The organism is Luteimonas campi, assembly GCF_051162505.1.
Lineage (GTDB): Bacteria > Pseudomonadota > Gammaproteobacteria > Xanthomonadales > Xanthomonadaceae > Luteimonas.
Genome location: NZ_JBNWEM010000003.1, coordinates 1 through 54,683, shown reverse-complemented (window position 1 = coordinate 54,683; position 54,683 = coordinate 1). Strand labels below are relative to the sequence as shown.

Genomic DNA, 54,683 nt, shown 5'->3' with positions numbered 1-54,683 from the left:
ACATCAAGATCCTGTTCGCCCGTCCCGGCATCGTGCTGGCCACGCTGTTCATCACCTTCCCGTTCGTGGTGCGCGAACTGGTGCCGCTGATGCAGCAGCAGGGCAGCGAGGAGGAGGTGGTGGCGCGTTCGCTCGGCGCCGGCGCCTGGACGATGTTCTTCCGCGTGACCCTGCCCAACATCAAGTGGGGCCTGCTGTACGGCGTGTTGCTGTGCGGCGCGCGGGCGATGGGCGAGTTCGGCGCGGTCTCGGTGGTGTCGGGCCACATCCGCGGCCTGACCAACACCCTGCCGCTGCATATCGAGATCCTCTACAACGAGTTCGACAGCACCGGCGCGTTCGCGGTGTCGTCGCTGCTGGCGGGGCTGGCGCTGGTGACGCTGGTGCTGAAGTTCTGGCTGGAGGCGCGCCACGGCGACTCGCTGGCCAAGGCGCACCGGAGGCAGGGATGAGGGCGGTCATCGCTTGTGTGCGTGGCGCTGGCGATGCGGCATCGCAGACCGCGTGTGGCTGGCGCGATGCCTCGGAGGCTGCCGTGAAGTCGTTCGCCGCTCCCGGCCGTGGCGACGGCGTTGCATCAGCGCGGAGCGCTTGCGGCTCGCGCCGCCAGGCTGCTTCGAAGTCGCAAGCGAGTCGGTTCGTCTTCGCGCCACTTGGTGACGGCGCTGCAGCACGCCCGGCCTGTCGAGCCCGGGCGACCCCGGCGGGCACAGCGATGCGCCGACCCGCAGCCGCCCGCCACGAGTTCCCCCTTTCCATGGAAGTGACCGCATGCTGCTGATCGACCAGAACCTGCCGCCCAATCGCCCGCTGCCGCCGGGTCGCGCGACGGATGCCGGCGGAATCGGCGATCATCGCGCCATGGACAGCAGCGGCCAGGGCGTGGACCTGCACATCGAGGGCGTCGCCAAGCGCTATGGCGGCACGACCGCGCTCGACAGCGTCGACCTGCACATCGTCTCGGGCGAACTGGTGGCCCTGCTCGGGCCGTCGGGGTCGGGCAAGACCACGCTGCTGCGGGTGATCGCGGGCTTGCTGCCGGCCGACGGCGGCCGCGTGCGCTTCGGCGATACCGACGCCACCGAGCTGAGCCTGCGCGAGCGCAATGTGGGCTTCGTGTTCCAGCAGTACGCGCTGTTCCGCCACATGACCGTCGCCGAGAACATCGCCTTCGGCCTGCGCAGCCGGCCGCGCCGGCGCCGGCCCGATCGCGCCACGATCGCGCGGCGCGTGGACGAACTGCTCGCGCTGATCCAGCTGCCGGAACACGGTGCCCGCTATCCCGAGCAGCTGTCCGGCGGCCAGAAGCAGCGCGTCGCACTGGCGCGCGCCCTGGCGATCGACCCGACCGTGCTGCTGCTGGACGAACCATTCGGCGCGCTCGACGCGAAGGTGCGCATCGAACTGCGCCGCTGGCTGCGCCGGCTGCACGACCAGACCGGGCAGACCACCGTGTTCGTCACCCACGACCAGGACGAGGCGCTGGAACTGGCCGATCGCGTGGTGGTGCTGCGCGACGGGCGCATCGAGCAGGTCGGCACGCCGCGCGAGATCTACGACGCGCCGGCATCGTCCTATGTCTTCGACTTCATCGGTCGCGCCAGCGTGCTCGACGGCCGGGTCGAGGCCGGACGCTTCCACCCCGCCGGGCAGGCCGCGTCGATGGACGCGCCCGGCCGGGCGGACGGCCCGGCGCGCCTGTATCTGCGCCCGCACGACGCCACGCCGGTGGCGCAGGGCGGGGGACTGGAGGCGCGCGTCACGGCCGTCCACCACCACGCCGGTCGCATCACCCTCGAACTCGCCCTGGCAGGGCAGTCCGGCAGCCTCGAACTCGACCTGCCCGCCTCGCCTGGCGTGCAGGTGCCTGCCACCGGCGACACGCTCGGCGTGCGCCTGCAGCGCTACCGCGTCTACCCGGCCTGAATCGTGGGTGGCGACCCGGCCTAGGAGCGGCCGTAGACGTCGTCGTAGCGGACGATGTCGTCCTCGCCCAGGTAGCTGCCCGATTGCACCTCGATCAGCTCCAGCATCTCCGTGCCGGGATTTTCCAGCCGGTGCTTCGCGCCCAGCGGGATGTAGGTCGACTGGTTGGCGTACAGCTCGAACACATCGTTGTCCCGGGTGATGCGCGCGGTGCCGCGCACCACGATCCAGTGTTCGGCACGGTGCCGGTGGGACTGCAGCGACAGGCGGGCGCCCGGCTTGACCCGGATCCGCTTGACCTGGAAGCAGCCTTCCTCCTGGTCGATCGAATCGTAGCTGCCCCAGGGCCGATGCACTTCGCGATGCAGCACCGCATGGCTGCGCTGGCCGGCCTTGAGCTGCGCCACCACCTGCTTCACCTCCTGGACCCGATCCTTGCGCGCCACCAGCACCGCGTCGTCGGTCTCGACCACGACCAGGTCGTCGACGCCGACCAGGGCCACCAACCGACGCGCATAGGCATAGCTGTTGCGCGAATCGACCGCGATCACGTCGCCGTGGTGGGCGTTTCCCTGCTGGTCCTGTTCGCTCACTTCCCACAGCGCCGACCAGGAGCCGACGTCGTTCCAGCCGATGTCCACCGGCAGCACGCGTGCATCGGCGGTCTTCTCCATCACCGCGTAGTCGATGGAGTCGGACGGGCAGGCGGAGAACGCCTCGCGGTCGAGCCGGATGAAGTCGCCATCGCGCGCGGCACCGTCGAACGCCTGGCGCACCGCCGCCAGGATGTCCGGCCGGAACCGCTCGAGTTCGGCCAGGTAGCGCGAGGCCCGGAACAGGAACATCCCGCTGTTCCAGAAATAGCCGCCAGCGGCCAGGTAGGAGGCCGCGGTGCCGGCATCGGGCTTCTCGACGAAGCGCAGTACGCGCTGGATCTGTCCTTCCTCATACGACGCGCCCGCCCTCCCCGGCGCAGCGCCTGGAGCTTCGGACTGTCCTGCCCGGCCATCCACGGCCGGGCGCCCGGATGCACTGCCAGCAGGGCGTGCGCCTTCGCCCTGGATGTAGCCGAATCCGGTCTCGGGCGCCGAAGGCACGATGCCGAAGGTCACCAGCGCGCCGGCCTCGGCGGCGGGCACGGCCGCGCGCACCGCCTCCTGGAACCCGGCGTCGTCGCGCACCACATGGTCGGAAGGCAGCACCAGCAACAGCGGATCGTCCCCGTCCTGCATGGCCTGCAGCGCGGCTGCGGCGATGGCGGGCGCGGTGTTGCGGCCGACCGGCTCGAGCACGATGTCGGCGCGGGCGACGCCCAGCAACCGCAACTGCTCGGCCGCCAGGAAACGATGTTCCTCGTTGGCCACCACGATCGGAACCGAGGACGCCAGCGGTGCGACCCGGCGCCAGGTGTCCTGCAGCATGGTGTGCTCGCCGGCCAGGGCCAGGAACTGTTTGGGATAGGCCTCGCGCGACAGCGGCCACAGCCGGGTCCCCGAACCGCCCGACAACAACACCGGCTGCAGTTTCATGCCCACTCTCGCCCGGAAAAGCACGGCAGTTTACCCTTTGCCCCGCCGGCCCTCCCCGGCGGGAGAGATCATGGTTCAGCCGTACGCCCCCCAAGACCGCGACCAGCAGCGCCTCGACTGGCTCCGCACCACGCTCTCGGAGCCGGGCACCGGCCTGGAGCGTGCGTCGTTCGATGCGGATTTCCGCAGTTACTGGCGTACCACCGGGCGCGCGCCCAGCCTGATCCTGATGGATGCGCCGCCGGAGCTGATGGACGTGCGCCCGTGGCTGGCGATCGGACAGCTGTTGCAGGCCGGTGGCCTGCGCGTGCCCGCGGTGCTGGCGCAGGATCTGGAACAGGGCTTCCTGCTGCTCGAGGATCTGGGCGTGCAGACCTACCTGCATGCGATCGACGAAGCCAACGCCGACGCGATGTTCGAGCTGGCGATGTCGCGCCTGGTGGAGCTGCAGTCGATCGCGCCGCCCGCCGGACTGCCCGCCTACGACGAAGCGCTGCTCCTGCGCGAGCTGCGGCTGTTCGACGAGTGGTTTCTCGGCGTGCATCTCGGGGTCGCGCTGGACGACGACGAGCGCGACGCCCTGCACGAGGCCTACCGGGTCCTGATCGAATCGGCGCTGGCGCAGCCCCAGGTGCTGGTGCACCGCGACTACATGCCGCGCAATCTGATGCCCTGCGGCGGGGACGTCGCCATCCTCGATTTCCAGGATGCCGTGCTCGGCCCGATCGCCTACGATCCGGCCTGCCTGTTCAAGGATGCCTTCGTCAGCTGGCCGGAACCGCGCGTGTCCGGCTGGCACGCCCGGTACCATGCGCTCGCCGGCGCCGCCGGCCTGCCGGTGCCGCCGCTGGCGCAGTGGCGCATCGACCTGGACATGATCGGCGTGCATCGCCATCTCAAGGTGCTCGGCATCTTCGCGCGGCTCGAGCACCGCGACGGCAAGCCCAAGTACATCGCCGACGCGCCCCGCTTCATCGCCTATCTCGACGCCGTGCTGCCGCGGCATCCGCAGCTGGCCCCGCTCGCCCGCCTCATCGATGCGCGCGTGCGCCCGGCGATGGCGGCCGGCAGCGCAATCGCCATCGCCTGACCCGGCACGCGCATGAAGGCTCTGATCTTCGCCGCCGGGCTGGGCGAGCGCATGCGCCCGCTCACCGATTCCACGCCCAAGCCGCTGCTGCGCGCAGGCGGCAAGCCGCTGATCGCCTGGCATCTCGAACGCCTGGCCGCCATTGGCGTACGCGAGGTGGTGGTCAATACCTCGTGGCTGGCGTCGCAGTTCCCGGCCACGCTCGGCGATGGTGCGGCCTTCGGCCTGCGCATCGCCTATTCCGACGAAGGCCCGGTGCCGCTGGAGACCGGTGGCGGCATGCTGCAGGCGTTGACGCGCCTGGGCGAGGCGCCGTTCCTCGCGATCAACGGCGACATCTGGACCGACTTCGATTTCTCGCGGCTGCCCGCCGAACCGGCGGGCGATGTCCATCTGGTGATGGTGGACAACCCGCAGCACCACCCGCAGGGCGATTTCGCGCTGCAGCCAGACGGACGCCTGCACGACGCCGGTGACGCGCGCCTGACCTTCTCGGGCATCGGCGTCTACCGGCCGCGGCTGCTGCAGGGCTGGCGCGAGGTGATCGGGGACGCGCCCGGCGTCGACGCGGTCCCGCCGCGTTTCCGCATCGCGCCGCTGCTGCGCGCGGCCATGCGCCGTGGCGCCGCGACCGGCGAGCACCACGCCGGCGCGTGGACGGATGTCGGCACGCCCGAGCGCCTGCGCCAGCTGGATGACACGCTGGGCTGAGCGGGCGCGCACGCCTGCGGCGTGGAGCCGGCCGCTCCGGCGCGACGCGGTGGTGCGCGTCGTCGTGACCGCCGCCGCTCAGCCCTGGCCCGCGCCCAGCACCTCGCGCAGGAAGGGCACGGTGATGCGCCGCTTCGCGGCGAGCGATGCACGATCCAGACGATCGAGCGACGCGGTCAGCCCGGACAGGTCGCGGCCGGCATGGCGCAGCAGCCAGTCGATGGCCGCCCCATCCAGCTGCAGGCCGCGACGCTGCGCACGCAGCCGCAACACCTCGCCGCGGCCCCCATCGTCCAGCCGCTCGAGCATCAGCCGGGTGCACTGCGCCAGGCGCGACGCCAGGTCGGGCAGCGCCAGCGGCAGTGCGTCGGGCGTGGCGCGGGCGGTGTACAGCACGCGCCGGCCGGCGTCGTGCATGCGGTTGTGGAAGTGGAACAGGGCGACCTCGTCGTCGCGGTCGCCGGCAACCGCCTCCACGCCGTCCAGCGCCACCAGGTCGAGCGCATGCATCGACTCCAGGGCGTCGGCCACGCGCCCCGCGGCGCCCGCGAGCGGCAGGTAACCGGCGCGCGCACCCGCGGCATCGGCTTCGGCGCAGACGGCCAGCGCCAGATGGGTCTTGCCGGTGCCCGCCGGCCCCGCCAGCAGCAGCGCGCGATCCACGGCGGCGGCGCCCGCGAACGCACGCAGCTGGGCGGCCACGGCGGGATCGCGCGCGTGGAAGGTGTCCAGGCGCTGGTCGGGCGGATAGCGCAGCGCCAGCGGCAGCTGCGGCGGAGCGGCTGGCATGGTCACGGCTCAGGCGTCGCGGGGACCGCGATCGTCGGTGGCGCTGCCGATATCGTCCTCGAGCACGATGCCGCCCGGCGCGCGCTGTCCCTCCAGCACGATCCTGGGTCCGTCCCCCGCATACAGGCGGCTCTGCGTATAGCGTTCGTGCGCGAACCGCAGCAGCACGTTGCCGATCGCGGCCACCGGCAGCGCGATCAGCATGCCGACGAACCCGAACAGCTGGCCGCCGGCCATGATCGCGAAGATCACCGCCACCGGATGCAGGCCGATGCGGTCGCCGACGATGCGCGGGGTGAGGATGTAGCTCTCGATCAGCTGCCCGACCGTGAACACCACCCCCACCAGCACCAGCAGCTGCAGGTCGAAGCCCTGCGACTGCACCAGTGCGGCGAGAATCGCCAGCACGATGCCGGTGGCCGCGCCGAGGTAGGGCACGAAGCTGATCAGGCCCGCGACGATGCCGATCAGCAGGCCGAGATTGAGACCGATGAGCGACAGGCCGGCGGCGTAGATCGCCCCGAGCGCGATCATCACGATGAACTGCCCACGCAGGAATGCGCCCAGCACCTCGTCCGACTCGCGCGCCAGCCGCGACACGGTGCCGATGTGGTCGCGCGGGATCATCGCGGCCACCCGCTCGACCAGCAGGTCCCAGTCGCGCAGGAAGTAGAAGGTCAGGATCGGCAGCAGCACGATGTTGGCGATCCAGGCCAGGAACGCGAAACCCGAAGTGGAGATGTAGCCGAAGACGGTGGCGGCCACGCCGCCGGCCTGCGCCCAGTGCGAGCGCACCAGTTCGAACAGCCGCTGCGGGTCGAGCCAGGAGGTGATCTCGATGCCGGTGCGCGCCTCCACCCAGGGCAGCGCGGTCTCCATGAACCAGTCGCGGTACTGCGGCAACGCCTCGATCAGGGTCACCACCTGGCGCTCGACCATCGGCACCAGGATCAACACCACCAGCACCAGCAGCATCAGCATCAGCACGAAGACCAGGGTCACCGCCACCGGCCGCGAGCGGCCGGCGCGCTCGAGCCGGTCGACCAGCGGGTCGCCCAGCCAGCCCAGCAGCGCGGCCAGCACGAACGGGGTGAGGATCGGCCCCAGCAGTGCGATCAGCCAGAGCACTGCGAACCCGACCAGGCCCCATTGCAGGCGTCGCAGGAAACGCGCGATGTCGAGGGTCGCGGGAGTGTCGGCCATCGGTTCGGCTCCGTCGGTCAACGCAGCAGGTAGACCGGCGTGGCCAGCTCGTCGTCGCCCTCGACCTCGAGCAGCACCGACTCGTCGACCATGCGGCGGAAGCCCGCCATGCCGGTCAGCAGGTCGAGCTCGACCTCGAGGCGGTCGGCGCTGGCCTGCAGCGGCCGGATCGCGCGCACCACCGACATGCGCTGCAGCGCCGCCGACAGCCGCAGGTAGTCGCCACCGCCGCGCAGGCCGGTGAATACGATGCGCTGTGCGACCGGTTCGGCCGGGGCCGTGGTCTTGGCGTAGCGCGCGATCAGCGCGTCCGCGGCACCGTCCGCGCCAGTGGCCATGGCCCGGCGCGCGTCGCCGTCCGACTCCGACCAGCGCGACAGCACGCGACCGCTGTCGACGAAGATCCAGTCGGCCTTCCAGCCGCCGCCGTCGCGGTAGAGCTTGCCGATGAGCTGCATCGGCGGGTTGTAGCGTGCCGACAGGCGCGCGATGGCCGCGGTATCGCCGCGCCAGATCGCGGCGGCGGCGGCCTGTTCGGCGGCGCTGCCCGAGGGCAGGCCCAGCCGGTAGCCGCGCTCGATCGCGCGCTGCAGCAGCGGACGCGCGGCATTGCTCTGCTGCACGCCCACCAGGCGCGGGCCCTTGCCATCGTCGATCGCCAGCCAGATCACCGGCTTGGGCCGCGGCTGCGGCCAGACCGGCAGGCCGAGGGCCGCGGTCAGGCCATCGATCGCCTCCGGCACGAAGCGCACCACCAGCATGGTGCGGAAGTTGGGCGCGCCGGTCGGGCCGACGCTCTCGTCCTGGCGGTAGTCGAAGCCATCGACGTAATCGGCGGCGCGCCGCAGTTCCTGGGCGACGCCGGGTCGGCTGGCGATGCCGCGATCGCCGGACAGTTTGGCGAACACCTGCGCGAGCGCGCGCGCATAGCCCGCCGTGCGCTCGGCCTCGGCCTGGGTGCGCACCTGCACCTCGGCCTCGTACAGGCCCTCGGCCTCGGCGCGATCGCCTTCCACGCGCTGCGCGGCCGCCGGCACCGCCAGCAGCAGCGCCGCCAGGGCCCACCCGATCATCCAGGCACCACGTACAGCCAATCGCATCCGACGTCCTTCACCGCTCCGGTCGTGGCGAAATGGTGCCACAAAGCCCCCTGCCCGGCTCCCGCCGCAGGCCGGCGGCCGCCGGGCGAGGCGCGTGCGACTGCTAGAATCGCGGGCCGCCCGGCCCGAGCTCGCGCACCGTGACCACCCCTCCTTCCGCCCCCACCGGCCTGACCTACCGCGACGCCGGGGTCGACATCGATGCGGGCAACGAAGTCGTCGAACGCATCAAGCCGCTGGTCAAGCGCAGCTTCCGACCGGAGGTCATGGGCGGGCTGGGGGGCTTCGGCGCGCTGTTCGACCTGTCGGGCAAGTACCGCGAGCCGGTGCTGGTCTCGGGCACCGACGGGGTGGGCACCAAGCTCAAGCTGGCCCAGCAGCTCGGCCGCCACGACACGATCGGCATCGACCTGGTCGGGATGTGCGTGAACGACGTGCTGGTGCAGGGCGCCGAGCCGCTGTTCTTCCTCGACTACTTCGCCACCGGCAAGCTCGACGTGGAAACCACGGTGTCCGTGGTCGGGGGCATCGCCAAGGGTTGCGAACTGTCGGGCTGCGCCCTGATCGGCGGCGAAACGGCCGAAATGCCGGACATGTACCCTCCCGGCGAGTACGACCTGGCCGGCTTCTGCGTGGCCGCGGTGGAGAAGTCCGAGCTGCGCGACGGCGCCTCGGTGCGCGCGGGCGACGTGCTGATCGGCATCGCCTCGAGCGGGCCGCACTCCAATGGTTATTCGCTGATCCGCCGCATCTACGACCGCGCAGGGCGCCCGGACGCGCTGGACGTGGGTGGCGTCAGCCTGGCCGATGCGCTGATGGCGCCTACCCGGCTGTACGTCAAGCCGGTCCTGGAACTGCTGCGCGGCGCCTTCGGGCCGTCGATCCACGCCATGGCCCACATCACCGGCGGCGGCCTCACCGAGAACATCATCCGCGTGGTGCCCGACGGTCTGGGCCTGGAGATCGAAGCGTCCGCGTGGAACCTGCCGCCCGTCTTCGACTGGCTGCAGCGGGAGGGCAACGTCGCCCGCGAGGAGATGTGGCGCACGTTCAACTGCGGCATCGGCTTCGTGCTGCTGGCCGACCGCGATGCGGTGGCCGGCCTCGGCGGCGAACTGGCACGGCTGGGCCTGGCGCACTGGCGCATCGGCGAGGTCGTTGCCGCGCGCGACGACGGACGCGTCCGGATCGGCTGAGGCCGGCCGATGGTGCACGGGGCAGCGGACGGCGGCAGGCCGGCCGCCGACGATGGGGCTGCGCGGCCCGCACGGGCCGCTCCGCTGCGGCTGGCGGTGCTGGTGTCGGGCCGCGGCAGCAACCTGCAGGCGATCCTCGACGCCATCGCCCGCGGCGATCTGCGGGCCGAGGTGGTCGGCGTGCTGTCGGACCGGGCGTCCGCGCCCGCGCTGGCGCTGGCGCGTGCCGCCGGCGTGCCCGCCGCTTCGCTGTCTCCGCGCCGGTTCGCGTCGCGCGCGCAGTTCGACCAGGCGCTGTTCGAGGCCGTGGATGCGCATTCGCCCGACCTGATCGTCTGCGCCGGCTACATGCGCCTGATCGACGGCGCCGCGATCGCAGCGCGCGCCGGCCGCATCATCAACATCCACCCCTCGCTGCTGCCGGCGTTCAAGGGCCTGCATACGCACCGCCAGGCGCTGGCGGCCGGCGTCGACGTGCACGGCGCCAGCGTCCACTTCGTCACCGCCGACCTCGACGGTGGCCCGGTGATCGCGCAGGCCCCCGTGCCCGTCCTGGCCGGAGACGACGAGGCCGCGCTCGCGGCGCGGGTGCTGGCGCGCGAACATCCGCTGCTGGTGCAGACGCTGCGGCTGTTCGCCGATCGCGCCGTGATGCTGCGTGAAGACAGCATCCAGATCGCGGGTGAACGGCGCCCGCCGCTTCAGCTGTCAGCCAATAACCGCTTTGCATGATGTCGGGCCGATGCGCCTGACCTTTCCCATTGCCGCCCGCGTATTAGCCGCGACGCTCTGCGTGGCGGCGTGCTGTCCGCTGTACGCGGCCGCCGCCCCCATGCAGGACGCGGCCGCAGCCGCGGCCCCGGCAACCCCTGCGCTGCAGCCGTTCCTGGCCAGCTACGAGGCCTGGTACGGCGGCAAGCGTGCCGGCACCGCGACCATGCGCCTGACCCGGGACGACGCGGCGTCGCGCTGGCGGATCGACCTGGGCATCCGCGGCGATCGTGGCTTTGCCGGCATCCTGGGCCTGAACATCGAGCAGAGCACGGTATTCGACGAGGCCAACGCCATCTACCGGCCGCTGTCGCAGAGCACGGTGCGCAAGGCGCTGATGTTCAACCGTCGGATCACCGGCACCTACGACTGGCACAGCCAGAGCGCGCGCTGGACCGGCGACATCAAGAAGGAACGCCGCGAACCGCTGCCGATCCGCTACGGCGACATGAGCGGCCTGCTGATCAATCTGGCGGTGATCCGCGACGCCGAGCCGGGCCGGGAGCTGAACTACCGTTTCGTCGACGGCGGCCGTGCGCGCGACTACGCGTATCGCGTCGCGGACCAGACCGAGGCGGTCACCGTCTCCGAACTGAGCTACGAGGCGATGCGTGTGGAGCGCACCAACGGCGGCAACGACGAAACCGTCTTCTGGATCGCCGACGGCGTGCCGACACCCGTACGTATCCTGCAGCGTGAGGACGGCGAGGACGCCGTCGACCTGCGCCTGATCGAGTACCAGGAACTGCAATGAGGAAGACCATGACCATGTTCCGCCGCCCCCTCCGCGCCGCCGCGTTTGCCGTTGCGCTCGCCGCCTCCGCTGCAACCGCCGCTGCCTCCGCGGTCGAGCCGTTCAGCGCCGACTACAGCGCCAACTACATGGGCATGCAGGGCACCGGCCGCATGACCCTCGCCCCCGCCGGCGACGGCCGCTGGAAGTACAGCCTGGACGTGAATGGCGCGGGCGCGCGCATGTCGCAGAGCACCGTGTTCGAGGCGGATGGCGGGCAGTGGCGCCCGCTGTCGGGCAACGATTCGCAGGCTGGCGAATCGGGCCTGGCCGCCATGCTGGTGAAGAAGCGTTCGGTCAACGCAACCTACGACTGGAGCAGCGGCCGCGCCACCTGGGACGGGGACGTGAAGGAGGATCGGCGTGGCCCGGTGAAGCTGCAGCCGGGCGATGTGGACGGCATGCTGCTCAACCTCGCCCTGGTGCGCGACTTCAAGGCCGGCAAGGACCTGAGCTATCGCCTGGTCGAGGACGGCCGCGTGCGCCGTCGGGTGTTCGAACCCGCGGGCACCGAGCAGGTGACGGTGGGCGGCCAGAGCCACAAGGCCACCAAGGTGGCGTGGCGGGACGAGGACCGGAGCATCACGGCCTGGATCGTCGAGGATCTGCCCGTGCCCGCCCGCATCCTGCAGCAGCGCGACGGCCGCGACCATATCGACCTGCAGTTGAAGGCGGTGCGCTGAGGCTAGGAGATTCCGCGGGCCTTGGCAGATGCCTGGGCTCTGCGGCCTGGGGTCAGCTGACGATCTCCGGGGCCGGAACCGGGCGCAGCCCGCCTACCGAGCGTCGGCGGCGTCCGCGCCCGCCACTTCCACCCGGCACTCCACACGGAAGGGTGCCTGGCGATCGCGCAGCCGCGCGTAATGGCGGCAGGTGCGCTGGCCGTCCCGGGTCTCCTCGACGGCGATGATGGTGTAACCCTGCAGGATCTCGTCGCGGCTGACCGTGCCGTCGTCGTTCCAGTCCATCGCGCGCGGCTCGATGCCGCTGAATCCAGCCACGCCCATCGCCCGCAGTACGCCCATGGCCGCGAGCAGCAGCAGGATCGCCGCCAGCAGCGCCTTGCGTCGCGGCGAGAACCGGGTCCGGCCGCGCCTGCTCACGCGACCCGCCGGATCCGGGCACCGAGGCCCGACAGCTTGCGTTCGATGTGCTCGTAGCCGCGATCGAGGTGGTAGATGCGGTCGATCGTGGTCTCGCCCTCGGCCACCAGGCCGGCGAGGATCAGCGAGGCCGAGGCCCGCAGGTCGGTGGCCATCACCGGCGCGCCGCTGAGTCGTGGCACGCCGGCGACGGTGGCGCGATGGCCGTCCACGCGGATGTCGGCCCCCAGCCGCATCAGTTCGTTCACGTGCATGAAGCGGTTCTCGAAGATCCGCTCGTCGATCGTGCCCGTGCCCTCGGCGATGCTGTTCAGCGCCATGAACTGCGCCTGCATGTCGGTGGGAAAGCCGGGGTGCGGTTCGGTTACCAGGTCGACCGCGCGTGGCCGGCGGCCATGCATGTCCACGGTGATGCGGTCGCCCTCCACGCTCACCTCGGCGCCGGCCTCGCCGAGCTTGTGCAGCACCGCGCCCAGCGTGTCGGCGCGCGCATGCGTGGCGGTGACGCGGCCGCCGGTGATCGCGCCGGCCACCAGGAAGGTGCCGGTCTCGATGCGGTCGGCGATCACGTCGTGGCGCGCGCCATGCAGGCGATCGACGCCGTGCACGGTGATGCGCGAGGTGCCCGCGCCCTCGATGCGCGCGCCCATCGCAACCAGGCAGTCGGCCAGGTCGACGATCTCGGGCTCGCGCGCGGCGTTGTCGATGGTAGTGGTGCCCTCGGCCAGGGTGGCCGCCATCAGCACGTTCTCGGTGGCGCCGACGCTGACCATCTCGAAATCGACATGCCCGCCCTGCAGCCGGCCGGCACGGGCCTTGATGAAGCCGTGCTCGACCACGATTTCGGCGCCCAGCGCCTCCAGCGCCTTGATGTGCAGGTCGACCGGACGCGAGCCGATCGCGCAGCCGCCCGGCAGCGAGACTTCGGCCGCGCCATGGCGCGCCAGCAGCGGCCCCAGCACCAGCACCGAGGCGCGCATGGTGCGCACCAGCTCGTACGGCGCCAGGTGGCTGTCGACCGTGGACGGATCGACGCGGACGATGCCCGCGGCGATGTCGTGGCCGATCCCCGCGCCGAGCCCGCCCAGCAGGCGCGCGGTGGTGCGCACGTCGTGCAGGTGCGGCACGTTGGCGATCTCCACCGGCGCGTCGGCCAACAGGGTGGCGCACAGGATCGGCAGCACCGCGTTCTTGGCGCCGGAGATGCGCACTTCGCCCTCGAGCACGGCACCGCCGGAGACGATGATCTTGTCCATCAGGCGCGCGCCGCCTCGTCGGGGGTCAGGGTCTTCAGCGCGAGGGCGTGGATTTCCCCGCCCATGCGGTCGCCAAGGGTGGCGTAGACCATGCGGTGGCGGGCCAGCGGCAGCTTGCCGGCAAAGGCCTCGGAGACCACCAGCGCCTCGAAATGCACGCCGTCGTCGCCGTATACCTCGACGCGGGCACCGGGCAGGCCCTGCTGGATCAGATCGCGGATGAACTCGGGGGTCATGGGGTTCCTGCTGAAGCGCGCATGAGCCGGACGCCCGCGCCAGCCGCGTGGCGGACCTTTCGCGCCGGCGAGCGCCTAAAATGAACGGCTTAGGTTATCGGAAAGACCGGCCACCGGATATGGCGACATCCCCCGAACAGCCCACGGCATCCGTCGATTTCGCCGCCAGCGGCCGGCGCGTGTTCGCACTCGAGGCACGCGGCCTGGAAGCGGTCGCCGCGCGCGTCGATGGCGCCTTCTCCAGCGCCTGCGCCCTGATCCTGGGCGCATCGGGGCGGGTGGTCTGCACCGGCATGGGCAAGTCGGGACACGTGGCGCGCAAGATCGCCGCGACCTTGGCCTCGACCGGCACCCCCGCCTTCTACATGCACCCGGGCGAGGCCGGCCATGGCGACCTGGGCATGGTGACCGACGCGGACATCGTGCTGGCGGTGTCCTATTCGGGCGAGTCGGACGAGATCCTGATGCTGCTGCCGGCGCTCAAGCGCCAGGGGAACCGGCTGCTGGCGATGACCGGACGCCCCGGCTCGACCCTCGCCACCGCCGCCGACGTCCACTTGGACGTGAGCGTGCCGGAGGAAGCCTGCCCGCTGCACCTGGCACCGACCACCAGCACCACCGCGACCATGGCGATGGGCGACGCGCTGGCGGTCGCCCTGCTCGAGGCGCGCGGCTTCACCGCCGACGACTTCGCCCGCTCGCATCCGGCCGGCGCCCTGGGCCGGCGCCTGCTGCTGCACATCGGCGACGTGATGCATACCGGGCAGGACGTGCCGCGGGTGCCGGGCGACGCCTCGCTCGGCGACGCGCTGCTGGAGATGAGCCGCAAGCGGCTGGGCGTCACCGCGGTGGTCGATGGCGACGGCGTCCTGCTGGGCCTGTACACCGACGGCGACCTGCGCCGCACCCTGGGCGATCGCAGCGTCGACGTGCACGCCACGCCGATCTCCGAAGTGATGACCCGCGATCCGGTGACCATCGGCAGCGAGGCGCTCGCGGTCGAGGCGGCCCGGCTGATGGAGACGCGCAAGATCAACGCCCTGCTCGTCCTGGACGCGCAGCGGCGCGTGGTCGGCGCGCTCAACGTGCACGACCTGTTGCGCGCGCGCGTGGTCTGATCGTGGTTCCATGCGTTCGTGGCCGGTACAGGCCCGGACCGGCCTGCTGTCCCGGGCTCCACCCCTGACATCCGAGGTTAGACGTGCCGCACGACCGTCCCGAATATCCTGCCGAGCTGATCGAACGCGCCGCCCGCATCCGGCTGGCCTGCTTCGACGTGGACGGCACGCTGACCGACGGGCGGCTGTGGTTCGATGAGGACGGGCGCGAGTCCAAGGCCTTCAACGTGCTCGACGGCCAGGGCCTGGTCCAGCTGCGCAAGGCCGGCGTCAGGGTCGCCTTCGTCACCGCCCGCAACAGCCTGGTGGCGGCCAATCGCGCGCGTGAACTGGGCGCCGAGCCGCACGTGGACGTGCACGACAAGGTCGCCTGCGTCGAGGAGATCCGCACCCGGCTGGGGCTGGCGCGCGAGGAGGTCGCCTTCATGGGCGACGACCTGCCCGACCTGACCGTACTGCGCATCGCCGGCTTCGCGGTGGCCCCGGCCAGCGTCCACCACTGGATCCGCGACCAGGTGCACTGGGTCACGCCGTCGCGCGGCGGCGAGGGTGCCGCGCGCGAGCTGTGCGACCTGATCCTCCACGCCCAGGGCCGGGTCGCGGCGCTGCTCGAGGACCGCGAGGGATGAACTGGCGGCTGTGGCTCATCCTGGCCCTGCTTGCCGGCGCGCTGTTGAGCGGCTGGTTCGCCTGGCGCAACAACGACGCCGAAGGCCCGGCCGATGCGGGCGCGGGCCTGCGCTCGGACTACATCCTGCGCGACTTCGAGGTGGTGACCCTGGACAGCACCGGCCAGGAGTCGTTCTCGCTGCGCGCACCGGAACTGCACCAGACGCCCGGTGCGCGCACGCTCGAGCTGGCCACGCCGCTGTTCCTGATGCCCGACCAGCACGGCAGCCGCTGGGAGGTCCGTGCCCGGACCGGTTGGGTCAACGAGAAGAGCACCCTGATCCAGTTGCGCGGCGACGTCGTCGCCGACAGCCCGATGGGGGCCAGCCGCCCCACCGTGGTCCGGACCGAGCAGCTGGACGTGCATCCGGAAGAGAACCGGGCCACCTCCGAGGCCGTCGTGACCATCACCACCCCCGGCACTACAATGCGCGGTACCGGGATGGAGGCCGACCTGGCCAGCAAGCGCATCCAGCTCCTGTCCAAGGTGAGCCTGAACAATGACCCCACACGCCGCTAAGCTGGTCCTGGGCCTGGTCGCAGTCGCCTGCGCCGGCATCGCCCAGGGCAAGTCCTCCGACCGCCAGCAGACGATGCAGGTCCAGGCCAATCGCAGCGACTGCACGGTCACCGAATCCGGCCCCTGCGTGCTGACCGGCGCGGTCCACATCGTCCAGGGTTCGCTGGTGATCGACGCCGCGCGCGCCGACCTGCGCCAGGCCGACGGCGAGATCCGCGCCGCCAAGCTCACCGGCTCGCCGGTGCGGCTGAAGCAGGACATGGACAACGGCGGCACCATGAACGCCACTGCCGCCCAGGTCGACTACGACCTGCAGCAGGACACGGTGGTGTTCACCGGCGGCGCCAGCGTGCAGCAGCCAGGCCGCGGCAGCATCGCCGGCGAGCGCATCGTCTACAACATGCGCACCGGCCAGGTGCAGGGCGGCGGCGGCAGCGAGGGTGGCCGCGTGACCCTGCAGTTCGAGCCACGCAACCGCGCGCCCGCGGGCGAGGCGCCGTCCGGCCAGACCCGCGACGACGGGAACGACTGATGCTGGTCGCCGAGGGGCTGCGCAAGCGCTACCGCGACCGCGAGGTGGTCCGCGACTTCGGCCTGACCTTGGACGCCGGGGAGGTCGTGGGGCTGCTCGGGCCCAACGGCGCGGGCAAGACCACCTGCTTCTACATGATCGTGGGCCTGGTGCCGGCCGACGAGGGCCGGATCGTGCTGGACGGGCACGACATCACCGCCGAACCGATGCACCAGCGCGCGCGCCGCGGCGTGGGCTACCTGCCGCAGGAGCCTTCGGTGTTCCGCAAGCTCAGCGTGGCCGACAACATCATGCTGGTGCTGGAACTGCGCGAGGATCTCGACCGCGCCGGGCGCCGCAGCGAACTCGAGAGCCTGCTCGACGAACTGCAGATCACCCATGTGGCCGACCAGATCGGCGCCAGCCTGTCGGGTGGCGAGCGCCGCCGCGTCGAGATCGCGCGCGCGCTGGCCGCCCGCCCCCGCCTGATCCTGCTCGACGAGCCCTTCGCCGGCGTCGATCCGATCTCGGTCGGCGAGATCCAGCGCATCGTCGAACACCTCAAGGATCGCGGCATCGGCGTGCTGATCACCGACCACAACGTGCGCGAGACCTTGGGCATTTGCGACCGGGCGTATATCCTCAACGAAGGGGGTGTGCTCGCGCAGGGGGCTCCGGACATGCTCCTCGCCAATCCTGACGTGCGCCGGGTCTACCTCGGGGAATCCTTCCGGCTGTAGCCGCGCACGTCGTCCAGGGGATCCACGGACGATGAAGCCGCGCCTCCAGACATCGCTGGGCCAGCACCTGGTCCTGACGCCGCAGTTGCGCCAGGCGCTGCACCTGCTGCAGCTGCCGGTGATCGAGCTGGAGACCGAGATCGCCGCGGCGGTGGAAAGCAATCCGCTGCTGGACTGGGCCGAGGATGCGCCGCCGGCGTCCGCCGACAGCAAGGACGAGGCTCCCGAGCCCGCCGGCGCCGATGCCGCCGAGGCGGCCACCGACTGGGAATCCGGAGCCGACGACTGGCCCGACAGCGGTAGCTTCGAGCATGCCGCCGGCAGCGGGCGTGGCGGCGAGGACGACGAGGGCGACGCCGCCAGCCGCATGGCGCAGTCCGAGACCCTGCACGATCATCTCGCCTGGCAGCTGCACCTGAGCCACCTGTCGCCCCGCGACCTGCAGATCGGCGCGGCCCTGATCGACGCGATCGAGGACGATGGCTACCTGCGCGTACCGTTCAGCGAGGTCGCCGCGGCCCTGCATCCCGAACCCGCCCCGGGCGACGACGAGATCCTGGCCGTGCTCCGCCAGATCCAGCGCTTCGATCCGGTCGGGGTGGGCGCGCGCGACCTGGCCGAATGCCTGGCCATCCAGCTCGAGACCGTGGCTGCGGACACGCCCGGACGGGCGCTGGCGCTGCGCATCGCCACCACCCTGATCGACCGGCTGCCGCGCCTGGGCGTGCCGGGGATCAGCGAGCAGCTGGGCTGCGGCACCGCCGAAGCCGACACCGCGCTGGCGCTGCTGCGCTCGCTCGACCCGCGTCCGGGCTCGCAGATCGGCGATGTGCCTTCGGACAACTACGTGGTCCCGGACTGCGTGATCGTGCGCCGCAACGGCGTCTGGCTGGCGATGCTCGCCAAGGGCTCGCTGCCGCGGCTGACCATCCACCAGGCCTACGAGCGCATGATCCAGCATGCCAGCGGCGAGGATGCCGGCTACCTGCGCGGCCGCCTGCAGGAGGCGCGCTGGCTGCTCAAGAACCTCGAGGCCCGCGGCGAGACCCTGCTCAAGGTGGTGCGCTGCCTGATCCGGCAGCAGTCGGGCTTCCTGGAGTTCGGTGCGCGCGCGCTGCGGCCGCTCACCCTGCGTGCGGTCGCGGCCGAAATCGGCATGCACGAATCGACCGTCTCGCGCGCGGTGGCGCGCAAGTACGTGCACACCCCGCGCGGCACCATCGCCCTGCGCGACTTCTTCGCCTCGGGGATCGACACCGGCGGCGGCGGCGAGGCCTCGAGCGTGGCGATCCAGCAGATGATCCGCAGCCTGATCGAGGCCGAGGATCCGCGCAAGCCGCTGTCGGATGCGCGCCTGGCCGAGTCGCTCAAGGCCGCGGGCGTGCCGGTCGCGCGCCGCACGGTGGCCAAGTACCGCGAGGCCATGCACATCGGCGCATCGCACGAGCGCATCAGGATCAATTGAAGCGCGTCCCGGGTCCGCTGTCCATGATCCTGCCGGTCGCCGGACCCGGAACGCTGCGTTAACCTGTTCTCAACCCGCGGCAACCCGCTTTGGGCGATGCTGGGGTTCCCAGACAGGAGGTAGCCGATGCAGATCCAGACCTACGGCCATGACATCGAAGTGACCCCGGCCCTGCGCGAGTACGTGGAAACCAAGCTCGAACGGCTGGGACGCCACGTCGAGCGTCCTTTCGAGGTGCGCGTGCAGCTCTGCATGGACAAGCCCAACCACAAGGCCGAAGCCAACCTCACCCTGGCCGGCAAGGCGCTGCACGCCGACGCCAGCGCGGTGGACATGTACGCGGCCATCGACCTGCTGGCCGACAAGCTCGACCGGCTGCTGCTCAAGCACCACAAGAAGCAGACCGACCACCACCGCGGCGCCAGTGCCGCGCGCGACGGCAGCTTCGGCTGACCCCGGACCGCGACGCCGATGCCCTGGACCGACCTGCTCGACGCGGGGCGCATCGTGGTGCTGGAAGATCCCGGCACCCGGGCGCAGGTGCTCGATGCGGCCGCGAAGCTGCTGTCCGGCGGATCGCCGGCGCAGGCGCGCGAGCTGTCCGATGCACTGCAGCAGCGTGAGCAGCTGGCCAGCACGGCGATCGGGCACGGCGTCGCCATTCCGCACGCCCGCAGCGCGGGGTTCGAACCCCGCGGCGCCTTCCTGCGGCTGGGCAGGCCGGTCGACTTCGGCGCCCGCGACGGCGGGCCGGTCGATCTGGTGTTCGCGATGACCGCCAGCGACGACCGGCCCGAGCTGCATCTGGAACACCTGGCCGGGATCGCCGCCCGACTCTCGGATCCGGAGTTCCGCGACCGCCTGCGCGGCGCCCGCGACCTGCGGCAGCTGCGCCGCCTGCTGCTGCCCCCCACCGCCGCGGCCAACGCCGCCTGAGACCCCCAGTGAACCAGCGCCTCACCGCCGCAGAACTGTACGCGCAGCAGCACGACCGCCTGGGCCTGCGCTGGCTGGCCGGGCAGCCGGGCCAGGGGCGGGTCCTGGAGTCGGTGGAAACCAACGCGCGCCGGCCCTCGCTGGCCGGTTACCTCAACATCATCTATCCCAACAAGGTGCAGATCCTGGGCACCGAGGAGCTGGCCTGGCTGGACGGGCTGGACTCGCGCCTGCGCTGGGAGACCATCGAACGGGTGATGCAGTACCGTCCGCTGGCGCTGGTGATCAGCAAGAACCAGCCCTGCCCGGAGGACCTGCGCGAAGCCGCGGAGGAATCGCAGACCCCGTTGTGGATCTCGCCGCGCCGCGGCCATGAACTGCTCAATCATCTGCAGTACCACATGGCGCGCGCGCTGGCGCCGCGGGTGACGCTGCATGGCGTGTTCATGGAGGTCTATTCGATCGGCGTGCTGATCACCGGCGAATCGGGTTCTGGCAAGAGCGAGCTGGCGCTGGAGCTGATCACCCGCGGCCACCGGCTGGTGGCCGACGACGCGCCCGAGTTCACCCAGATCGCGCCGGACGTGCTCGACGGCACCTGCCCGGAACTGCTGCAGGACCTGCTGGAACTGCGCGGCCTGGGCGTGCTCAACATCCGCCAGATGTTCGGTGACACCGCGGTGAAGCGGAACAAGTACCTGCGCCTGATCGTGCACCTGAGCCGCCCCAACGCCGAGCCGCAGCCGCACGAGGACGGCATGGTACGCCTGACCGGCGACCTCGGCCTGCGCAAGGTGCTGGACCTGGACGTGCCGATGATCACGCTGCCGGTCATGCCCGGCCGCAACCTCGCGGTGCTGACCGAGGCGGCGACCCGCACCCACATCCTGCGCGCCAAGGGCATCGACCCGGCCGCCGCCTTCCTCGCGCGCCACTCGCACTTCCTGGAAAGCGGCGAGGAGCCTGCCCTGCCATGAGCACGCCCGCTCCACCGGGGGACGCCGAGGGCGGGCCCCAGCGCAGCGCCGCTTCGCTGCTGATCGTCACCGGCATGTCGGGCGGCGGCAAGTCGGTCGCGCTCAAGACCCTGGAGGACCTGGGTTTCTACTGCGTGGACAACCTGCCGGCCGAGCTGCTGCCGGAATTCGTGCGCGCCGCCGCCCATCCCGAACGCGCCGAGCAGAAGCTGGCGGTGGGCATCGACATGCGCAACCGCGGCGACCTGGGCAACCTGCCCGAGTGGCTGTCGGCGGTCGGGGCGATGGGGCTGGAGCCGCAGCTGGTGTTCTTCGACGCGGCCGATGCGGCGCTGCTGCGCCGTTACGCCGAGACCCGGCGCCGGCATCCGCTCACCCACCTCGGCCTCGCCCTGGCCGACGCGATCTCGCTCGAGCGCCAGGCGCTCAAGCCCCTGCGCTCGCTGGCCGACCTGGTGGTGGACACCGGCGAGCTCAACGTCCACCAGTTGCGCCACCGCGTGATCACCGAGCTGGGGCTGACCCAGGACTCGTCGCTGTCGCTGCTGTTCGAATCCTTCGCCTACCGGCGAGGGCTGCCGGCCGACGCCGACTTCGTGTTCGACGCCCGCAGCCTGCCCAATCCGCACTGGGAGCCGCGACTCAAGCCGCTGTCGGGCCGCGACCCGGAGGTGCGCGACTACTTCCTGGCCCAGCCGCAGATGGCCGAGTACCTGGCGCATGTGGCCGGTTTCCTCGACGTCTGGTTGCCGCGGATGCAGTCCAACACGCGCAGCTACGTCACCGTGGCGTTCGGCTGCAGCGGCGGGCGCCACCGCTCGGTGTACCTGGCCGAGGCGCTGGCCGAGCACGCGCGTACGCGCGGCTGGACCGACGTCGCCACCTTCCACCGGGAACTCGACTGAAGCGTCGCGGCAGCGCGCACGGGAGCGGCGCCCCGATGGCCGCGCGCCGCTATCGTGCGGTCACCGTCGTCTGCTAACGTTTGGCGATGGCAGTCGGCATTCTCCTCCTCACCCACTCGGGCATCGGCACCGCGCTGGTCGCGACGGTCGAAGCCATGCTGCGCGGCAACCTGCCGCTGCGCCTGGCCGCCTTCGAAGTTCCCTTCGATGCCGACCCGGATGCGCTGCTGCCGCAGGCGAGCGCGGCGATGCGCAGGGTGGATGGTGGCGACGGCGTGCTGATCCTCAGCGACCTCTACGGCGCCAGCCCCAGCAATCTCGCCGCGCAGCTGTCCAGACTGGGGACGCCGTCACGCCGCGTCTCCGCGCTCAGCTTGCCGATGCTGCTGCGGGTGATGAATTATGCTGAACTTCCCTTGGAGGACCTCCCCGCCGTCGCTGCCGCAGGCGCGCGCAACGGGGTGATCCTCGACGACGCCTGAGGCCGACGATGATCGAACGCGAACTGCTCATCGCCAACAAGCTCGGCCTGCACGCACGCGCCACGGCCAAGCTGGTTCAGGTGCTGTCGGGCTACCGCAGCAACGCCACGCTCACCGCGAAGGGCCGCGAGGTCAACGCCAAGAGCATCATGGGTGTGATGCTGCTGGCCGCCGCCCATGGCACCAAGGTGGTGCTGCGGCTCGACGGCGAGGACGAGGCCGACGCGATGGAATCGGCGGCAGCGCTGTTCGAACGGAAATTCGACGAGGCCGGATGAGTCCCTGCCCGCGCCCGCGCCGCCACCGGGGCGGCCTGCAGCAACGAGGAGCGGTATGCGCGGTGCGGTTCCACCCATGACGATCCTGCCGCTGGCGCCAAGGCGCGGCGCACGCGCGCGTCGCCGCGCCGGCGGCCACTGATGCGCCAGGTGCTCTCCGGCCATGGCGCGTCGCGCGGCAGCGCCCTCGGCCGCGCCCGCGTGCGCCAGCCGCATGCGCTGGAGGTGGCCGAAGAACACATCGCGCCAACCGCCGTCGCCGGTGAACTGCGCCGCCTGCATACCGCGATCGACGCGGTGCGGGTGGAAATGCGCAACATGCGCGAGCGCCTGCACGGCGCGCTGGCCCACGAGGTCGGCGAGTTCCTCGACTTGCACACCCTGCTGCTCGACGATCCCGAACTGCTGCAGGGGCTGGACGACCTGGTCGCCAAGGGCCTGTACGGCGCCGACTACGCGCTGCGCCTGCAGCGCGACCGGCTGGCGGCGGTGTTCGAGGCGATGGACGACGCCTATTTCCGCAGCCGCGTCGAGGACATCGACCACGTCATCGGTCGCGTGCACGCGATGCTGCACAAGCGCGAGGCCGACCTCAAGGGCGTGGCCGGCGAGATCCTGGTCGCCGACACCGTCGCCCCCGCGGAGCTGAGCCAGCTGCAGTCGCAAGGCGTGCTGGCGGTGGTCACCGCGGGCGGTAGTGCGCTGTCGCACAGCGCCATCCTGGCGCGCAGCCTGCACCTGCCGCTGGTGGTGGGCGTGCCGCAGGCGCTGCAGCAGGTCAACGACGGCGACGTGCTGCTGGTGGACGGCAGCAACGGCGCGATCGTCGTCGAACCCAGCGCCCTGGACCTGCGCGACTACCGCGCGCGCCTGCGCGAGGAGAAGCGCGAGCGCAAGCAGCTGCACCGGCTGCGGCGCGAGCCCTCGCGCACGGTGGACGGCGTGGACATCCGGCTGTGGGCCAATGCCGAATCGCGCGAGGACGTCACCGGCGCGCATGCGCTGGGGGCGGCCGGCGTGGGCCTGTACCGCACCGAGTTCCTGTTCCTGCAGCGCAGCGAGCTGCCCGACGAGGACGAGCAGTTCCGCGCCTATCGCGACGTGGCGCTGGCGATGACCGGCCGCACGGTGACCATCCGCACCATGGATATCGGCGCCGACAAGGCCGACCGCACCGGCCTGGCGCTGGCCGACGAGCCCAACCCGGCGCTGGGCGTGCGCGGCGTGCGCCTGTCGCTCTCGCGCACGCCCGTGTTCGAGACCCAGTTGCGCGCGATCCTGCGCGCCTCGGGTTATGGCCCGACCCGCATCCTGGTGCCGATGGTCAGCGGTCGCGAGGAGATGCTGGCGGTCGCCGGCACGATCCGGCGGGTTTCGCGCGAGCTGCGCGAAGAGGGCCACGAGATCGCCGAGCACGTGCCGCTGGGCGCGATGATCGAAGTGCCTGCGGCGGCGATCGCGTTGTCGTGCTTCATCGACACGGTCGACTTCGTCTCGATCGGCACCAACGACCTGACTCAGTACCTGCTGGCTGCCGACCGCGGCAACGATGCCCTGGGCGACCTCTATTCGCCGCTGCACCCGGCGATGCTCAAGCTGCTGCACGGCGTGATCCGCACGGCCAGGGCGCGCGGCAAGCCGGTGGCGGTGTGCGGCGAAATGGCCGGGGATCCTGCGCTGACGCCGCTGCTGCTGGCGCTTGGGCTGGAGGAGTTCAGCCTGCATCCGGCGACGCTGCTGGAGGTGCGGCGGGCGGTGCGTGCGCAGCGCCTGGGCGCGCTGCGCGCCTCGGCACCGGCGCTGCTGCGCTGCCGCGACCGCGATGCGATCCAGCGCTGGCTGGATAGGGCGCAGGCGGCGATCTGACCGGGCGCGGAGGCCTGGTTTCGCAATCGCTTCCGTATTCGTCCGTCGCTGGTGCGGCGCCCTGCCCCCCGGCGATGCAGTACGCGTCCACCTCGCCCAGTGCCGCTCCGCGCCACAGTCGTGCGTTCCGTTCGGGGACGCGAGACGCGCCCACGCAGACGCATGCGCGCCGCGCTCCGGGACCGGGCGACGGCCCTTGTCCGAGCACGGGGTGTGAAGTCCTTGCCGCGCGGGCGATAATGCGCGCATGAACGCCTGACCGGCCGCGTCTTCCCGCGCGGCACGCCCTCGCACCACCGGAGCCGCTGCGCATGGCTGAAGCCGTCCGCCACGACAAGACCGCGCGCCAGCTGCGCCTGCTGTCGGACGCGCTCGACAGCGGTCGCCTCGGCCCGGTGCGGCGCATGGTCCACACCCTGGCGCCAGCCGAGATCGGCAACCTGCTCGAATCGCTGCCGCCCGACAAGCGCATGATCGTCTGGGGCCTGGTCGATCCGGAGGACGACGGCGAGGTGCTGGTTCACGTCGGCGACGAGGTGCGCGAGAGCCTGATCGCGGACATGGACCAGGACGAACTGGTCGCCGCGGTCGAGGATCTCGATATCGACGACCTCGCCGACCTGGTGGAGGATCTGCCCGGCGCGGTGATCGACGAGCTGCTGCGCTCGATGGACCGCGACAACCGCGAGCGCCTCGAGCAGGTGCTGTCCTATCCCGAGGACACCGCCGGCCGCCTGATGAATCCCGAGGTGGTGACGGTGCGCGCCGACACCACGGTCGACGTGGTGCTGCGCTTCCTGCGCCTGCGCGGCGAGTTGCCCGAGCACACCGACCACCTGTACGTGGTCAACCGCCGCCACCAGCTGATCGGCTGGGTGGCGCTGCAGGATCTGGTCACCCGCGATCCGGGCACGCCGATCAACCAGCTGATCGACGACGAACTCGAGTCGCTGCACGTGGAGACCTCGGCCGAACAGGTCGCGCGCCAGTTCTCCGACAACGACTGGGTCTCGGCCCCGGTGGTCGACGACGGCAACGTGCTGCTGGGCCGCATCACCATCGACGACGTGGTGGACATCATCCGCGAGCAGGCCGAGCACCAGGCCCTGGGCGCGGCCGGCCTGGACGAGGACGAAGACCTGTTCTCGCCGATCCGGCGCGCGGTGCGCGGCCGCGTGGTGTGGCTGGGCATCAACCTGCTCACCGCGTTCCTGGCCGCCGCGGTGATCGGCCAGTTCGACGCCACCATCGAACAGGTCGTGGCGCTGGCGGTGCTGATGCCGATCGTCGCCGGCATCGGCGGCAACGCCGCGGTGCAGGTGCTGACCCTGATGGTGCGCGGCCTCGCGCTGGGCCAAGTCGGCAGCAGCAACGCGCGCATCCTGCTGTGGAAGGAACTGCGCGTGGCCTTGATCAACGGGCTGCTGATCGGCGCACTGGTGGGCGTGGTCGCGCTGCTGTGGTTCGGCTCGTGGCCGCTGTCGCTGGTGATCGGCGCCGCGCTGGTGATCAACTTCTGTTCGGCCGCGCTCGCCGGCGTGCTGCTGCCGCTGCTGCTCAAGCGCATGCGCATCGACCCGGCCGTGGCCGGGACCGTGGTGGTGACCGCAGTCACCGATGTGATGGGCTTCTTCAGCTTCCTCGGGCTGGCCACGGTTATCCTCCTGCACTGATCCGATCCTGGAGGGCGGCCATGCGCCTGCGCGGCCTTGGAGCGATCCTGCTGATGGCAATCCTGCTGGCCGGCTGCGCGAGTGGTGCGCAGCGCGCGGTACCGGGCCGGTTCGTCGAACGCGAGCTGTCGCTCGATGGCGCAGTGCATCGTTACCAGGTGTTCGTGCCGGCCAGGGCCACACGGGCCGGCAAGCCGCCGGTGGTGCTGTTCCTGCACGGCTCGGGCGAGCGCGGCGACGACAACCGCAGCCAGCTCGCGGTCGGCCTCGGACCGCACGTGCGCGCGCATGCCGCCGATTTTCCTGCCATCGTCGTGTTCCCGCAGGCGCCGGCGGAGAGCGAATGGCACGAGGTGGCGGACGTGGCCCTGGCCCAGCTCGACGCGGCCACGCGCGAGTTCGGCGGCGACCCCGACCGCACCTACCTCACCGGCCTGTCGATGGGCGGCTACGGCGTGTGGGAGCTGGCCCTGCAGCAGGGGTACCGCTTCGCCGCGCTGGTGCCGGTGTGCGGCGGCCTGGTACATCCGCGGCGCCCGTCGATGGCGGTCACCGCGCTTGCCGGCGAGGCGGATCCCTATGCCGCGGCGGCGCAGCGCCTGCGCGGCACGCCGGTCTGGATCTTCCATGGCGCGCGCGATGAATCGGTGCCGGCCGACTACTCGCGGCGGCTGCACGCCGCGCTGCAGGCGGCGGGCGCGCGCGACGCGCGCTACACCGAGTTCCCGGAAGCCGGCCACAACAGCTGGGACCCGGCCTACGCCACGCCCGAACTCTGGGACTGGCTGTTCGCGCAGCGCCAGGTCGACGCCTTCCGCCAGCAGTGAATCGGCGGTTCACGCCCGGCCGGCGACGATACGGCACCCCGTCGCGAAGGAGTCCGCAGATGCCCGCTCCGATGCCGCTGGTCCGCACCATGCTGGCGCTGATGCTCGCCTGCACCATGTCTGCCGCCGTAGCCGGCGAGACGGACGCCGCGTTCTACCAGCGCGCCCAGGTCGTCCATTACGCGGTGCGCGAAGCCCAGGCGCCGGGCCCGCGCCACGAGGAACTGCGACTGTGGGCGGATCGGGCCGGACACGTCCGCGTGCATTACGCCTGGGGACCGGAGCCGAAGGAACTGGCGCTGGCATTGGTCGGGCGCGGCGCCGACGGCGAGGGCTTCGCCCTGCGTTTCCCCAATGGCCTGGTGCTCGATGCGGTGCTGCAGGGGCAGGCGCTGCGCGTGCGCGATCGCAGCGGCGGCTACGACCAGGTCTTCGAATGGAAATACGAGGGCCCCGTCGATGGCCGCGGCACGGCCTGTACCGCCTGCGTGGACGAGGCCGACGCGGCTGCCTTCGTGCGCCGCCACTTCATCGGGCGTTAGCCGCCTTCAGCGCGGCGCCAGCAGCGTCTCCAGCACCGACATGCGCACCGCGACGCCGTTGGCGACCTGGCGCAGGATCAGCGACTGCGGACCATCGGCCACCGCGTCCGTGATTTCGACGCCGCGGTTGATCGGCCCGGGATGCAGCACCACCGCGTCCGGCGCCGCACGCGCCAGCCGCGCGGCGCTCAGGCCGTAGTCGCGGTGGTAGTCCTCCAGCGAGCCGACCAGGCCTTCCTCCATGCGCTCGCGCTGCAGCCGCAGCATCATCACCGCATCCACGCCATCGAGCGCGGCATCGAAGTCGTGCGTGACCTCGCAGCCGGCCAGGGTCGCCTCGTCCGGCAGCAGCGCGGCCGGGCCGCAGACGCGGATCGCGCCCGCACCGAGGGTGCGCAGCGCGTGCAGATCGGACCGGGCAACGCGCGAGTGCTTCACGTCGCCGACGATGAGGAAACGTCGCGCGCCGAAATCCGCACCCAGCGCCTGCCGCAGGGTCAGCATGTCGAGCAGGCCCTGGGTGGGATGCGCGCTGCGCCCGTCACCGGCGTTGACCAGGGCCGTGCCCGGGCGGGCCACGGCCGCCAGTTCCGCGACCGCACCGTCGCCGGAATGGCGCACGATGAAGCCGCGCACGCCCATCGCCTCGATGTTCTGCAAGGTGTCGCGCGCGGTCTCGCCCTTGGTTGTGGAGGAGGTGGCGGCATCGAAGCCGAGCACGTCCGCGCCCAGCCGCTGCGCGGCGCGCTGGAAGCTCAGGCGGGTGCGCGTGGACGGTTCGAAGAACAGGGTGCACACCGCGGTGCCGGCCAGCGCCTGGCGCGCGTCCGCGCCCTCGGCGAACGCCTGCGCACGGTCGAGCAGATCCTCCAGGGCCGGTCGCGGCAGGCCCTCGAGGGTCAGAAGATGGACGAGGCGGCCTGCTGCGTCGGTCTGTGCGGTCATGCCGTCATTGTCGGGGGAAGTGGGGGTCGGAGTCACTTCCGCATCGCGCAGGCAGGCGCTGGCGCCAACGCGGGCAGGGGTCGGTCCGCGGCGGGACGTCGCCGTCCCCGGCCCCGCGAATGGCACCGCAGCCAGCGCACGTCCGATGGCAGCCGCGGCCGGACCTCCCGCGGCCGTGGGGGCTACACCTCGGTCGCATCCCCGGGCGAGGCGAACCAGCGTTCGACGATCACCGCCGCAGCCACCGCATCCAGCGCCACCGCATCGCGCCGGCGGCGGCGTCCTGCGGCGCGGTCGACGGCAAAGCGCTGTGCGGCCTCGATCGAGCTGGCGCGCTCGTCCACCATCACCACCGGCAGCCCGTAGCGCGCCTTGAGCTCGACGGCGAAGGCGCGGGCACGCTCGCGGATCGGCTGGTCGCCTCCGTCGAGGGTCATGGGGTCGCCCACCACCAGGCCGTCGGGTCGCCACTCCTTCTGCACGCGGTCCACCGCCGCCCAGTCGATCTGGCCCCCGTGCACGTCGATCACCGCCAGCGCGCGCGCGCCATGGCCGAACGCGCTGCCGATCGCCACGCCGATCCGGCGCGCGCCCACGTCGAAGCCGAGCACCGTGCCGTCGGCGCGGATCGCACCGCTCATGCGTGCCCCACGTGTCCTGCCATGCGCATCATGTCCACGCCGATCTGTCCGGCGGCGGCCTGCCAGCGCTGCTCCAGCGGCAGGGTGAACAGGATCGCCGCCTGCGCGGGCGCGGTCAGCCAGCTGTTCTCCGCCAGTTCCTGCTCGAGCTGGCCCGCCCCCCAGCCGGCGCAGCCCAGCGCGATCACGGCGTGCTCGGGGCCTTCGCCCCTGGCGATCGCCTCGAGGATGTCGCGCGAGGTGGTCACCGCCAGGCCGTCGGCCACCGGCAGCGTGGACTCCCAGCCTCGACTGCCGTCGTGCAGCACGAACCCGCGCTCCGGGTGGACCGGCCCGCCCGCGAGCACGCGCTGCTCCAGCAGCGCGGGATCATCGGTCTCGATCCCCATCTGCCGCAGCACCTCGCCCAGGGTGTAGTCGGAGGCGCGATTGACCACCACGCCCATCGCCCCTTCCGCGTCGTGCTGGCAGACCAGGGTGACGCTGCGCGCGAAGTGCGGATCGGCGAGCGCCGGCAGCGCGATCAGCACCTGGTTGGCGAACGTGACGGTCGAGGAGGACATGCCTGCATTCTAGGCCGATCGCCGTGAGGATGCCCTCGCGCGAGCGCGCGCCGGGCCCGGCGGCAGGAGCGCCGGCGTGCCGTTCAGCCCATGCCGAACTGCTGTTCGTGCGGAGTGGCCAGGCGCACGTCGAGCACCTCGACCCGCGCTTCGACGGTGCGCCCTGCCAGCGGATGGTTGCCGTCGACGGTGACGCTGTCGCCGTCGATCGCGACCACCACCACCTCCAGCGGGCCCTTGGCCGTCTGCGCCTGCAGCTTGGTGCCTACCCGCACCTCGCCGGTCGCCTGCAGGCGGGCCAGCGGCAGCGTCTGGACCAGCGCCTCGTGGCGCGGCCCGAAGCCGGCCTCCGGCGGAATGGTCACGTTGAACGCATCGCCGGACGAGCGGCCGGCCAGCGCCTGCTCCAGGCCGGGCATGATGCTGCCGGTGCCGTGCATGTACACCAGCGGATCGTGCTCGCGCGTGCTGGTGATCGGCTGGCCGTGCTCGTCGTGCAGACTGAAATGGACGGTGGCGATGCGGCGGTCGGCGATATCCATGGGGCCCTTCCTGGGGGGAGGGCCCCATGGTCGCGCGGCCGCGCGCAGCCGGGCAACCCCGGCACAACCCCCGGTGCCATGGCCGGCTATGCTGTCGCCATGTCCCGCTACTGCGACATCGCCCCCGGCCACCCGCTCCACGGCCCCTACCACGACAGCGAATACGGCTTTCCGCAGCGCGATGAATCCGGGCTGTTCGAACGCCTGCTGCTGGAGATCAACCAGGCCGGACTGAGCTGGGAAACGATCCTGAAGAAGCGCGAAGGCTTCCGCCGCGCCTATCACGGCTTCGACGTCGACGCCGTGGCCGGCTACGACGAGGCCGACCGCCAGCGCCTGCTCGCCGATCCGGCCATCATCCGCAACCGGCTCAAGATCGACGCAGCGATCCACAACGCCAGGGTGGTGCAGGGCCTGCGCGATTCGCATGGCGGCTTCGCCGCCTGGCTCGATGCGCATGCCCACGAGGCCGACGGCGCACCGCGCGAGAAGACGGCATGGGTGAAGCTGTTCAAGCGGACCTTCCGCTTCACCGGCGGCGAGATCACCGGCGAGTTTCTGATGAGCCTGGGCTACCTGCCCGGCGCGCACCGCCCGGACTGTCCGGTGATGCAGCGGATCGCGCTCGCGCGCCGCGCGGCAGGCCCATCCACTACAGGGACGCGGGCTCCCGCACGCTAGCGGCAGGCCCAGGCGCAGCGCGGCCTCAGGCGGGTGCAGCAGCAGGCGCCGTCGCGCGCAGCCACGGAGCAGGTCGACCTCGGTCGATCGCAGCGTCGCATCGCCCGCCGAAGCGACCGTCTCATGGTCCACCCCACAAACGGAACGGGCCGCTCGCGCGGCCCGTCCATTCGGTCCAGCGACCGCAGGCCTCAGCCCTTGACCGCTTCCTGGTAACGGCGCTCGACCTCGTTCCAGTCGATGACGTTGTAGAACGCGCCGATGTAGTCCGGGCGGCGGTTCTGGTACTTCAGGTAGTAGGCGTGTTCCCACACGTCCAGGCCCAGCACCGGGGTGTTGCCCGAGCCGACACCCTTCATGAGCGGATTGTCCTGGTTGGCGCTGCTCTCGACCGCGAGCTTGCCGGACTTGTCCACGCTCAGCCAGGCCCAGCCGGAGCCGAAGCGGGTCAGCGCAGCCTTGGTGAAAGCGTCCTTGAACGCGTCGAAGCCGCCGAGGTCGCTGTCGATGCGCTTGGCCACTTCGCCCACCGGGTTGCCGCCGCCCTTGGGCGACATCACCGTCCAGAACAACGAGTGGTTGGCATGGCCGCCGGCGTTGTTGCGCAGCGGGCCGCGCTTGTCCTCGGGCAGCGCGTCGAGATTGGCGATGATCTCTTCGGCCGACTTGTCGGCCCATTCGGTGCCTTCCAGCGCCGCATTGGCGTTGTTGATATAGGTCTGGTGGTGCTTGGTGTGATGGATTTCCATCGTCTGCGCGTCGATGTGCGGCTCGAGCGCGTCGTAGGCGTACGGCAGCTGGGGAAGGGTGAAGGCCACGGCGATCTCCATTCGGGTCGGGGTCGTCCATTGTGCCGCGCTGCCGGTCAAAACTCGATGGCCCGCGGCGCGATGCTGCTTTCCGTCGCAACCATGGCAGGGTGGCGCGCGGCTACACTGTGGCCATGCCCTTCCTCGAACTGACCCTGCGCTGCCGCGAGTCCGAGCAGCCCCGCTACGAACACGCGCTGGACGACGTCGGCGCGCTGGCCGTCACCATGCTCGATGCGGACGCGGAAACGCCGGAGGAACAGGCCATCCTCGAACCCGGCGTGGGCGAGACGCCGCTGTGGGACGAGATCTCGCTGAGCGCGCTGTTCCCGCAAGATGCGGACGCCCTGCTCCTGCTCGCGGCACTGGAAGCCTTCGACCCCGGCCTGGACTGGAGCGGCGCGAGCTTCCGGCGGGTGGAGGACCAGGACTGGGAGCGGGCCTGGATGGACCAGTACGCGCCGCTGCGGTTCGGCGCGCGCACCTTCATCGTGCCCTGGAACCACGAGCTCCCGGACGAGGCCCGCGCCGACGATGCCGCGGTGGTGCGGCTGGACCCGGGCCTGGCCTTCGGTTCGGGCACCCATCCGACCACCTCGCTGTGCCTGCAGTGGCTCGACGCACTGGCGGCGCAGGGGCGGCTGGACGGACAAACCGTGCTCGACTTCGGCTGCGGCAGCGGCATCCTCGCGCTGGCTGCGCTCAAGCTCGGCGCGGCACGCGCAGTGGGCGTCGACAACGATCCGCAGGCCCTGCTCGCCAGCCGCGACAATGCGCTGCGCAACCAGGTCGACCACGCGCTGGCGGTGTACGAGCCGGCCGACGCGCCGCAGACGGCGTATCCGGTGGTGGTGGCCAACATCCTGGCGTCCGCACTCGACGCGCTCGCGCCCGAACTCGCAGCGCGTACCGCACCGGGCGGGCGCATCGCCCTGTCGGGCATTCTGGATGGCCAGCAGGACGCGCTGCTTGCGCGCTTCGATGCCTGGTTCGACGCGCTGGCCGTGGCCCGGGAAGGGGACTGGATCCGCATCGACGGCATCCGCCGGTGACGCCCGCCGCGGACCACGCCTGCGTGGTTGAATAGCGGCATGTTCATCAACTGCCGGCACTGCCACGCGCTGGTGGCGACCGACCCCGCCACGGACCTGCCGCCGGAGCGCTGCCCGCGCTGCGCCGGGCCGCTGCGCCGGCCGGCAGGCGCGGCAGCGGAGGCTCCGCCCGCGGTCGCGCCACCGCCCGTAGAGGTCGGCATGCACGCGACCGCGCCGCCCGAAGGCGGGCAGGCCGGGGACGCCGGTCACCTGCGGATGCCGGCCGCTCCGGCGCCGGTTGCGGCACCGGCACCGATCGCCCCAGCGACACTGGCCCCGGCTCCGACGACCGCGGAGTCCGTCCGGCCTGCCGAACCCGGGCTGGCGACCCCGGCGGCGCCAGGCGTGGAAGTCGTCTCGCCGCGGGTCCCGCCGCTCCGCCTGCGGGCGTCGGGCGGCGCTGCCGGCACCGACCGCGGCGCGCTGGAAACGACTGCCCCAGGCTTGTCGGCGGACACGCCCGTCGCCGCGCCTGCGCCCGATGCGCCCGGCACGGGCGCGACCGGGCCGGCAACATCCGCATCCCACCCGCCGGCACCCGCCACGCCGGACGCCATCGCGTCGTCCCCCTCTCCAGTACCTGCGACCGCACCGTCCGGCACCCTGACCCCGCCCCCCACGGAGATTCCGCCACCACCCGCGGGCACGCCTGCCGGCAGCGCGGAAGCGGCACCCTCGCCGGACTTCATCGGCGGTCGCCGTCGGCGCGCGTCCGCCGGGACGCAAGCCTGGCGGCAGCCGGCCGCGGTCGCCGGCCTGCTGGTCCTGCTCGCCCTGCAGATCCTGCTGGCCGACCGCAACCGCCTGGCTGCGGACCCGCAGTGGCGTCCACTGGTGGTCGGCGCCTGCGCCGTGCTGGGCTGCAGCCTGCCGCCCTGGCACGAACCCGAAGCCTTCAGCCTGCTCCGCCGCGACGTGCGCCCGCATCCGCAGCGTGCCGGCGCCCTGCGCGCAAGCGCCTCGTTCCGCAACGATGCGCGCTGGCCGCAGGCCTGGCCGCAGCTGCTGCTCACGCTGTCGGATGTCGACGGCCAAGCAGTGGCGGCGCGCGCATTCGGCCCCGACGAGTACCTCGGTGGCGCGCCGGACAGTCCACTGGTCGCGGCGGGACAGTCGGTGGACATCGCGCTGGACATCCATGAGCCCGCCGCGCACACGGTGTCTTTCGCCTGGGAGCTGCGTTAGACCATCGTTGCGGACGTTCGCATTGTCGACTGCGACCGCGAGGCGCTAGACTCGATCACCCCGCGATGACCGCCGCTCCCGTGCGCCGCGTCGCCAGGTCGCACCGAGCGCTCGATTGAACACCGCAGAACACACCGACCCCGCCATCCGCAGCGCGCCGCGTGCGCCGCTGCGCGAACACGTCGCCAATTCGGTGCGACGCTACCTGGGCGATCTCAACGGCAGCGACGCCGACAACCTCTACCAGATCGCGCTGCGCGAACTGGAGATCCCGCTGTTCCTCGAGGTCCTCGAACACTGCGACGGCAACCAGAGCCGTGCCGCCACCATGCTCGGCATCCATCGCGCAACGTTGCGCAAGAAACTGCGCGAGTACGGGATCGGCTGATCGGCCGCGTGGCGCACGGCTGGCTATAATTCCGCCTCTTTGCCGCACTGCGCCCCCCGATGACCCACGACCTCCTGCCCCTGCGCCGGGCATTGCTGTCCGTGTCCGACAAGACCGGGCTGATCGAACTCGCCTCCGCGCTGTCCGCGCGCGGCGTGGAACTGCTGTCCACCGGCGGTACCGCGAAAGCGATCCGCGACGCAGGCTTGCCGGTGAAGGACGTCAGCGAGGCCACCGGTTTTCCGGAAATGATGGATGGCCGGGTCAAGACGCTGCACCCCGTGGTCCATGGCGGCCTGCTCGGACGCGCCGGCACCGACGATGCGGTGATGGCCGAGCACGGCATCGCGCCGATCGACCTGCTGGTGCTCAACCTGTATCCGTTCGAATCGGTCACCGCGAAGGCCGACTGCACGCTGGCCGACGCGGTGGAGAACATCGACATCGGCGGCCCGGCGATGCTGCGTTCGGCGGCGAAGAACTTCGCGCGCGTGGCGGTGGCCACTTCGCCCGACCAGTACGCCGGCCTGCTCGAGGAACTGGCGCGCAACGACGGCGCGCTCCCGGCGGCCACCCGTTTCGCGCTGTCGGTGGCCGCGTTCAACCGCGTGGCCCAGTACGACGCGGCGATCAGCAACTACCTCTCGTCCATCGTCGACAACGCGTCCGACGTGCCGGAGCGCGCGCCATTCTCCGCGCAGGCCAACGGCAGCTTCGTCAAGGTGATGGACCTGCGCTACGGCGAGAACCCGCACCAGCAGGCGGCGTTCTACCGCGACCTTCACCCTGCCCCCGGCTCGCTGGCCACGTTCGAGCAGCTGCAGGGCAAGGAGCTGAGCTACAACAACATCGCCGACAGCGACGCGGCCTGGGAATGCGTGCGCCAGTTCGACGCGCCGGCCTGCGTGATCGTCAAGCATGCCAACCCCTGCGGCGTGGCCGTGGGCGCGGCCTGCGGCGAGGCCTACGAACAGGCCTACGCCACCGATCCCACCAGCGCATTCGGCGGCATCATCGCCTTCAATCGCAGCCTCGATGCCGCCACGGCCAAGGTCATCCTCGACCGACAGTTCGTGGAAGTGCTGCTGGCGCCCGACTACGAGGACGGCGCGCTCGAATATGCGAGGAAGAAGGCCAACGTGCGCGTGCTGCGCATTCCGATGGCGCCGGCTTCGCCGGGGTTCATCGACACCAAGCGCGTGGGCTCCGGGCTGCTGCTGCAGACTGCCGACGACCGCGTGGTGACGCGGGACGAGCTGAAGGTGGTGACCAGGCTCGCGCCCACCGATTCCCAGTTCGCCGACCTGCTGTTCGCCTGGAAGGTGGCCAAGTTCGTGAAGTCCAACGCCATCGTCTACGCGAAGGATTACCGCACCATCGGCGTCGGCGCCGGCCAGATGAGCCGCGTGTACTCGGCGCGCATCGCCGGGATCAAGGCGGTCGATGCCGGCCTCACGGTGCCCGGCTCGGTGATGGCCTCCGATGCCTTCTTCCCGTTCCGCGACGGCATCGATGCCGCGGCCGAAGCCGGCATCAAGGCGGTGATCCAGCCCGGCGGCTCGATGCGCGACGCCGAGGTGATCGCCGCGGCCGACGAGCACGGCATCGCCATGGTGTTCACCGGCGTGCGCCACTTCCGCCACTGACCGTGGATTCCGCGATCCAGCTGCGCGACGCCGGACACGCGGATCTGCAGCGGATCCTCGCGCTCAACCGGCGCGAGCAGCAGCACACCAGCGCGCTGGAGCTGTCGCGACTGGAACAGCTGCATGCGCTCGCCTGGCACCACCGCGTCGCGGTGGCGGACGGCGAGGTCGTGGCCTTCCTGCTCGCCATGCGCGACGGCGCGGCCTACGACGGCGAGAATTTCGCCTGGTTCGCGGCACGCTGGCGCAACTTCGCCTACATCGATCGCATCGTGGTCGACCCCGGCCACGGCGGCCGCGGCATCGCCCGCCGGCTGTACGAGGAGCTGTTCGCGCTGGCGCGGCAGCAGGGCCTGGACCTGGTGGCCTGCGAGTACAACATCAAGCCGCCCAATCCCGCGTCCCGGGCCTTCCACCAGCGGCTGGGCTTCTCCGAAGCCGGGCGCCAGTACGTCGCCGACGGCAGCAAGCAGGTGTCGATGCAGACGCGTACGCTGACCGGCGATGCGGCCGGCCCGAGCCCCATTCCACCCTTGGAGTCCTGAATGAAAATCATGGTCATCGGTTCCGGCGGTCGCGAGCACGCCCTGGCGTGGAAGCTGGCACAGTCGCCGCGCGTGTCGGAAGTGATCGTCGCGCCGGGCAACGCCGGCACCGCGCACGAACCGCGCTGCCGCAACGCCGCGGCCAAGGTCGGCGACCTCGACGGCCTGCTGCAGCTGGCCATCGATGAAGACGTGGCGCTGACCGTGGTCGGGCCCGAGGTGCCGCTGGTGGCCGGCGTGGTCGACCGCTTCCGCGAAGCCGGCCTGCGCATCTTCGGGCCGACGGCCGCCGCCGCGCAGCTGGAGGGCAGCAAGGCCTTCGCCAAGGACTTCCTCGCCCGGCACGGCATTCCCACAGCGTTCTACGCGGTCCATACCGAGATCGAACCGGCGCTGGCCTACGTCCGCGAGAAGGGCGCGCCGATCGTGGTCAAGGCCGACGGCCTGGCCGCGGGCAAGGGCGTGATCGTGGCAATGACGCTGGACGAAGCCGAGGCCGCCGTGCGCGACATGCTCTCGGGCAACGCCTTCGGCGATGCCGGGGCACGGGTGGTGATCGAGGAATTCCTCGACGGCGAGGAAGCGAGCTTCATCTCCATGGTCGATGGTCGTACGGCGCTGCCGATGGCCACCAGCCAGGACCACAAGCGGGTGGGCGATGGCGACACCGGCCCCAACACCGGCGGCATGGGCGCGTATTCGCCGGCGCCGGTGGTCACGCCCGAAGTGCATGCGCGGGTGATGCGGGAGATCGTCGAGCCCACCGTGGCCGGCATGGCTGCCGACGGCGCGCCGTTCACCGGCTTCCTCTACGCCGGCCTGATGATCGACGCCAGCGGCGCGCCGAAGGTGATCGAGTTCAACGTCCGCTTCGGCGATCCGGAGACCCAGCCGGTGATGCTGCGCCTGCAGTCCGATCTCGTGGACCTGGTCGAGGCTGCGCTCGACGGTCGGCTGGACGAGGCCGAGGCGATCTGGGATCCGCGACCCTCGCTGGGCGTGGTGATGGCCGCCCGGCCCTATCCGGACACGCCGGTCACCGGCGATGTCATCGACGGGCTGGATGCGGTGCCCGTGCAGGCCAAGGTGTTCCACGCCGGCACCGCGCTCGACGCGCAGGGCCGCGTGCTCAGCGCCGGCGGCCGCGTGCTGTGCGTGGCGGCGCTGGGCGATTCGGTGGGCGATGCGCAACGCAACGCCTACGCCGGCGTCGACGCGATCGCGTGGGCGAACGAATTCCATCGCAGCGACATCGGCTGGCGTGCGATCGCGCGCGAGCGCGGCGAAGGCTGAGCGGCTGCCCGGGTCCGGCCGCGCGTCACAGCGCCACGCCTGACCGCGGTCGCGCTTACACGCGACCGCGTTGACCGGATTCAACGCGTTGCCGCGCGTGCTCCGCTGCACGAGCGCCGGCATCGCTGTCGGCGCCGGCAGAACCATCGTCATCCTCGCGAAAGCGGGGATGATGGCCTTCGCAGCCGTCCTGGATCTCCGTATCCGCCGGGATGACTCGATCTGCGCGCGCAGCTGCGTGCTCGTTTCCCCGGATGCCCGCATGCGCGGAGCTAGCCGGCTGGGCGCCATAGGAGCGCGCGACCGGCCCTCTGGATCCCCGCCTCCGCGGGAATGACGGCCTTGCTGGATCGAAAAAGGACGCGCCGCCAGCCGCGAGTACTCCGGCGCGCTTACTCCGCAGTCCCCTCGCCCATCACCAGCGTCCGACCCAACCCATGCGGCGCGCTGCGCAGGTACTGCGGCGGCGCGACGGCCTGCGCGCCCAGCGCCGCTGCCGCGTGCCACGGCCAGCGCGGGTCGTAGAGCATGCCGCGCGCCAGCGCCACCGCATCGGCCTTGCCTTCGGCCAGGATCGCCTCGGCCTGCTGCGGCTGCGTGATCAGCCCGACCGCGATCACCGGCATCTCCACCTCGCGCCGGATCGCCTCCGCGAACGGCACCTGGTAGCCCGGCCCCAGCGCGATCTTCTGCGCCGGATGCAGGCCGCCGCTGGACACATCGATGAAGTGGCAGCCGCGCGCATCCAGCGCGCGCGCCAGGACGAGGCTCTGCTCCAGATCCCAGCCGCCGTTCACCCAGTCTGTGGCCGAGATGCGGATCCCCAGCGCGATCGACGCAGGCAGCTCGGCCGCGACCGCGTCGAACACGCGCAGCACCAGCCGCATGCGGTTCTCGAGGCTGCCGCCATATTCGTCGCTGCGCTGGTTGGACAAGGGCGAGAGGAACTGGTGCAGCAGATAGCCGTGCGCAGCATGGAGCTCCACCAGGCCCAGGCCCAGGCGCGCGGCACGCCGGGCGCTGTCGACGAAGCGCTGCACGATGGCGTCGATGCCGGCCGCATCCAGGGCTTCGGGCTGCGGACCGCCGTCGGCATAGGGCAGCGCCGAGGGCGCCAGCGTCTGCCAGCCGCGCGGCTGCGCTGGCGCGATCGCGGCGCCGCCGTGTTCCCAGGGACGATGGGTCGAGGCCTTGCGCCCTGCGTGCGCCAACTGCAAGCCGATGCGCGCCGGCGACCAGCGCCGCACGGTTGCCAGCGCGGCGGCAAAGGCCTGTTCGGTGGCCTCGTCCCAGAGCCCGAGGTCGGCCCAGCTGATGCGCCCGCGTGGCTCCACCGCGGTCGCCTCCACCATCACCAGGCCCGCGCCCGACAGCGCCAGGTTCGCCCAGTGCTGGACGTGCCAGTCGCTGGCGCGGCCTTCGTCGGCCGAGTACTGGCACATCGGCGCGACCACGATCCGGTTGGGCAGGTGCAGTGGGCCGAGGTCGATCGGCGAGAACAGCAGGCTCATTGCAGCGGGTTGCTCCAGGAAAGGCTAGATATGGAACCGGCCGGAGGTCGTCGTTCCCGCGGGAACCCACGCATCCGCCTCGCAAGACCGGTCCGCAGCCGTCGGGGCGGCGGGCCGGCGACTTGGGCTCAGACGTTGGCGTCTTCGGGCGGCAGCTCGGTGGCGATCGGGGCGGCGCCCTCGCCGTTCGCCGACGGGGGCGGGCACTGCGCATCCAGCGAGTAGGCCGTCATCGACAGCGAGCCGTAGGCATAGCCCTCAACCAGCGTCGCGGTGGGCCGCTGCGCCGCCGCGGCGAGGCCGGCGAGGTAGAGCAGCGGCAGGAAATGATCGGTGATCGGCACCGCCATGCGGTAGTCCGGATGCGCGGCCAGCGACGGGACCTCGTGCGGCGCCTCGCTCATCAGCTGCCGTGCGCGCTCGTCGAAGCGATGCGCCCAGTCGAAACCGGCGTCGTCCTGCGTCCAGTCGATCGCGCGCAGGTTGTGCACCACGTTGCCGCTGGCCACCACCAGGATGCCGCTCTCGCGCAGCCTGGCCAGCTTCGCGCCCAGCGCCAGGTGCCAGTCCAGCGGCTTGCGCGTATCGAGCGACAGCTGCACCACCGGGATGTCGGCATCGGGGAAGGCGTGCACCAGCACCGACCAGGTGCCGTGGTCCAGGCCCCAGCTGTCGGCATCCGCGCCCACCCGGTCGGGATGGGCGAGATCGGCCACCTCTTCGACCAGCCCGGGCAGGCCCGGCGCCGGATACTGCACGTCGAACAGCGGTTGCGGAAACCCGAAGAAGTCGTGGATGGTGCGCGGCCGCGGCATCGCGGTGACCGCCAGCATCGGCACGTACCAGTGCGCCGAGACCGCCAGGATCGCGCGCGGGCGCGGCACCGAGGCACCGAACGCCCGCCAGGCCTCGGTGTAGCGGTTGCGCTCGAGTGCGTTCATCGGGCTGCCGTGGCCAAGGAAGGCGGCGGGCGTCAACGGCGGCGACATGGGAACTCCAGCGCTCGGGACTGCCGGCACTCTAGCAACGAGGCGTTCACGCGGCGTGGTGCGTTCCGGAACGGAGCGTCCGCCCAGGGCGACCGGCCCGGCACATGGCGGCACCGGGACATCCGTCTGCACTGCCTGCCGCTACACTCGCCGCCAGCCCCGGGAGGCCGCATGGCGCCAGACCCAGAACACCAGATCCGCGACCGCCACAGCCAGTTCGACCTGCTGCGCCAGCGCCGCTTCCTGCCCTACTTCTCGGTGCAGGCGCTGGGCGCGTTCAACGACAACGTCTACCGGCAGGCGATCATCGGGCTGCTGATCTTCCTCGGCGCCAGCACCGAGCAGCGCGGGATGTATGCCATCGTCGCGCCGGCGATCTTCATCCTGCCCTACTTCCTGTTCTCGGCCATCGCCGGCCAGATCGCGGAGAAGCTGGAGAAGCAGCGCCTGATCGTGATCACCACCGCGATGGAGATCGCGATCATGTCGCTGGCCGCGGTGGGCTTCCTGCTGCAGGCGATGCCGCTGCTGCTGGTGGCGCTGTTCTGCACCGGCGTGCAGTCCACGCTGTTCGGACCGGTGAAGTATTCGGTGCTGCCGTCGATCCTGAAGCCGGAGGAACTGACCGGCGGCAATGGCCTGGTCGAGATGGGCACCTCGATCTCGATCCTGTGCGGGATGATCGCCGGCGGGCTGATCTTCCAGGTGGCCGGGGCGCACGGGCCGCAGGCGGCGGCGATCACCATCGTGCTGCTGGCCGTCCTGGGCAACGTGCTGGCGCGCATGATCCCGCGCATGGACGCGGGCGCGCCGGAGCTGAAGATCCGCTGGAACCCGATCCCCGAATCGATCGCGGTGCTGCGCATGGCCAAGCAGCAGCTGGCGGTGCGCAACGCCATCCTCGGCGTGTCCTGGTTCTGGTTCTTCGGCACGCTGCTCACCTCGCAGTTGCCCACCTATGCCGAGCGCCACCTCGGCGGCGCGGCCGAATCGGCCACGCTGTACGTGTTCGTGCTGGCGCTGTTCTCGATCGGCACCGGGGCGGGATCGCTGCTGTGCGAGAAGCTGTCCGGGCGCACGGTGGAGATCGGCCTGGTGCCGATGGGCGCACTGGGCATGAGCGCGTTCCTGCTCGACCTCTACTTCGCGCGCCCCGGGCTGGCGCCGGCCGGCGGCCTGGACGTAGCTCAGTTCCTGCAGCAGCCGGGCAGCGTGCGCATCGTGATCGACCTGCTCGGCATCGGGCTTTCGACCGGCATCTTCGTGGTGCCGCTGTTCGCGCTGATCCAGAGCCGCACGCCGGTTTCGCGGATGGCGCGGGTGTTCGCCGCGCTCAACATCCAGAACTCCGGCTTCATCGTGCTCGCCGCGGTGGCCGGCCTGGTCCTGCAGGGTTGGCTGGGCTGGAGCGGGCCGCAGCTGTTCCTGGCGCTGGCGATCGCCAATGCGCTGGTCGCCCTGTGGATCTTCAGCATCGTGCCCGAGTTCGCGATGCGCTTTGTCAGCTGGCTGATGGTGCGCACGCTGTACCGGCTGGAGCTGCACGGCATCGAGAAGCACGTGCCCGACGAGGGCCCGGCGCTGATCGTGTGCAACCACGTCAGCTACATGGATGCGCTGATCCTGTCGGCGACGATACCGCGCCCGGTGCGCTTCGTCATGTACTGGAAGATCTTCAACATCCCGGTGATGCGCTGGATCTTCCGCACGGCGCGCGCGATCCCGATCGCCGGCGCGCGCGAGAACCCGGAATTGATGCAGCGCGCGTTCGATGCGATCGACGCGGCCCTGGCGGAGGGCGAACTGGTGAGCATCTTCCCCGAGGGTGCGCTGACGAAGGACGGCGAGATCGCGGCGTTCAAGTCGGGCGTGGAGAAGATCCTGGAACGCGCCGCAGCGCGCGGACAGGTCGTGCCGGTGGTGCCGATGGCGCTGCGCGGCATGTGGAGCAGCATGTGGAGCCGGCGCGATTCCAGGCTGGGCCGCATGCGCGTGCCGCGCCGCTTCCGCGCGCACGTGGCTGTCGCGGCGCAAGCGCCGGTGCTGGATCCCGCAGTGACGGCCGGAGACCTCGAAGCCAGGGTACGCAGCTTGCGCGGCGCCTCCGCCTAGACGCAGGCGCCGCCGCATGCAGCGAGGGCCTGTGTCCGCGGCGGGGCTGCCGTCGCGACGGCGTGGGCGCGCTGCAGGCGCTCAGCTCACCCAGCCAGCGATGACGAACAGGGCCAGCAGCGCCAGCCACAGCACCAGCGCGCGCCAGACCAGGCCCATCGCCTCGCGCAGCTCCGGCATCGGCCCCAGTTCGCGGACCAGGGCGCTGCCGCTGGCCACGCCGGCGCCGGCGTAGTCCTCGGCCTCGTCGGCCACCCCGCCGCGCACGCTGGCGCGGCCTGCGGCGGCCAGGAAGTCGCCGTCCAGGCGCCACGACGCGCCCCCGGCTTGCTTCCAGGCATAGGCGACGTCCTCGAAGTTGCCCACCAGCGCCAGCGACAGGGTCATCAGCTGGGCCACCGGCCAGTCGAGGATGGCCAGCAGCGCCTGCGCACCCTCCACCATCCGTGGCGGCAGGCGGGCGGCGATGTCGTCCTCGGCCGCGATCGCGACCAGTCGATAGCCCAATGCGCCGGCAGGCCCGAGCACCAGGAACCACAGCAGCACCGCGAACCAGCGCCGCAGCCCGCTGGCGAACACCGCGCCGACCAGGGCGTGCGCATCGGTCCGCACCTGCGCGCGATGCAATGGCGGCCAAAGCCAGGCAGCCGCGTCGCGACGCGCGTCGCCGGTGGGCGCATCCAGCACCGCTTCCACATCGCGGTCGAGGTTGCGCGGACCCCAGGCGAGGAACAGCACGGCAATGCCCAGCAGCAACGAGGGCAAGCCGAAGCCGTGACCGGCCAGAAGCAGTTGCAGCAGGCCGGTCACGACGAGCAGCGGCAGCAGTGCCAGCACGATGCCGAACGGTCCCCGCCACGGGCGCGCGCCGCCCAGGCGGTGCTCCAGCCACTGCAGCCAGGTCCGCAGCCAATCCTGGCGCCGCGCGGCGGCATCCTGCAGCAGATGGCCGAGCGCCAGCGCAACGACGACCGCAAGTAGGGTGGCGAACATGGCGCGATTCTAGGCGGGCCGGGGCCGGGTCGCGAATGCCGGTTGGCCGCAATGCAGGAGACCGGGCTTGCTTCGCGCACGATGCGCACGCGCATCCATGGTGGACTCACGCGGGCGCGGGCGATCCGCAACCGTGCCGGGCACGGAGCGCCATGTCGGGCGCCTGCGCGACACGCCGCGCTGCGATCAACCGGTCAGGCCGTCAGACGCACCGACGGCGTGGCCACAGTCCGTGGCGCACCGCGACTCCTCCACCGGCCGTCACAGCCCGTCGTACCAGGACGCGATCAGCCAGCGCGAGATCGACAGCCGGGGCGACAGCAGCAGCCCCGCCTCGCGCGTCTCGCCGCGCAGGGCCGCCCCCACCTCGTCGCGGCTGAACCAGCGGGCATCCTCGAGTTCGTCGTCGGCCGGGACCGGCACGTCGGGCTCGGCCTCGGCATGGAAGCCGAGCATCAGCGAGGACGGGAACGGCCAGGGCTGCGAGGCCAGGTAGCGGCAGCGGCGCACGCGCACGGCCGACTCCTCGAACACCTCGCGCACCACGGTCTGCTCCAGGGTTTCGCCCGGTTCGACGAAGCCGGCCAGGGTGGAGTAGCGCCGCGCCGGCCAGTTCGCCTGCCGGCCCAGCAGCAGGCGCTCGCCATCGCTGACCGCCACGATCACCGCCGGATCGGTGCGCGGGTAGTGCTCCAGGCGACAGCGCTCGCAATGCCCCAGCCATCCGGCGCGGCCGTAGCGCAGCGCGCCGCCGCAGGCGCCGCAGTAGCGGTGCCGCGCGCGCCAGTGCAGCACCGCGCGTGCCTGCGCGAAGGCGGTCGCCTCGACGGTCGGCCACCCGGCCGCGGCCGTGCGCAGGTCGATGCGCGTGCCCTGCTCGCCCGGATCGGTACAGGCGAACCAGGCCTGGTCGCCGGCCATGCCCAGCAGCACGGCATCATCGCGCAACTGCGGGCGCTGCCCGCCGGCAAGCGGCCGGGGCCCGTCGGCACCGCCCAGCGCGCAGCCATCGCTGTCGAGCAGCAGCAGCCGCGCCTGCGGCCACAGGGCGGCCAGGCGTTCCGGATCGTTGCGCAGGTGCTCGGCGCGGTCCAGGCCGCCGTCGACGAAGGCAAACGGCGACGGCGCCCCCTCCATGGCTCAGACGGTGAACGAGGACCCGCAGCCGCAGGTCGATTTCGCGTTCGGATTGCGGATCGTGAACTGGGCGCCGTGCAGGCTCTCGGTGTAGTCCACCACCGCGCCCATCAGGTACTGCAGGCTGAGCGGGTCGACCACGAGGGTGACGCCTTCGGTGACCACGGCCAGGTCGTCCTCGGCCTGCTGCTCGTCGAACTCGAAACCGTACTGGAAGCCCGAACAGCCGCCGCCCTGGATATAGACGCGCAGCTTGAGTGCGGGATTGCCCTCCTCGGCGATCAGCTCGCGCACCTTGCCGGCGGCAGCCGGGGTGAAGTCGAGCGGGCGTTGCAGGGAGAGATAGTCGGGGGCTGCCTGTTCCATCCGGTCAGGATGGGGCGGCGCGGCGTCGACTTCAAGCGCGCATCCCGCACGCAGCGTTCAGCGCGCCGCGGCGCGGGCCACCTCGTCCCAGGGCAGGGTCTGCTCGATGGGCGCGCCCGAGGCGGGCGCCAGGCGCACGCGGATGCGCAGCGGCGCGAAGCCGGGCGGCAGCACGATCTCGCCCTCCACCTGCTGGAAGTACTTGAACGAGTACTCCACGCCCGTGGCCTCCGGATCCTGGCGCAGGGCGTCCCAGTCCAGCTGTTCCAGCCGTCCGTCGCGGGTGCCCTCCAACGACAGGCTGAGGCGGCCGCTGCTCACCGCGCCCCGGTTCAGGTTCTGGGTCAGGGTGACGGTGTAGTGCCAGGCCTGGTCGCTGCGCGGGGTGAGGACGAGTTCATGCACGGTCAGCCCGCGGCGCTGGGCGGTGGAGCCGACGAAGCGCTCGTAGAAGGCGACGTCGGCGCGCAGCGCGGCGATCTCCTCGTCGCGCTCGGCCAGCGTGCCCTGCAGGTCGCGATTTGCCTCGCGGCTGATCTGGTCGGATCGGGTGAGCGTTGCGACCTGCTGGGCCAGCGCCTCGATCTGGGCCTGTCCACTGCCCGGACGCGGACCCGGCCCCATCAGCACCTGCCAGATGCCCCACAGGCCGAACGCGATCGCCGCGACGAAGACGGCGAGCACCGCGTAGGACGCGCCCTGGATGTGCGCGGGTACCGCCGGAGCCGGGGTTGCGCCGTCGGCCGGCGGGCGGGGAGCGTCGTCACTCATCCGGACCGGTATAGCGACGCGGCCGCAGCTGCGTCAAGGCGCCCGGGCCTATACTCGGGCGGACAGGCGCCGCGCGTGCGGCCACGTTCAGCCGGTCGCCGGCTTTGTCGCGAGGAGTCGCCCATGACCGAAGCCCATCTGTTCGCCGTCGGCGTGCTGCTGGCCTGGCTGGCCGGAATCCGCGCCTACCTCACGGTGTTCGGCGTCGGTCTGGCCGGCATGTTCGGCTGGCTCGACCTGCCCCCGGCGCTGGAGGCCACGACGTCGCCCTGGGTGCTGGGGGTGTCGGGGGTGCTGGCCTGCACCGAGTTCCTGGCTGACAAGATCCCGGGGGTCGATTCGGCCTGGGACCTGCTGCAGACGCTCGCCCGGGTCCCGGCGGGCGCATTTCTCGCCGCCGCGGCGCTGTCGCCCGATGGAGAACTCGGCGCCGGCATGCTCGCCGCCGGCGCCGGGGTGGCCCTCACCAGCCATGCGCTCAAGGCCGGATCGCGCGCCCTGCTCAACACCTCGCCCGAACCGGTGAGCAACTGGACCGCGTCGGTCACCGAGGACGTGGCGGTGGTCGGCGCACTGACGCTGGCCTGGTCCTACCCGTGGCTGGTGCTGGCGGTCGTGGTGGGCCTGGGCATCGCGCTGGCGCTGCTGCTGTGGTGGGTCTGGCGCAGGCTGTTCAGGCGCGCGCCGCGACCTGCACCCGCCTGAGCCTGCGGTCACGGTTTGGCGACCGGGCGCCGCGTCGGCACGCGGCCTGCGCACCCGTGCACGGACGCCGTGCCATAGTCGCCGCCCTGCGGAGTCGCGATAATGCCGGCAACAGGGGGATCTGCAATGGACTACGTGGCTGCGCCAGACGGCCCGTCGCTGCTTTGGCCGCCGTCGCGCACGCGCGCCGCGGCGCTGCGCGCGGTTGCCCCTGCCGGGCCTTTGCGGCAAGGTTCCCGCAGTGTCTGACGCCAACAATCGCCAACGCGCGGAAGTTCCGCCCGCCGGGTTCTGGCGCCGCTGGTGCGCCGATGCCGCACCGGCGGTGATGCCGCGCGCCGACGCGGTGGCCAGCGGCGACCTCACGCCCGCGCCCGTGCAACCGCCTGCCGACAGCCGGCGCGAGGCGGCGGCATACCGCGTGCTGGTGGTCGAGGACGATCCAAGCCAGGCCCTGTTCGCAGAAAGCGTGCTCAACGGCGCCGGGATGGAGGCGCGCGTCGTGTCCGTCACCAGCGAGGTGATGGACGCGATGCGGGAACTGCGTCCCGACCTGGTGTTGATGGACCTGCACATGCCGGGACTGGATGGCGTGGAGCTGACCGGGCTGATCCGCAGCCATCCGGACTTCGCGTTGACGCCAGTGGTGTTTCTCACCGGCGACGAGGATCCCGAGCGCCGCTTCGAGGTGCTGGACGTAGGCGCGGACGATTTCCTGCGCAAGCCGGTTCGCCCGCGACACCTGGTGTCGGCGGTACAGAGCCGCATCCTGCGGGCGCGCATGCTGCGGGCGGCCAGCGGTGGCGGCACCCGCCATCCTGCGACCGGGCTGCTCAGCCGCCCGCAGATGCTGCAGATGCTGGCGGCTGGCGTTCCGGGTGCGCGTTCGGGCGCGGCCGTGTTCGTGGAGATCGCCGGCACCGCGGCGCTGCGCGATCGCTATGGTTACGCCGCCCTGGAAGCCCTGCTGACCGAAGCCGGACGCCGCCTGGGCGAAGTGTCCGGCGGCCATGCGGCTTCGCGCCTGAACGACAACACCTTCCTGGTGTTCGCGACCGGCGTCGAGGGCGCCGCACTGCCGCCGCTCGCGCGCCAGTTGCGCGACGGCCTGGGCGAGCATCCCTTCAACATCGGCGAGGAACGCGTGCGCCTGCGCGCGGTCGTCGGTTACGCGGAGCTGGCGCTGGGGTTCGAGGACGCCGGTGCGGCCCTGTCCGCCGCCGAGGAGGCGCTCCGCGCCGCACGCGGCCATCCGCACGGCGTCGCCGCCTGGGCGCGGCCGGTATCGGCCGACGACCGCGAGCTGTCCGCAATCGAACAGTCGCTGCGCGAAGCGCTGGCCTCGGGCAGCCTGCTGGCCGCCTTCCAGCCGATCGTGGCCGTGGCTGGCGGCGACGAGGCGCAGTACCAGGTGCTGCTGCGCCTGCGCGGCGCCGGCGGCGAGCTGTACCCGGCTGGGCGCGTGCTGCAGGCGGCCAACCGCATCGGCTCCACCCTGCAGGTGGACCGGCGCATGGCCGAAATCGCGATCGGCGCGCTGCGCCGCCAGCAGGAGGAGCGGCGCCCGCTGCGCCTGTTCGTCACCCAGGCTCCGTCCACGCTCGCGCACGACGGACACGCGCAATGGCTGGTGCAGTCGCTGGCCGAGGCCGGGGTGGACGGCGCGTCGCTGGTGATCGACGTGCGCCAGGACGATGCGCTGGTGCACGCGCTGTCGCTGCAGGAATTCTGCGCCGACATGGTGGTGGCCGGGGTGCAGCTGTGCCTGAGCCAGTACCGCCACGGACCCGAGGCCAATGCCCTGCTCGGCCAGCTGCCGCTGGGCTATGTGCGCCTTGACCCGCGCTACTCGCGCAATCTCGACGAGACCAGCGTCCGCGACGAGATGCGCAGCGCGATCGACTTTGCCCATCGCATGGGGCTGCAGGTGATCGGCCAGCAGGTCGAGGACGCGCAGTCGGCGGCCACCTTGTGGATGACCGGCGTGGATTACATCCAGGGCAACCTGGTGCAGCGTCCGGCCGGCGACCTGCAGTTCGATTTCCACACCTCCGTGCTCTGAGGGAGACAGGGTATGGCGCTGATCAGCAACGCCCGTCCCTCAAGCGTCATGCTGCGATGGTTCACCCTCGGCGCGGCCGGAGGCGCGGCGCTGAGCCTGGTGCTGCACGTGCTCGGCATGGAGGGGCCGTGGCAGGGCTTCGCCCTGGTGCTGGCGCTGCTGGCGATGTTCGCCTCGATCGCGGTGTTCTACAACCTGCGCACGCGCGACGGCGAACTGCGGGAAGCGCGCGAGCGCGCCGAGCGCGACGAGGCGGTGCTGGCCGAACTGCATCGCGAACTCGAACACCATGCGCAGCTCGAGCAGGAACTGCGCCTGGCCAAGCAGGCGGCTGAGTCGGCGGTGATGGCCAAGGGCGAGTTCCTCGCCACGATGAGCCACGAGATCCGCACCCCGCTCAACGGCATCGTGCCTATGCTCGACCTGCTGATGCACGCGCGGCTGGCGGCCGACCACGCCGAACTGGTGCGCACCGCCTATCTGTCCTCGCAGCAGATGCTGCGCATCGTCGACGACATCCTCGACTACTCCAAGCTCGAGGCGGACAAGCTCGAGCTGGAAACCACCACCTTCAACCTGCGCGAAGTGGTCGAGAGCGTGCTGCAGCTGATGGAGCGCCCGGCCCAGAGCAAGGGCCTGCGCATGCACATGCAGATCGACCCGGGCGTGCGCCTGCCGGTGCGCGGCGATCCGGTGCGGCTGCGCCAGGTGCTGGGCAACCTGGTCAGCAACGCGGTCAAGTTCACCGAGCGCGGCTCGGTGACCCTGGCGCTGAGGCGACTGGGCGAGACCACCTCGCAGCATCAGCTGCGCTTCGAGGTCCGCGACACCGGCGTGGGCGTCTCGCAGGCGGCGCAGGGCCGCCTGTTCCAGGCCTTCAGCCAGGCCGACGCCTCCACCACGCGCCTGTATGGCGGAACCGGCCTTGGGCTGGCGATCTCCAAGCGCATCGTCGACCTGATGGGCGGGCGCATCGGCGTGGAGTCCGAACCGGGCCTGGGCGCCACGTTCTGGTTCGAGATCCCGCTGCTCAAGGTGCAGGGCGACATGCAAGCCGAAGACACCAATCCCCAGGGAGGCCGGCTGCTGCTGCTCAGCGCCGACCCGCGCCTGCGCCTGCGCCTGAGCATGCTGCTGCCCAACTGGGGCCTGCGCGTGACCTCGGTCGAGACCACCCAGGAGGCGCTGGACCGGCTGCGCAACGCCGCCAACCAGGGTCCGCCCTGGGCCTATTCCATCGTCCTGGCCGACCTGGCCGGCATGCGCAACACCGCCCTGGCGCTGCACCGCAACCTCGGCCGGCAGAGCGTCTACGGCGAACTGCGGCTGGTGTGCTTATACGGCGACGATCCGGTGCCGGACGAACTGCAGCGCAGCATCACCCTGCTCAGCCGCCAGAGCCCCGACGCCAGCCTGCGCGCCGCGCTGTTCGACGGACCCGCCGACTCCGGCACGACAGCGCCGCCCGCCGACACCGCCGCCACGTCGGCACCTGCCGCCGCGGCGACGCCGCCCGCGCCCGACCGCCTCGCGCTGCGCAAGCCCCGGGTGCTGCTGGTCGAGGACAACCCGGTCAACCTGATGGTCGGCCAGCGCCTGCTCGGCGTACTGGGCATCACCTGCGATACGGCGAGCAACGGCGAGGCCGCGCTGCTGCGCATGTCCGCCTCGCGCTACGACATCGTGCTGATGGACTGCCAGATGCCGGTCATGGACGGCTATACCGCCACCCGCCGCTGGCGCGAGAACGAAGAGGCCGCCGGCGACGGACGGCACCTGCCGATCGTCGCCATGACCGCCAATGCCATGGCCGGCGATCGCCAGAAGTGCCTGGACGCCGGCATGGACGACTACCTGCCCAAGCCGGTCACCCGCAGCGAACTCGAACGCTGCCTGCACCGCTGGTGGGATCCCGAGCAGATCTCGGTGCCGTCGGACTTCAGCGGCCTGCACGGAACGGATGGTCCCGAGGAACCCGTGGCCACGGTCCTGGACGCGCAGCTGCTCGGCCTGCCGACCAGCGATCCGGTGCCTGAGTCCGCTCCGGCAGGGCCCGATGCCGACCCGGCGTGGCTCGCGGCATCGGCGGGCGATGCGCCAGCGGCGTCGGACGCCGAGTCGTCTGCGATCGAAGCTCCGGCCGCTGCGGCGGCCATCGCCGCGGCACGCACCGTCGGCGCACCGCAGCCGCAACCCGCGTTCGCACCGGCCACCGCGGAGCACTCGCAGTGGGATGCGCCGGCGTCAGGCGCGGCGTCCATTGCGCCAGCGTCGGCCGCAACCCCGACCGGTCTGGCCCCGCAGACGCCTGCCGCAGTCGCGCCGCCGGCACCGCAGCGTGTCCTCGCCCCGGTCCTGGACCCGACGATCCTGGAGGACCTGCAGGCGATGCTGGGCGAGGAGGTCGAACGCCTGGTCGATGTCTTCCTGGAAGATACCCCGCGGCTGGTCCGGACCCTGGAGCAGGCCGCGAGCGGTCCCGACTACGACGCGCTGCGCGAGGCGGCGCATTCGCTCAAGTCGTCCAGCGCAAACCTGGGCGCGATGTCGCTGTCGGCAGCGGCCAAGCGGGTGGAACTGGCCGCGCGCGAGCGTTCGCTGGAGCGACCGGCGGTCGCGGTGGCGCTGATCGCCAACGAATTCGCCCGCGCGCGCCAGCAGCTGCTGGCGCGACGCACCACCCAACAGGCCTGAGACGCGCGCCGGCGACCGGCGCGCACTCAGTCCTCGAGCTTGCTCTGCAGGTAGTTCTGCGGGCCGACGCGCTCGACCAGGTCGAGCTGGGTCTCCAGCCAGTCCACGTGTTCTTCCTCGTTCTCGAGGATGTCGGCGAACAGCTTGCGGCTGACGTAATCGCCGACGCTTTCGCAGTGGGCGATCGCTTCGCGCAGCAGCGGGATGCCTTCCAGTTCCAGCGCCAGGTCGCAGCGCAGGATCTCGATCGGGTTCTCGCCGATCTTCAGCTTGCCCAGCGCCTGGAAGTTGGGCAGGCCCTCGAGGAACAGGATGCGCTCGGACAGCACGTCCGCATGCTTCATCTCGTCGATCGATTCCTCGTACTCGTGCTTGGCCAGCTCCTGCAGGCCCCAGTTCTTCAGCATCTTGGCGTGCAGGAAGTACTGGTTGATCGCGGTCAGCTCGTTGTAGAGCGCCTTGTTGAGGTACTGGATGACCTGTGGGTCGCCTTTCATCGCGGGTGCTCCCTGCGCCGTGGAGACACGCACTCTAGCGCCGGCGCGCGGCGCCTGTCGGAACGGGAATGGTGTGCATTTCGATCACGCGTTCGGGCAAGGCTGCGGGACTCGAGTGCCGGCGTGACACGCGGGTCCTGCGAGGCGCATCCGGACGACACCGGCCGGCCGGGGAAGCTTCCGCGATACCGCCAGGACCGCGAAGGCAACCCTTCGATTCAGGCGGCGCGCGCGACCAGCGGCAGGGAGACGAGATTGCCCGTGGCCGCGGGCCGCGCCTCTTCGAGCAGGGCGGTGGCGGTGTCCACGCACGAGCCGCAACAGGCACCGACGCCGGTACGCATGGTCAGTTCCGACAGCGACCCGCATCCGGCCTCGGCGGCGCGACGGATATCGGTATCGGTGATGCCATTGCAGATGCAGACGTACACGGCGCAGACCCACGGGACCAGGCCGCCATTGCGCCAGACATGAGAATGATTGTCAATGCCGCCAGCACTCGTATTCAGGCCAGGGGCCCTGCTCGCGGCCGGCCGGTTGCTGCGGGGCCCGGAGCGCGGCGGCCCCGGTGCGCCTGCTGTCGCTCCAGCCCCACGGAGGGAATGGCGGCCGCGCCGGCGATCTGCCGGGCGAAGGGCGCCAGATGCCGCAGCGCGCTGGCGTAAACCCCGCGCTTGAACATCACCACGTGCTCCACGGGGTACCAGAAGTCCACCCAGCGCCAGTGGTCGAATTCGGGCTTGGCGGTCAGGTCCAGCCGCAGGTCGCTCTCGCTGCCGGTGAACTGGAGCAGGAACCACACCTGCTTCTGGCCGATGCAGACCACGCGGTCGTTGCGGCGGATGGCATTGCGCGGCAGCCGATAGCGCAGCCATCCCGGCGTGACCCCGAGCACGGCCACGTGGTCGGGCAGCAGCCCGGTCTCCTCGCGCAGCTCGCGATACATCGCCTCGATGGGCGTCTCGTCGCTGTTCATCCCGCCCTGCGGGAACTGCCAGCCATCGCGCCGCACCCGCCGGGCCCAGAACACGCGGCCATCCGGGTTCATCAGCACGATGCCGACATTGGGGCGATACCCGTCCGGATCGATCACGATGCGGACTCCAAAGATCTACTGCCCCCGACTCTGCCATGACTGCCAGCAAAGTGACAGCCCGCGGCCCCGACGTTGACGCGGCGCCCCCGCGCCCGGACAATACGCGGCTCCCCGCCATCGCGGGCGACGATGGCTATGTAGCTCAGCCGGTTAGAGCACAGCACTCATAATGCTGGGGTCGGTGGTTCGAGTCCACCCATAGCCACCATCTCCGGAATCGACCTGACCCCGCGTCGCCGTGGGGTTTTTTGCTGCTTGTGCAGGCGGCCTGGTGCGACATTGTCAGGCGCAGCCACTTCGTCAGTTTGCCCCACGAGGTTCTGAACGACGCAGTCGAGCCCGCCGGGGTGCCTGCTGGCGCCGGTGTGTTGGCCCGTAGCCCGGTCGGGGCAAGCGCAGGGGCAGACGCTGGATGCGGACAGCCCGCTCCTGCCGGGTCGGTCACGAAGACCAGTCCCGCCTGCACGAGGTGTCCGGGCGTCGCGGCCCGGGCTCCTGGCGTGGTTCTTCCCGACCGACCGGGGGCGGCAAGCCGACGTCGATATGCAGCAGGGACCGGGGCGCCGCCAGTCGCGACGCCTCAGAAGCTCACGAGAAACGCCAGCCGCAGGCGATCGAGCCAGTCGTCCGGATCGTGGCCGACGGGATAGCGATCGCTGTAGGGCTTGTAGTGGTACCAGTACAGGCTCAGCTGGGTGCCGGGCACAGGCACGTAGTCGACGGTCAGCCCGTGCATGCGGTAGTTGGTGCCGATGCCGATATTGTCCTGCGAGAAGGCCGCGAGCACCGCGTCCGCCTGCGCGACCGCATAGCCGTAGGTGAATTTCCAGTCGCCCGGCGCCGACGTCGTGCCGATCGACAGGTCCGCGCCATACGCGGTATCGGCGTCGGTCGCCGCGCCCAGGTTGCGCACGTAGTCCACTCCCAGCCGCAGCGGCCAGCGCTCGCTCCAGCCCGAGTAACCCACTCCCATCAGCAGGTTGGCCAGGCGGAAATCCGACAGGTAACGGCCGTCGACGTCCAGCAGGTTGGTCCGCAGGTCGCCTCCGTCGGCGCCGGCGAGGCTGCCCAGGTCGTAGTGGTAGTACGCGCCATGAACATCGAACTTCCAGTCGCCCGTCCGTGGCGACTCATAACCGAGCTGGGCGCCCAGCATGGTGCTGTCGGGGCCGCCCGCGGATTCATCGACGACGAATGCCAGGGCATTCGCCCGCAGGCTTCCGCCATTGGCCTGCGGCTGGCGCCAGATGGCGCCCAGGCCCTGCGGATTGACGTCGCCATCCCAGACCAGATCGGTGCGCACGAACGGCTGCGGCATCTTGCCGCCATACAGCGTGAGCCGGTCGAAGTTGAACTGCACATAGGCCATATCGAGACTGACCTCGAGATCGTCGAGCCAGTTCGACAGCTGCACGTCGCTGCTGTTGGGGTCGTCGCTGTCGCCGGTGGCGAGACGCGCGCCGATGCTGATGCGGTCGCTGACCGCATAGGTCGCGCCCAGGCGGCCGCGCAGCTGCATGCTGCCGCGATTTTTGCCGTCGTCGTCGGACCAGTCCGCCTGGCCCCGCAGGCGCAGGTCGCCGGTGACCTTCAGCCGCGCGGACGGTTCCGGCGTGGCCACCGGCATGGCCGAAGCGAGCGAGTGGCGCGCCGGCCCCGTCGGCGGCGCCGCGCCTTCGCCCTGCGGCCCGGCATCTCCGGCCAGCGCTGCGAGAGCGCTCTCCAGGCGCTGCAGGCGACGCTCGCGCTCGGCCTGTTCGGCGCGCAGCACCCGCACCTCCTCGCGCAGATGTTCGATCGCGGCAGTGTCCCCGGCGTACGCGAGTGGCATGCCAGCCAGCGTGAGGCACGCGACAAGCGTGGCGACGCGTCGGCGGTGGTCGAACGGATCAAGGCTCATGGGCATCCTGGGGGAAGGGAGTCGTCGCCCACGCCAGCGACGCGTGGGCCATGGGTCGAAACGCCTCAGCACTCGATGACGTTCACTGCCAGTCCGCCGCGGCTGGTTTCCTTGTACTTGTCCTGCATGTCGCGGCCGGTCTGGCGCATGGTGCGGATCACCTTGTCCAGGCTCACCTTGTGCTGGCCGTCGCCGCGCAGGGCCATGCGGCTGGCGTTGATCGCCTTCACCGAACCCATCGCGTTGCGCTCGATGCAGGGGATCTGCACCAGGCCGCCGATCGGGTCGCAGGTCAGGCCGAGGTTG

The 54,683-nt window shown here is 71.3% G+C and carries 58 protein-coding genes and 1 tRNA gene (1 of these 59 running past the window's edge); 36 read left to right on the top strand and 23 right to left on the bottom strand.

Going from position 1 to position 54,683, the window contains the following annotated elements; all coding sequences use genetic code 11:
* Both cysW and ACQYVW_RS10095 read left to right on the top strand, forming a co-directional pair.
* Positions 1–452, top strand: the 3' portion of a protein-coding gene (gene cysW, locus ACQYVW_RS10100; RefSeq protein ID WP_434946913.1) for a sulfate ABC transporter permease subunit CysW. 409 nt of this gene lie to the left of the window's left edge; 452 of the gene's 861 nt are visible here — the last part of the coding sequence; its start codon lies beyond the left edge, outside the window; the stop codon is at positions 450–452.
* Between the two features lie 430 nt (positions 453–882).
* Positions 883–1,926, top strand: coding sequence for a sulfate/molybdate ABC transporter ATP-binding protein (locus ACQYVW_RS10095; protein ID WP_434947207.1), 1,044 nt, complete (start codon positions 883–885; stop codon positions 1,924–1,926).
* 20 nt (positions 1,927–1,946) lie between these two features.
* On the opposite strand, the gene ACQYVW_RS10090 is transcribed toward ACQYVW_RS10095, so the two are convergent.
* On the bottom strand, positions 1,947–3,455 hold the full coding sequence (locus ACQYVW_RS10090) for a mannose-1-phosphate guanylyltransferase/mannose-6-phosphate isomerase (protein WP_434946912.1): 1,509 nt from the start codon (positions 3,453–3,455) through the stop codon (positions 1,947–1,949).
* 70 nt (positions 3,456–3,525) lie between these two features.
* Between ACQYVW_RS10090 and ACQYVW_RS10085 the strand changes: the two genes are divergently transcribed.
* Both ACQYVW_RS10085 and murU read left to right on the top strand, forming a co-directional pair.
* A complete protein-coding gene (locus ACQYVW_RS10085) occupies positions 3,526–4,545 on the top strand; it encodes an aminoglycoside phosphotransferase family protein (protein ID WP_434946911.1) in 1,020 nt (339 codons plus the stop codon).
* Between the two features lie 12 nt (positions 4,546–4,557).
* A complete protein-coding gene (murU, locus tag ACQYVW_RS10080; RefSeq protein ID WP_434946910.1) occupies positions 4,558–5,256 on the top strand; it encodes an N-acetylmuramate alpha-1-phosphate uridylyltransferase MurU in 699 nt (232 codons plus the stop codon).
* A 78-nt stretch (positions 5,257–5,334) separates the two neighbouring features.
* Here murU and hda read toward each other — a convergent pair whose 3' ends face one another.
* Genes hda through ACQYVW_RS10065 form a run of 3 tightly spaced genes read right to left on the bottom strand, consistent with a single transcriptional unit; the run spans position 5,335 to position 8,348 of the window.
* Positions 5,335–6,045, bottom strand: coding sequence for a DnaA regulatory inactivator Hda (hda, locus tag ACQYVW_RS10075; protein WP_434946909.1), 711 nt, complete (start codon positions 6,043–6,045; stop codon positions 5,335–5,337).
* A gap of 9 nt (positions 6,046–6,054) precedes the next feature.
* A complete protein-coding gene (locus tag ACQYVW_RS10070) occupies positions 6,055–7,248 on the bottom strand; it encodes an AI-2E family transporter (RefSeq protein WP_434946908.1) in 1,194 nt (397 codons plus the stop codon).
* Positions 7,249–7,265: 17 nt separating this feature from the next.
* Complete coding sequence (locus ACQYVW_RS10065) at positions 7,266–8,348, bottom strand: DUF2066 domain-containing protein (RefSeq protein ID WP_434946907.1); 1,083 nt, start codon at positions 8,346–8,348, stop codon at positions 7,266–7,268.
* A 140-nt stretch (positions 8,349–8,488) separates the two neighbouring features.
* Here ACQYVW_RS10065 and purM point away from each other — a divergent pair, with 140 nt between their 5' ends.
* Genes purM through ACQYVW_RS10045 form a run of 4 tightly spaced genes read left to right on the top strand, consistent with a single transcriptional unit; the run spans position 8,489 to position 11,791 of the window.
* Positions 8,489–9,544 (top strand): phosphoribosylformylglycinamidine cyclo-ligase, encoded by a 1,056-nt coding sequence (gene purM, locus ACQYVW_RS10060; protein WP_434946906.1) that lies wholly within the window; start codon positions 8,489–8,491, stop codon positions 9,542–9,544.
* Between the two features lie 9 nt (positions 9,545–9,553).
* Positions 9,554–10,276 carry a phosphoribosylglycinamide formyltransferase gene (gene purN, locus ACQYVW_RS10055; RefSeq protein ID WP_434946905.1) on the top strand — a complete coding sequence of 241 codons (723 nt, stop codon included), beginning with the start codon at positions 9,554–9,556 and terminating at the stop codon, positions 10,274–10,276.
* Between the two features lie 10 nt (positions 10,277–10,286).
* Entirely contained in the window at positions 10,287–11,069 is a 783-nt protein-coding gene (locus ACQYVW_RS10050) for a DUF3108 domain-containing protein (protein ID WP_434946904.1), read from the top strand.
* Between the two features lie 8 nt (positions 11,070–11,077).
* Entirely contained in the window at positions 11,078–11,791 is a 714-nt protein-coding gene (locus ACQYVW_RS10045) for a DUF3108 domain-containing protein (RefSeq protein ID WP_434947206.1), read from the top strand.
* A gap of 93 nt (positions 11,792–11,884) precedes the next feature.
* On the opposite strand, the gene ACQYVW_RS10040 is transcribed toward ACQYVW_RS10045, so the two are convergent.
* Genes ACQYVW_RS10040 through ACQYVW_RS10030 form a run of 3 tightly spaced genes read right to left on the bottom strand, consistent with a single transcriptional unit; the run spans position 11,885 to position 13,703 of the window.
* Positions 11,885–12,211, bottom strand: a complete 327-nt coding sequence (locus ACQYVW_RS10040) for an EF-hand domain-containing protein (RefSeq protein ID WP_434946903.1) — start codon at positions 12,209–12,211, stop codon at positions 11,885–11,887.
* On the bottom strand, positions 12,208–13,467 hold the full coding sequence (gene murA / locus ACQYVW_RS10035) for a UDP-N-acetylglucosamine 1-carboxyvinyltransferase (protein WP_434934347.1): 1,260 nt from the start codon (positions 13,465–13,467) through the stop codon (positions 12,208–12,210). Before murA ends, ACQYVW_RS10040 begins: the two co-directional genes overlap by 4 nt.
* The gene (locus ACQYVW_RS10030) at positions 13,467–13,703 is read right to left on the bottom strand and encodes a BolA family protein (protein ID WP_434934348.1); all 237 of its coding nucleotides are present in this window, start codon (positions 13,701–13,703) and stop codon (positions 13,467–13,469) included. Before ACQYVW_RS10030 ends, murA begins: the two co-directional genes overlap by 1 nt.
* A gap of 119 nt (positions 13,704–13,822) precedes the next feature.
* On the opposite strand from ACQYVW_RS10030, the gene ACQYVW_RS10025 reads away from it, so the two are divergent.
* From ACQYVW_RS10025 to ACQYVW_RS09950, 16 genes are all read left to right on the top strand, one after another.
* The gene (locus ACQYVW_RS10025) at positions 13,823–14,821 is read left to right on the top strand and encodes a KpsF/GutQ family sugar-phosphate isomerase (protein ID WP_434934349.1); all 999 of its coding nucleotides are present in this window, start codon (positions 13,823–13,825) and stop codon (positions 14,819–14,821) included.
* 83 nt (positions 14,822–14,904) lie between these two features.
* Positions 14,905–15,450 (top strand): KdsC family phosphatase, encoded by a 546-nt coding sequence (locus tag ACQYVW_RS10020; protein WP_434934350.1) that lies wholly within the window; start codon positions 14,905–14,907, stop codon positions 15,448–15,450.
* On the top strand, positions 15,447–16,010 hold the full coding sequence (gene lptC, locus ACQYVW_RS10015) for an LPS export ABC transporter periplasmic protein LptC (RefSeq protein ID WP_434934351.1): 564 nt from the start codon (positions 15,447–15,449) through the stop codon (positions 16,008–16,010). The genes ACQYVW_RS10020 and lptC overlap by 4 nt, the downstream gene beginning before the upstream one ends.
* Positions 15,991–16,542, top strand: a complete 552-nt coding sequence (gene lptA, locus ACQYVW_RS10010) for a lipopolysaccharide transport periplasmic protein LptA (RefSeq protein WP_434934352.1) — start codon at positions 15,991–15,993, stop codon at positions 16,540–16,542. The genes lptC and lptA overlap by 20 nt, the downstream gene beginning before the upstream one ends.
* Positions 16,542–17,261, top strand: coding sequence for an LPS export ABC transporter ATP-binding protein (lptB, locus tag ACQYVW_RS10005; RefSeq protein WP_434934353.1), 720 nt, complete (start codon positions 16,542–16,544; stop codon positions 17,259–17,261). Before lptA ends, lptB begins: the two co-directional genes overlap by 1 nt.
* A 31-nt stretch (positions 17,262–17,292) precedes the next feature.
* Positions 17,293–18,726: an RNA polymerase factor sigma-54 gene (locus ACQYVW_RS10000; RefSeq protein WP_434946902.1), complete on the top strand. Its 1,434-nt coding sequence runs from the start codon at positions 17,293–17,295 to the stop codon at positions 18,724–18,726.
* A 126-nt stretch (positions 18,727–18,852) separates the two neighbouring features.
* Positions 18,853–19,179, top strand: coding sequence for a ribosome hibernation-promoting factor, HPF/YfiA family (gene hpf, locus ACQYVW_RS09995; RefSeq protein WP_434934355.1), 327 nt, complete (start codon positions 18,853–18,855; stop codon positions 19,177–19,179).
* A gap of 18 nt (positions 19,180–19,197) precedes the next feature.
* The gene (locus ACQYVW_RS09990; RefSeq protein ID WP_434946901.1) at positions 19,198–19,662 is read left to right on the top strand and encodes a PTS sugar transporter subunit IIA; all 465 of its coding nucleotides are present in this window, start codon (positions 19,198–19,200) and stop codon (positions 19,660–19,662) included.
* 8 nt (positions 19,663–19,670) lie between these two features.
* Positions 19,671–20,639, top strand: coding sequence for an HPr(Ser) kinase/phosphatase (gene hprK / locus ACQYVW_RS09985; protein ID WP_434934357.1), 969 nt, complete (start codon positions 19,671–19,673; stop codon positions 20,637–20,639).
* On the top strand, positions 20,636–21,544 hold the full coding sequence (rapZ, locus tag ACQYVW_RS09980) for an RNase adapter RapZ (protein WP_434934358.1): 909 nt from the start codon (positions 20,636–20,638) through the stop codon (positions 21,542–21,544). The genes hprK and rapZ overlap by 4 nt, the downstream gene beginning before the upstream one ends.
* Positions 21,545–21,630: 86 nt before the next feature.
* The gene (locus ACQYVW_RS09975; RefSeq protein ID WP_434934359.1) at positions 21,631–22,026 is read left to right on the top strand and encodes a PTS sugar transporter subunit IIA; all 396 of its coding nucleotides are present in this window, start codon (positions 21,631–21,633) and stop codon (positions 22,024–22,026) included.
* 8 nt (positions 22,027–22,034) lie between these two features.
* Positions 22,035–22,304 carry an HPr family phosphocarrier protein gene (locus ACQYVW_RS09970; protein ID WP_434934360.1) on the top strand — a complete coding sequence of 90 codons (270 nt, stop codon included), beginning with the start codon at positions 22,035–22,037 and terminating at the stop codon, positions 22,302–22,304.
* 141 nt (positions 22,305–22,445) lie between these two features.
* Positions 22,446–24,170 carry a phosphoenolpyruvate--protein phosphotransferase gene (gene ptsP / locus ACQYVW_RS09965; protein WP_434946900.1) on the top strand — a complete coding sequence of 575 codons (1,725 nt, stop codon included), beginning with the start codon at positions 22,446–22,448 and terminating at the stop codon, positions 24,168–24,170.
* Between the two features lie 311 nt (positions 24,171–24,481).
* Positions 24,482–25,843: a magnesium transporter gene (gene mgtE, locus ACQYVW_RS09960; RefSeq protein WP_434946899.1), complete on the top strand. Its 1,362-nt coding sequence runs from the start codon at positions 24,482–24,484 to the stop codon at positions 25,841–25,843.
* Positions 25,844–25,863: 20 nt separating this feature from the next.
* Complete coding sequence (locus ACQYVW_RS09955) at positions 25,864–26,670, top strand: carboxylesterase family protein (RefSeq protein WP_434946898.1); 807 nt, start codon at positions 25,864–25,866, stop codon at positions 26,668–26,670.
* Positions 26,671–26,729: 59 nt separating this feature from the next.
* Complete coding sequence (locus ACQYVW_RS09950) at positions 26,730–27,212, top strand: hypothetical protein (protein ID WP_434946897.1); 483 nt, start codon at positions 26,730–26,732, stop codon at positions 27,210–27,212.
* A gap of 6 nt (positions 27,213–27,218) precedes the next feature.
* On the opposite strand, the gene ACQYVW_RS09945 is transcribed toward ACQYVW_RS09950, so the two are convergent.
* The 4 genes from ACQYVW_RS09945 to ACQYVW_RS09930 form a co-directional block, all read right to left on the bottom strand.
* The gene (locus tag ACQYVW_RS09945) at positions 27,219–28,157 is read right to left on the bottom strand and encodes an aspartate carbamoyltransferase catalytic subunit (RefSeq protein WP_434946896.1); all 939 of its coding nucleotides are present in this window, start codon (positions 28,155–28,157) and stop codon (positions 27,219–27,221) included.
* 182 nt (positions 28,158–28,339) lie between these two features.
* Positions 28,340–28,798 carry a Holliday junction resolvase RuvX gene (gene ruvX / locus ACQYVW_RS09940; protein WP_434934367.1) on the bottom strand — a complete coding sequence of 153 codons (459 nt, stop codon included), beginning with the start codon at positions 28,796–28,798 and terminating at the stop codon, positions 28,340–28,342.
* A complete protein-coding gene (locus tag ACQYVW_RS09935; RefSeq protein ID WP_434946895.1) occupies positions 28,795–29,361 on the bottom strand; it encodes a YqgE/AlgH family protein in 567 nt (188 codons plus the stop codon). Before ACQYVW_RS09935 ends, ruvX begins: the two co-directional genes overlap by 4 nt.
* 83 nt (positions 29,362–29,444) lie before the next feature.
* The gene (locus ACQYVW_RS09930) at positions 29,445–29,903 is read right to left on the bottom strand and encodes an FKBP-type peptidyl-prolyl cis-trans isomerase (protein WP_434946894.1); all 459 of its coding nucleotides are present in this window, start codon (positions 29,901–29,903) and stop codon (positions 29,445–29,447) included.
* Positions 29,904–30,002: 99 nt separating this feature from the next.
* On the opposite strand from ACQYVW_RS09930, the gene ACQYVW_RS09925 reads away from it, so the two are divergent.
* Positions 30,003–30,584: a DNA-3-methyladenine glycosylase I gene (locus ACQYVW_RS09925; protein ID WP_434946893.1), complete on the top strand. Its 582-nt coding sequence runs from the start codon at positions 30,003–30,005 to the stop codon at positions 30,582–30,584.
* Between the two features lie 191 nt (positions 30,585–30,775).
* On the opposite strand, the gene ACQYVW_RS09920 is transcribed toward ACQYVW_RS09925, so the two are convergent.
* Positions 30,776–31,402: a superoxide dismutase gene (locus tag ACQYVW_RS09920; protein WP_434934371.1), complete on the bottom strand. Its 627-nt coding sequence runs from the start codon at positions 31,400–31,402 to the stop codon at positions 30,776–30,778.
* A 125-nt stretch (positions 31,403–31,527) separates the two neighbouring features.
* Here ACQYVW_RS09920 and prmA point away from each other — a divergent pair, with 125 nt between their 5' ends.
* The 6 genes from prmA (at position 31,528) to purD (ending at position 37,544) form a co-directional block, all read left to right on the top strand.
* Entirely contained in the window at positions 31,528–32,445 is a 918-nt protein-coding gene (prmA, locus tag ACQYVW_RS09915; RefSeq protein ID WP_434946892.1) for a 50S ribosomal protein L11 methyltransferase, read from the top strand.
* A gap of 486 nt (positions 32,446–32,931) precedes the next feature.
* Positions 32,932–33,672, top strand: coding sequence for a DUF3426 domain-containing protein (locus tag ACQYVW_RS09910; RefSeq protein ID WP_434946891.1), 741 nt, complete (start codon positions 32,932–32,934; stop codon positions 33,670–33,672).
* A gap of 115 nt (positions 33,673–33,787) precedes the next feature.
* Positions 33,788–34,060 (top strand): DNA-binding transcriptional regulator Fis, encoded by a 273-nt coding sequence (gene fis / locus ACQYVW_RS09905; protein ID WP_434934483.1) that lies wholly within the window; start codon positions 33,788–33,790, stop codon positions 34,058–34,060.
* Between the two features lie 59 nt (positions 34,061–34,119).
* The gene (purH, locus tag ACQYVW_RS09900; protein WP_434946890.1) at positions 34,120–35,706 is read left to right on the top strand and encodes a bifunctional phosphoribosylaminoimidazolecarboxamide formyltransferase/IMP cyclohydrolase; all 1,587 of its coding nucleotides are present in this window, start codon (positions 34,120–34,122) and stop codon (positions 35,704–35,706) included.
* Positions 35,707–35,708: 2 nt separating this feature from the next.
* Positions 35,709–36,251 (top strand): GNAT family N-acetyltransferase, encoded by a 543-nt coding sequence (locus ACQYVW_RS09895; RefSeq protein WP_434946889.1) that lies wholly within the window; start codon positions 35,709–35,711, stop codon positions 36,249–36,251.
* Complete coding sequence (gene purD, locus ACQYVW_RS09890; protein WP_434946888.1) at positions 36,252–37,544, top strand: phosphoribosylamine--glycine ligase; 1,293 nt, start codon at positions 36,252–36,254, stop codon at positions 37,542–37,544.
* Positions 37,545–37,936: 392 nt separating this feature from the next.
* Here the strand turns inward: purD and ACQYVW_RS09885 are convergent, their stop codons facing one another.
* Both ACQYVW_RS09885 and ygiD read right to left on the bottom strand, forming a co-directional pair.
* Entirely contained in the window at positions 37,937–39,055 is a 1,119-nt protein-coding gene (locus ACQYVW_RS09885) for an NADH:flavin oxidoreductase/NADH oxidase (protein ID WP_434946887.1), read from the bottom strand.
* 128 nt (positions 39,056–39,183) lie between these two features.
* Positions 39,184–40,044 carry a 4,5-DOPA-extradiol-dioxygenase gene (gene ygiD / locus ACQYVW_RS09880; RefSeq protein ID WP_434946886.1) on the bottom strand — a complete coding sequence of 287 codons (861 nt, stop codon included), beginning with the start codon at positions 40,042–40,044 and terminating at the stop codon, positions 39,184–39,186.
* A 171-nt stretch (positions 40,045–40,215) separates the two neighbouring features.
* Here ygiD and ACQYVW_RS09875 point away from each other — a divergent pair, with 171 nt between their 5' ends.
* Entirely contained in the window at positions 40,216–42,156 is a 1,941-nt protein-coding gene (locus tag ACQYVW_RS09875) for an MFS transporter (RefSeq protein WP_434946885.1), read from the top strand.
* A gap of 81 nt (positions 42,157–42,237) precedes the next feature.
* On the opposite strand, the gene ampE is transcribed toward ACQYVW_RS09875, so the two are convergent.
* The 4 genes from ampE to ACQYVW_RS09855 form a co-directional block, all read right to left on the bottom strand.
* Positions 42,238–43,149, bottom strand: a complete 912-nt coding sequence (ampE, locus tag ACQYVW_RS09870; protein ID WP_434946884.1) for a regulatory signaling modulator protein AmpE — start codon at positions 43,147–43,149, stop codon at positions 42,238–42,240.
* A gap of 261 nt (positions 43,150–43,410) precedes the next feature.
* Complete coding sequence (nudC, locus tag ACQYVW_RS09865) at positions 43,411–44,286, bottom strand: NAD(+) diphosphatase (protein WP_434946883.1); 876 nt, start codon at positions 44,284–44,286, stop codon at positions 43,411–43,413.
* A 3-nt stretch (positions 44,287–44,289) separates the two neighbouring features.
* The gene (gene erpA, locus ACQYVW_RS09860) at positions 44,290–44,652 is read right to left on the bottom strand and encodes an iron-sulfur cluster insertion protein ErpA (RefSeq protein WP_434946882.1); all 363 of its coding nucleotides are present in this window, start codon (positions 44,650–44,652) and stop codon (positions 44,290–44,292) included.
* Positions 44,653–44,709: 57 nt separating this feature from the next.
* Entirely contained in the window at positions 44,710–45,423 is a 714-nt protein-coding gene (locus ACQYVW_RS09855; protein WP_434946881.1) for a DUF6776 family protein, read from the bottom strand.
* Positions 45,424–45,546: 123 nt separating this feature from the next.
* On the opposite strand from ACQYVW_RS09855, the gene ACQYVW_RS09850 reads away from it, so the two are divergent.
* The 3 genes from ACQYVW_RS09850 (at position 45,547) to ACQYVW_RS09840 (ending at position 50,884) form a co-directional block, all read left to right on the top strand.
* Positions 45,547–46,128, top strand: a complete 582-nt coding sequence (locus tag ACQYVW_RS09850; RefSeq protein WP_434934466.1) for a DUF4126 domain-containing protein — start codon at positions 45,547–45,549, stop codon at positions 46,126–46,128.
* Positions 46,129–46,369: 241 nt separating this feature from the next.
* The gene (locus ACQYVW_RS09845; protein ID WP_434946880.1) at positions 46,370–48,190 is read left to right on the top strand and encodes an EAL domain-containing protein; all 1,821 of its coding nucleotides are present in this window, start codon (positions 46,370–46,372) and stop codon (positions 48,188–48,190) included.
* 48 nt (positions 48,191–48,238) lie between these two features.
* Positions 48,239–50,884: a hybrid sensor histidine kinase/response regulator gene (locus ACQYVW_RS09840; protein ID WP_434946879.1), complete on the top strand. Its 2,646-nt coding sequence runs from the start codon at positions 48,239–48,241 to the stop codon at positions 50,882–50,884.
* Positions 50,885–50,910: 26 nt separating this feature from the next.
* On the opposite strand, the gene bfr is transcribed toward ACQYVW_RS09840, so the two are convergent.
* The 3 genes from bfr to ACQYVW_RS09825 all read right to left on the bottom strand — a co-directional run bounded on the left by bfr (position 50,911) and on the right by ACQYVW_RS09825 (position 52,474).
* Entirely contained in the window at positions 50,911–51,381 is a 471-nt protein-coding gene (gene bfr / locus ACQYVW_RS09835) for a bacterioferritin (protein ID WP_434934460.1), read from the bottom strand.
* Between the two features lie 218 nt (positions 51,382–51,599).
* Entirely contained in the window at positions 51,600–51,812 is a 213-nt protein-coding gene (locus ACQYVW_RS09830; RefSeq protein WP_434934458.1) for a bacterioferritin-associated ferredoxin, read from the bottom strand.
* Positions 51,813–51,886: 74 nt separating this feature from the next.
* Positions 51,887–52,474 (bottom strand): RNA pyrophosphohydrolase, encoded by a 588-nt coding sequence (locus ACQYVW_RS09825; RefSeq protein WP_434934457.1) that lies wholly within the window; start codon positions 52,472–52,474, stop codon positions 51,887–51,889.
* A gap of 134 nt (positions 52,475–52,608) precedes the next feature.
* Here ACQYVW_RS09825 and ACQYVW_RS09820 point away from each other — a divergent pair.
* A tRNA-Met gene (locus tag ACQYVW_RS09820) sits at positions 52,609–52,685 on the top strand.
* 372 nt (positions 52,686–53,057) lie between these two features.
* Here the strand turns inward: ACQYVW_RS09820 and ACQYVW_RS09815 are convergent.
* Both ACQYVW_RS09815 and ACQYVW_RS09810 read right to left on the bottom strand, forming a co-directional pair.
* On the bottom strand, positions 53,058–54,308 hold the full coding sequence (locus ACQYVW_RS09815) for a putative porin (protein ID WP_434946878.1): 1,251 nt from the start codon (positions 54,306–54,308) through the stop codon (positions 53,058–53,060).
* Positions 54,309–54,442: 134 nt separating this feature from the next.
* On the bottom strand, positions 54,443–54,683 hold a 241-nt coding region (locus ACQYVW_RS09810; RefSeq protein WP_434946877.1), incomplete at its 5' end, for an L-serine ammonia-lyase, iron-sulfur-dependent, subunit alpha.

Excerpts from the sequence above, each read along its gene's own strand:
- ACQYVW_RS10090 (WP_434946912.1), bottom strand. The coding sequence starts at position 3,455 with ATGAAACTGCAGCCGGTGTTGTTGTCGGGCGGTTCGGGGACCCGGCTG.
- ACQYVW_RS10085 (WP_434946911.1), top strand. The coding sequence starts at position 3,526 with ATGGTTCAGCCGTACGCCCCCCAAGACCGCGACCAGCAGCGCCTCGAC.
- murU (WP_434946910.1), top strand. The coding sequence starts at position 4,558 with ATGAAGGCTCTGATCTTCGCCGCCGGGCTGGGCGAGCGCATGCGCCCG.
- hda (WP_434946909.1), bottom strand. The coding sequence starts at position 6,045 with ATGCCAGCCGCTCCGCCGCAGCTGCCGCTGGCGCTGCGCTATCCGCCC.
- ACQYVW_RS10070 (WP_434946908.1), bottom strand. The coding sequence starts at position 7,248 with ATGGCCGACACTCCCGCGACCCTCGACATCGCGCGTTTCCTGCGACGC.
- ACQYVW_RS10065 (WP_434946907.1), bottom strand. The coding sequence starts at position 8,348 with ATGCGATTGGCTGTACGTGGTGCCTGGATGATCGGGTGGGCCCTGGCG.
- purN (WP_434946905.1), top strand. The coding sequence starts at position 9,554 with ATGGTGCACGGGGCAGCGGACGGCGGCAGGCCGGCCGCCGACGATGGG.
- ACQYVW_RS10050 (WP_434946904.1), top strand. The coding sequence starts at position 10,287 with ATGCGCCTGACCTTTCCCATTGCCGCCCGCGTATTAGCCGCGACGCTC.
- ACQYVW_RS10045 (WP_434947206.1), top strand. The coding sequence starts at position 11,078 with ATGACCATGTTCCGCCGCCCCCTCCGCGCCGCCGCGTTTGCCGTTGCG.
- murA (WP_434934347.1), bottom strand. The coding sequence starts at position 13,467 with ATGGACAAGATCATCGTCTCCGGCGGTGCCGTGCTCGAGGGCGAAGTG.
- ACQYVW_RS10030 (WP_434934348.1), bottom strand. The coding sequence starts at position 13,703 with ATGACCCCCGAGTTCATCCGCGATCTGATCCAGCAGGGCCTGCCCGGT.
- ACQYVW_RS10025 (WP_434934349.1), top strand. The coding sequence starts at position 13,823 with ATGGCGACATCCCCCGAACAGCCCACGGCATCCGTCGATTTCGCCGCC.
- lptC (WP_434934351.1), top strand. The coding sequence starts at position 15,447 with ATGAACTGGCGGCTGTGGCTCATCCTGGCCCTGCTTGCCGGCGCGCTG.
- lptA (WP_434934352.1), top strand. The coding sequence starts at position 15,991 with ATGACCCCACACGCCGCTAAGCTGGTCCTGGGCCTGGTCGCAGTCGCC.
- lptB (WP_434934353.1), top strand. The coding sequence starts at position 16,542 with ATGCTGGTCGCCGAGGGGCTGCGCAAGCGCTACCGCGACCGCGAGGTG.
- ACQYVW_RS10000 (WP_434946902.1), top strand. The coding sequence starts at position 17,293 with ATGAAGCCGCGCCTCCAGACATCGCTGGGCCAGCACCTGGTCCTGACG.
- hpf (WP_434934355.1), top strand. The coding sequence starts at position 18,853 with ATGCAGATCCAGACCTACGGCCATGACATCGAAGTGACCCCGGCCCTG.
- ACQYVW_RS09990 (WP_434946901.1), top strand. The coding sequence starts at position 19,198 with ATGCCCTGGACCGACCTGCTCGACGCGGGGCGCATCGTGGTGCTGGAA.
- rapZ (WP_434934358.1), top strand. The coding sequence starts at position 20,636 with ATGAGCACGCCCGCTCCACCGGGGGACGCCGAGGGCGGGCCCCAGCGC.
- ACQYVW_RS09975 (WP_434934359.1), top strand. The coding sequence starts at position 21,631 with ATGGCAGTCGGCATTCTCCTCCTCACCCACTCGGGCATCGGCACCGCG.
- ACQYVW_RS09970 (WP_434934360.1), top strand. The coding sequence starts at position 22,035 with ATGATCGAACGCGAACTGCTCATCGCCAACAAGCTCGGCCTGCACGCA.
- ptsP (WP_434946900.1), top strand. The coding sequence starts at position 22,446 with ATGCGCCAGGTGCTCTCCGGCCATGGCGCGTCGCGCGGCAGCGCCCTC.
- mgtE (WP_434946899.1), top strand. The coding sequence starts at position 24,482 with ATGGCTGAAGCCGTCCGCCACGACAAGACCGCGCGCCAGCTGCGCCTG.
- ACQYVW_RS09955 (WP_434946898.1), top strand. The coding sequence starts at position 25,864 with ATGCGCCTGCGCGGCCTTGGAGCGATCCTGCTGATGGCAATCCTGCTG.
- ACQYVW_RS09950 (WP_434946897.1), top strand. The coding sequence starts at position 26,730 with ATGCCCGCTCCGATGCCGCTGGTCCGCACCATGCTGGCGCTGATGCTC.
- ACQYVW_RS09945 (WP_434946896.1), bottom strand. The coding sequence starts at position 28,157 with ATGACCGCACAGACCGACGCAGCAGGCCGCCTCGTCCATCTTCTGACC.
- ruvX (WP_434934367.1), bottom strand. The coding sequence starts at position 28,798 with ATGAGCGGTGCGATCCGCGCCGACGGCACGGTGCTCGGCTTCGACGTG.
- ACQYVW_RS09935 (WP_434946895.1), bottom strand. The coding sequence starts at position 29,361 with ATGTCCTCCTCGACCGTCACGTTCGCCAACCAGGTGCTGATCGCGCTG.
- ACQYVW_RS09930 (WP_434946894.1), bottom strand. The coding sequence starts at position 29,903 with ATGGATATCGCCGACCGCCGCATCGCCACCGTCCATTTCAGTCTGCAC.
- ACQYVW_RS09925 (WP_434946893.1), top strand. The coding sequence starts at position 30,003 with ATGTCCCGCTACTGCGACATCGCCCCCGGCCACCCGCTCCACGGCCCC.
- prmA (WP_434946892.1), top strand. The coding sequence starts at position 31,528 with ATGCCCTTCCTCGAACTGACCCTGCGCTGCCGCGAGTCCGAGCAGCCC.
- purH (WP_434946890.1), top strand. The coding sequence starts at position 34,120 with ATGACCCACGACCTCCTGCCCCTGCGCCGGGCATTGCTGTCCGTGTCC.
- purD (WP_434946888.1), top strand. The coding sequence starts at position 36,252 with ATGAAAATCATGGTCATCGGTTCCGGCGGTCGCGAGCACGCCCTGGCG.
- ACQYVW_RS09885 (WP_434946887.1), bottom strand. The coding sequence starts at position 39,055 with ATGAGCCTGCTGTTCTCGCCGATCGACCTCGGCCCACTGCACCTGCCC.
- ygiD (WP_434946886.1), bottom strand. The coding sequence starts at position 40,044 with ATGTCGCCGCCGTTGACGCCCGCCGCCTTCCTTGGCCACGGCAGCCCG.
- ACQYVW_RS09875 (WP_434946885.1), top strand. The coding sequence starts at position 40,216 with ATGGCGCCAGACCCAGAACACCAGATCCGCGACCGCCACAGCCAGTTC.
- ampE (WP_434946884.1), bottom strand. The coding sequence starts at position 43,149 with ATGTTCGCCACCCTACTTGCGGTCGTCGTTGCGCTGGCGCTCGGCCAT.
- nudC (WP_434946883.1), bottom strand. The coding sequence starts at position 44,286 with ATGGAGGGGGCGCCGTCGCCGTTTGCCTTCGTCGACGGCGGCCTGGAC.
- erpA (WP_434946882.1), bottom strand. The coding sequence starts at position 44,652 with ATGGAACAGGCAGCCCCCGACTATCTCTCCCTGCAACGCCCGCTCGAC.
- ACQYVW_RS09855 (WP_434946881.1), bottom strand. The coding sequence starts at position 45,423 with ATGAGTGACGACGCTCCCCGCCCGCCGGCCGACGGCGCAACCCCGGCT.
- ACQYVW_RS09850 (WP_434934466.1), top strand. The coding sequence starts at position 45,547 with ATGACCGAAGCCCATCTGTTCGCCGTCGGCGTGCTGCTGGCCTGGCTG.
- ACQYVW_RS09840 (WP_434946879.1), top strand. The coding sequence starts at position 48,239 with ATGCTGCGATGGTTCACCCTCGGCGCGGCCGGAGGCGCGGCGCTGAGC.
- bfr (WP_434934460.1), bottom strand. The coding sequence starts at position 51,381 with ATGAAAGGCGACCCACAGGTCATCCAGTACCTCAACAAGGCGCTCTAC.
- ACQYVW_RS09815 (WP_434946878.1), bottom strand. The coding sequence starts at position 54,308 with ATGCCACTCGCGTACGCCGGGGACACTGCCGCGATCGAACATCTGCGC.